This window comes from Pontibacter qinzhouensis (genome assembly GCF_008017455.1).
GTDB lineage: Bacteria > Bacteroidota > Bacteroidia > Cytophagales > Hymenobacteraceae > Pontibacter > Pontibacter qinzhouensis.
In genome coordinates this window covers 1-57671 of sequence record NZ_VRTY01000020.1, presented here as the reverse complement: position 1 = coordinate 57671, position 57671 = coordinate 1, and the positions used below count along the sequence as shown (strand labels likewise).

Annotated in this window: 42 protein-coding genes and 1 pseudogene (1 of these 43 running past the window's edge); 22 read left to right on the top strand and 21 right to left on the bottom strand. The window is 48.0% G+C overall.

Features of this window, described 5'->3' with window-relative positions:
* The 5 genes from FVR03_RS07280 to FVR03_RS07260 form a co-directional block, all read left to right on the top strand.
* A protein-coding gene (locus FVR03_RS07280; protein WP_147921078.1) for a BamA/TamA family outer membrane protein crosses the window boundary here: on the top strand, positions 1-531 show its 3' end. The gene continues 1368 nt to the left of window position 1, outside the view; only the last 531 of its 1899 coding nucleotides appear in the window; the start codon falls outside the window, past its left edge; it ends in the stop codon at positions 529-531.
* A gap of 316 nt (positions 532-847) precedes the next feature.
* Entirely contained in the window at positions 848-1684 is an 837-nt protein-coding gene (locus FVR03_RS07275; RefSeq protein WP_147921077.1) for a CvfB family protein, read from the top strand.
* A gap of 99 nt (positions 1685-1783) precedes the next feature.
* Positions 1784-2464, top strand: coding sequence for an oxidoreductase (locus FVR03_RS07270; protein ID WP_147921076.1), 681 nt, complete (start codon positions 1784-1786; stop codon positions 2462-2464).
* A gap of 325 nt (positions 2465-2789) precedes the next feature.
* Complete coding sequence (locus FVR03_RS07265) at positions 2790-3587, top strand: SAM-dependent methyltransferase (RefSeq protein WP_147921075.1); 798 nt, start codon at positions 2790-2792, stop codon at positions 3585-3587.
* A gap of 87 nt (positions 3588-3674) precedes the next feature.
* The gene (locus FVR03_RS07260) at positions 3675-4169 is read left to right on the top strand and encodes a hypothetical protein (RefSeq protein WP_147921074.1); all 495 of its coding nucleotides are present in this window, start codon (positions 3675-3677) and stop codon (positions 4167-4169) included.
* A 226-nt stretch (positions 4170-4395) separates the two neighbouring features.
* Here the strand turns inward: FVR03_RS07260 and FVR03_RS07255 are convergent, their stop codons facing one another.
* From FVR03_RS07255 to FVR03_RS07210, 10 genes are all read right to left on the bottom strand, one after another.
* Positions 4396-5337: a succinylglutamate desuccinylase/aspartoacylase family protein gene (locus FVR03_RS07255; RefSeq protein WP_147921073.1), complete on the bottom strand. Its 942-nt coding sequence runs from the start codon at positions 5335-5337 to the stop codon at positions 4396-4398.
* A 1-nt stretch (position 5338) separates the two neighbouring features.
* Positions 5339-6247 carry a 30S ribosomal protein S6--L-glutamate ligase gene (gene rimK, locus FVR03_RS07250; RefSeq protein ID WP_147921072.1) on the bottom strand — a complete coding sequence of 303 codons (909 nt, stop codon included), beginning with the start codon at positions 6245-6247 and terminating at the stop codon, positions 5339-5341.
* A complete protein-coding gene (locus tag FVR03_RS07245) occupies positions 6244-6732 on the bottom strand; it encodes an ATP-dependent zinc protease family protein (protein WP_147921071.1) in 489 nt (162 codons plus the stop codon). Before FVR03_RS07245 ends, rimK begins: the two co-directional genes overlap by 4 nt.
* Positions 6733-6821: 89 nt before the next feature.
* Positions 6822-7271 (bottom strand): HAD family hydrolase, encoded by a 450-nt coding sequence (locus tag FVR03_RS07240; RefSeq protein ID WP_147921070.1) that lies wholly within the window; start codon positions 7269-7271, stop codon positions 6822-6824.
* Between the two features lie 84 nt (positions 7272-7355).
* Positions 7356-7640 carry a hypothetical protein gene (locus FVR03_RS07235; protein WP_147921069.1) on the bottom strand — a complete coding sequence of 95 codons (285 nt, stop codon included), beginning with the start codon at positions 7638-7640 and terminating at the stop codon, positions 7356-7358.
* 501 nt (positions 7641-8141) lie between these two features.
* Positions 8142-8519: a VOC family protein gene (locus FVR03_RS07230; RefSeq protein ID WP_147921068.1), complete on the bottom strand. Its 378-nt coding sequence runs from the start codon at positions 8517-8519 to the stop codon at positions 8142-8144.
* A 155-nt stretch (positions 8520-8674) separates the two neighbouring features.
* The gene (gene folB, locus FVR03_RS07225) at positions 8675-9031 is read right to left on the bottom strand and encodes a dihydroneopterin aldolase (RefSeq protein ID WP_147921067.1); all 357 of its coding nucleotides are present in this window, start codon (positions 9029-9031) and stop codon (positions 8675-8677) included.
* Positions 9032-9040: 9 nt separating this feature from the next.
* Positions 9041-9997, bottom strand: a complete 957-nt coding sequence (locus tag FVR03_RS07220; protein ID WP_147921066.1) for a DivIVA domain-containing protein — start codon at positions 9995-9997, stop codon at positions 9041-9043.
* A 2-nt stretch (positions 9998-9999) separates the two neighbouring features.
* A complete protein-coding gene (locus FVR03_RS07215; protein ID WP_147921065.1) occupies positions 10000-10923 on the bottom strand; it encodes a WD40 repeat domain-containing protein in 924 nt (307 codons plus the stop codon).
* A gap of 66 nt (positions 10924-10989) precedes the next feature.
* Positions 10990-11214, bottom strand: coding sequence for a hypothetical protein (locus FVR03_RS07210; protein ID WP_147921064.1), 225 nt, complete (start codon positions 11212-11214; stop codon positions 10990-10992).
* Positions 11215-11299: 85 nt separating this feature from the next.
* On the opposite strand from FVR03_RS07210, the gene FVR03_RS07205 reads away from it, so the two are divergent.
* From FVR03_RS07205 to FVR03_RS07195, 3 genes are all read left to right on the top strand, one after another.
* On the top strand, positions 11300-11941 hold the full coding sequence (locus FVR03_RS07205) for a 4'-phosphopantetheinyl transferase family protein (RefSeq protein ID WP_147921063.1): 642 nt from the start codon (positions 11300-11302) through the stop codon (positions 11939-11941).
* Between the two features lie 22 nt (positions 11942-11963).
* The gene (locus FVR03_RS07200; RefSeq protein WP_147921062.1) at positions 11964-12554 is read left to right on the top strand and encodes a thioredoxin family protein; all 591 of its coding nucleotides are present in this window, start codon (positions 11964-11966) and stop codon (positions 12552-12554) included.
* 569 nt (positions 12555-13123) lie between these two features.
* Complete coding sequence (locus FVR03_RS07195) at positions 13124-14710, top strand: sodium:solute symporter family protein (RefSeq protein WP_147921061.1); 1587 nt, start codon at positions 13124-13126, stop codon at positions 14708-14710.
* 571 nt (positions 14711-15281) lie between these two features.
* On the opposite strand, the gene FVR03_RS24320 is transcribed toward FVR03_RS07195, so the two are convergent.
* Positions 15282-15437, bottom strand: coding sequence for a hypothetical protein (locus tag FVR03_RS24320; protein WP_187270075.1), 156 nt, complete (start codon positions 15435-15437; stop codon positions 15282-15284).
* On the opposite strand from FVR03_RS24320, the gene FVR03_RS07190 reads away from it, so the two are divergent.
* Entirely contained in the window at positions 15436-18837 is a 3402-nt protein-coding gene (locus FVR03_RS07190) for a glycosyl hydrolase (protein ID WP_187270074.1), read from the top strand. The two genes, FVR03_RS24320 and FVR03_RS07190, sit on opposite strands and share 2 nt — an antisense overlap.
* Positions 18838-19321: 484 nt before the next feature.
* Here FVR03_RS07190 and FVR03_RS07185 read toward each other — a convergent pair whose 3' ends face one another.
* Positions 19322-20821, bottom strand: coding sequence for a RagB/SusD family nutrient uptake outer membrane protein (locus FVR03_RS07185; RefSeq protein ID WP_147921059.1), 1500 nt, complete (start codon positions 20819-20821; stop codon positions 19322-19324).
* Positions 20822-20944: 123 nt separating this feature from the next.
* Positions 20945-24115 carry a SusC/RagA family TonB-linked outer membrane protein gene (locus tag FVR03_RS07180; RefSeq protein ID WP_255474109.1) on the bottom strand — a complete coding sequence of 1057 codons (3171 nt, stop codon included), beginning with the start codon at positions 24113-24115 and terminating at the stop codon, positions 20945-20947.
* 1032 nt (positions 24116-25147) lie between these two features.
* Between FVR03_RS07180 and FVR03_RS07175 the strand changes: the two genes are divergently transcribed.
* The 11 genes and pseudogenes from FVR03_RS07175 (at position 25148) to FVR03_RS07125 (ending at position 38364) form a co-directional block, all read left to right on the top strand.
* Positions 25148-25912 (top strand): DeoR/GlpR family DNA-binding transcription regulator, encoded by a 765-nt coding sequence (locus tag FVR03_RS07175; RefSeq protein ID WP_147921058.1) that lies wholly within the window; start codon positions 25148-25150, stop codon positions 25910-25912.
* On the top strand, positions 25912-27333 hold the full coding sequence (locus FVR03_RS07170; RefSeq protein ID WP_147921057.1) for an L-fucose/L-arabinose isomerase family protein: 1422 nt from the start codon (positions 25912-25914) through the stop codon (positions 27331-27333). Before FVR03_RS07175 ends, FVR03_RS07170 begins: the two co-directional genes overlap by 1 nt.
* 36 nt (positions 27334-27369) lie before the next feature.
* A complete protein-coding gene (locus FVR03_RS07165; protein ID WP_147921056.1) occupies positions 27370-28194 on the top strand; it encodes a transketolase in 825 nt (274 codons plus the stop codon).
* A gap of 51 nt (positions 28195-28245) precedes the next feature.
* Entirely contained in the window at positions 28246-29214 is a 969-nt protein-coding gene (locus tag FVR03_RS07160; RefSeq protein ID WP_147921055.1) for a transketolase family protein, read from the top strand.
* 552 nt (positions 29215-29766) lie between these two features.
* Positions 29767-30714: a D-ribose ABC transporter substrate-binding protein gene (locus tag FVR03_RS07155; protein ID WP_147921054.1), complete on the top strand. Its 948-nt coding sequence runs from the start codon at positions 29767-29769 to the stop codon at positions 30712-30714.
* Between the two features lie 7 nt (positions 30715-30721).
* Positions 30722-31366, top strand: coding sequence for a DUF2291 domain-containing protein (locus FVR03_RS07150; RefSeq protein ID WP_147921053.1), 645 nt, complete (start codon positions 30722-30724; stop codon positions 31364-31366).
* Positions 31367-31523: 157 nt separating this feature from the next.
* Complete coding sequence (locus FVR03_RS07145) at positions 31524-33029, top strand: sugar ABC transporter ATP-binding protein (protein WP_147921052.1); 1506 nt, start codon at positions 31524-31526, stop codon at positions 33027-33029.
* A gap of 10 nt (positions 33030-33039) precedes the next feature.
* The gene (locus tag FVR03_RS07140) at positions 33040-34080 is read left to right on the top strand and encodes an ABC transporter permease subunit (RefSeq protein ID WP_369410446.1); all 1041 of its coding nucleotides are present in this window, start codon (positions 33040-33042) and stop codon (positions 34078-34080) included.
* 117 nt (positions 34081-34197) lie between these two features.
* Positions 34198-35709: an FGGY family carbohydrate kinase gene (locus tag FVR03_RS07135; RefSeq protein WP_147921051.1), complete on the top strand. Its 1512-nt coding sequence runs from the start codon at positions 34198-34200 to the stop codon at positions 35707-35709.
* Positions 35710-36309: 600 nt separating this feature from the next.
* Positions 36310-36957 (top strand): annotated as a pseudogene (gene ribB / locus FVR03_RS07130) (3,4-dihydroxy-2-butanone-4-phosphate synthase); the annotation flags it as partial.
* 138 nt (positions 36958-37095) lie between these two features.
* A complete protein-coding gene (locus tag FVR03_RS07125; RefSeq protein WP_147921049.1) occupies positions 37096-38364 on the top strand; it encodes an alpha/beta hydrolase family protein in 1269 nt (422 codons plus the stop codon).
* 313 nt (positions 38365-38677) lie between these two features.
* Here FVR03_RS07125 and FVR03_RS07120 read toward each other — a convergent pair whose 3' ends face one another.
* The 5 genes from FVR03_RS07120 to FVR03_RS07100 all read right to left on the bottom strand — a co-directional run bounded on the left by FVR03_RS07120 (position 38678) and on the right by FVR03_RS07100 (position 47005).
* Complete coding sequence (locus tag FVR03_RS07120; protein ID WP_187270073.1) at positions 38678-40162, bottom strand: pectate lyase; 1485 nt, start codon at positions 40160-40162, stop codon at positions 38678-38680.
* 253 nt (positions 40163-40415) lie between these two features.
* Positions 40416-42461 carry an aceric acid hydrolase gene (locus tag FVR03_RS07115; protein WP_147921047.1) on the bottom strand — a complete coding sequence of 682 codons (2046 nt, stop codon included), beginning with the start codon at positions 42459-42461 and terminating at the stop codon, positions 40416-40418.
* An 83-nt stretch (positions 42462-42544) separates the two neighbouring features.
* Positions 42545-44086, bottom strand: coding sequence for a sodium:solute symporter family protein (locus FVR03_RS07110; RefSeq protein WP_147921046.1), 1542 nt, complete (start codon positions 44084-44086; stop codon positions 42545-42547).
* Positions 44083-45030: a dihydrodipicolinate synthase family protein gene (locus FVR03_RS07105; protein ID WP_147921045.1), complete on the bottom strand. Its 948-nt coding sequence runs from the start codon at positions 45028-45030 to the stop codon at positions 44083-44085. Before FVR03_RS07105 ends, FVR03_RS07110 begins: the two co-directional genes overlap by 4 nt.
* Positions 45031-45229: 199 nt before the next feature.
* Positions 45230-47005 carry an L-fucose isomerase gene (locus FVR03_RS07100; RefSeq protein ID WP_255474107.1) on the bottom strand — a complete coding sequence of 592 codons (1776 nt, stop codon included), beginning with the start codon at positions 47003-47005 and terminating at the stop codon, positions 45230-45232.
* Positions 47006-47846: 841 nt separating this feature from the next.
* Here FVR03_RS07100 and FVR03_RS07095 point away from each other — a divergent pair.
* The gene (locus FVR03_RS07095) at positions 47847-48725 is read left to right on the top strand and encodes an AraC family transcriptional regulator (RefSeq protein WP_147921044.1); all 879 of its coding nucleotides are present in this window, start codon (positions 47847-47849) and stop codon (positions 48723-48725) included.
* 131 nt (positions 48726-48856) lie between these two features.
* On the opposite strand, the gene FVR03_RS07090 is transcribed toward FVR03_RS07095, so the two are convergent.
* Entirely contained in the window at positions 48857-50584 is a 1728-nt protein-coding gene (locus tag FVR03_RS07090) for a RagB/SusD family nutrient uptake outer membrane protein (RefSeq protein WP_255474106.1), read from the bottom strand.
* 124 nt (positions 50585-50708) lie between these two features.
* On the bottom strand, positions 50709-53735 hold the full coding sequence (locus FVR03_RS07085) for a SusC/RagA family TonB-linked outer membrane protein (RefSeq protein ID WP_222707189.1): 3027 nt from the start codon (positions 53733-53735) through the stop codon (positions 50709-50711).
* 1155 nt (positions 53736-54890) lie between these two features.
* Here FVR03_RS07085 and FVR03_RS07080 point away from each other — a divergent pair.
* Positions 54891-56570 carry a glycoside hydrolase family 28 protein gene (locus tag FVR03_RS07080; protein WP_147921042.1) on the top strand — a complete coding sequence of 560 codons (1680 nt, stop codon included), beginning with the start codon at positions 54891-54893 and terminating at the stop codon, positions 56568-56570.
* A gap of 172 nt (positions 56571-56742) precedes the next feature.
* On the opposite strand, the gene FVR03_RS07075 is transcribed toward FVR03_RS07080, so the two are convergent.
* The gene (locus FVR03_RS07075) at positions 56743-57438 is read right to left on the bottom strand and encodes an MCP four helix bundle domain-containing protein (RefSeq protein WP_187270072.1); all 696 of its coding nucleotides are present in this window, start codon (positions 57436-57438) and stop codon (positions 56743-56745) included.
* Positions 57439-57671: the final 233 nt, after the last annotated feature.

Sequence of the window (57671 nt, the reverse complement as noted above, 5' to 3'; positions counted from 1 at the left end):
AGGAACCTGGAGCAGGGCGTGCTGGATCTGGAAACGATGTATTTTACAAAGCTGTCGGAATGGGGCAACTGGAAACTCCGGCATTATGTGTTAGGCAGAGGCACGTTTGGCGTAAACCGTTTTCCGGAAGAACTCCTGACCATTAATAACGAAAGCGGGCTGCGTGGCTTCCGCTCCGATTTTGTGCGGGGCAGCAAACGCCTGACCATTAATTACGAAGCGAACCTCTACACGCCTTTCTCGCTCTTCGGTTTTAGGCTGGCAACAGTGGCTTTTGCCGATGCAGCCTGGATCTCTACCGGCAACAAAAGCTCCCCGTTAAAAACCAAACCTTACACTGGCTTTGGCATCGGGTTCAGGTTCCGAAACGAGTACCTCTCTTTCAGCACCATCCAGATTCTGCTGAACTACTATCCTAAAGGACCGCCTTTCCAGGATTTCAACAACGTCAGGATTTACCAGACGAGCCGGCCTTTCTACGACTTCGCCGACTTCCGTTTTATTCAGCCCGGCTTAGCCGAGTTTCAGTAGCTTATACCCTTGGCATTTTGAAGGCTAAAATCCTTCTGGAGACTGTTTTCATTTGAATAATTGCTGGTTGTGAACTGTTAGTTGTTGATTGTTAAATGGCTAAATTGTTGCCTTTGCCATGGGCAGTTTTGATCGAGAGGCAGTTTAACTCATAACTTTTAACTCTTAATTAATGAAGCTTCTTTTCTGCCTGCGTATATTTAAAATGGTCCGTAGCCACCAGCAGGCGCAGTCCCAACAATAACAGATTCTGCTTTTACCCCAACCGCTATTTCTGTAGCTTTGTACAACAGCAGCATAAATTAACGCACATACCATGGTAGACTTAGGCAATTACAATACATTAGAGATTAGTAGAACCGTAGATTTTGGCGTGTACCTCACCTCCGAAGATGGCGACATTCTGCTGCCTAACAAGTACATACCAGAAGGCGCTCAGGTAGGCGACATGATACGGGTATTTGTGTACCGCGACTCCGAAGACCGCGTAATTGCCACCAACCTCACGCCTTATGCCACCGTGGGCGAGTTTGCCTGCCTCACCGTAAAAGACAGCACACCTTTTGGTGCTTTCCTGGACTGGGGCCTCGAAAAAGACCTGCTCGTGCCGTTGCATAACCAGAAAGAGAAAATGGTGCCCGGCCGCAAATACTGTGTATACCTCTACGTAGACGAAACCTCCGACCGCGTAGTAGCCACCGCCAAGCTCGGCAAATACCTGCAGAACGACGACATTCAGCTGGAAGAAAACCAGGAAGTACCGCTAATGGTCATTGGTTCTACCGATATTGGCTACAAAGTGCTCATCGACAATAAGTACATGGGTATTTTATTTAAGAACGAGGTGTTCCAGAAAGTGGAGACAGGCGATAAACTTACCGGTTATGTTAAAACCATCAGGCCCGACAATAAAATAGACGTGACCCTGCGCCGCAGCGGAGGCGGCTTTAACGAAGTAGGCGAAGCAACCGAACAGATTCTGGACCTGCTCCGGCAACACGACGGTCTGCTCTACCTCACCGACAAAAGCAGTCCCGAAGAAATTTACGAGCTACTCGGCATGAGCAAGAAAAACTTTAAGCGCGCAATCGGTAGCCTGTACAAAGCTGGCAGAGTCGTGCTGGCAGCCGACCATATCAGGCTGGTTCCTTAAAAACTGCTTATTCTGGATTTTTGCTCAATTAAATACAACATTTAAGCCCGTAAAACGGTACATCGCGTAAGGCCAGCTTTAAGAGTCTGCCTGTATGCTATGAAGAAAACTAGAACTGCACTTATTGCCGGTGCCAGTGGGCTGGTCGGCGGACATTGTCTGCACCTGCTCCTCGATTCAGACCGTTACGACCAGGTAATATCTGTTGGCCGCCGCGATTTACCTATTATCCACCCTAAACTGGACCAGAAGGTACTTGACTTCGACCAGTTACAAAAACACAAATCAGATCTGGCGGCCGACGATGTGTTCTGCTGCCTGGGCACCACCATCCGGAAGGCCGGCTCCAAAGATGCCTTTCAGAAAGTAGATTACCAGTATGTGGTGCAGCTGGCAGAACTTGCGCTTAGTAAGGCTGCCTCGCAGTTCCTGGTGGTATCGGCTATGGGTGCCGATGCCAATTCGCTGTTTTTCTATAACCGTGTAAAAGGCAAAATGGAGAAAGAAGTTTCGGGTATGGGCTACGACTCAGTACATATTTTCAGGCCTTCGTTGTTGTTAGGCGAACGCGAAGAACAGCGTACCGGCGAAGAACTGGCCAGCAAAGTCATGCGCCCCCTCAGCAACCTGCTCATTGGCCCGCTCGAAAAATACAAGCCTATTCAAGGCGAAACTGTGGCCAAAGCTATGCTGCACGCTGCCGCGCAAGACAAAAAAGGCGTACACATTTACCCTTCAGACGACATAGAAGAACTAGGAAACGTAGCCCCTCCAGCCTAGAAAGATGTTAGCTACTAGATTTTTGATATTTGATATTAGATATTAGATATTAGATTTTAGAGCTTTAGGAGTTAAATAGTTTTCATGATCTTATACACTCATGCACTCAATCAAAAATTATCTTCTCCATCTTCAGATTTTCAACTCTTCCCATCTCCACATCAACCATTAAACCATTTCACAATCAGCAATTAACATCCAGCAATTATTCTAACAAAAACAGCCTTCCGAGGGTTTTTGAGCAAAAAAGAGTCAAGGGTGATGCAACGTTCAGCACCCTCCCCATTACTCTACTCCCGCTGAAGCACTCTAAAACAACGCCACCATGAAAGAACAACAGCTGCAACATGTGTTTCCGAAAGCATCGCGCTACGACCCTGATTGGGTCCGCACACACTCGATGGGCGAAAACGTGCTCCTCAACCTCGAGAGCCTTACTAAGTCGCTTCAGCTAAAACCAGGCATGCGGGTGCTGGATCTGGGCTGTGGCAAAGCCATTAGTTCTATTTTTCTGGCCAAAGAGTTTGGAGTTACAGTTTGGGCCGTAGACGAAGCCATATCGGCCAGTGCCAATTATGAGCGCATTATGCAGCAAGGGTGCGAGCAGCAGGTTATCCCGATAGAGGCCGATGCCCGTGCCCTCCCCTTTGCCGATGAATACTTTGATGCCATTATTGTAATCGACTCTTACACCTATTTCGGCACCGACGAAAAGTACCTGCCCTATATTGCCCGTTTCCTGAAGCCAGACGGCAACATTGCCCTGGTAGATGTTTGTTTCACGAAAGAGATAGAGACACTGGAGCAGGTACCCGACTTTTTGAAAAAGGATTATCAGAACTATTGGTACTTTATTCATACGGTGGGCTGGTGGCAGAAACTGTGGGAGAAAACCGGTTTGGTACACATAGAAGAAGCCTGCATATTGGCAGAGGCCGACCTGGTACGCAAAGAGTACATCCGGGATTATACAGAGGCAAAAAAACCAGATCCATTTGCAAGAGCCTTACAACTTGATGATCAAGGATTTATTTCTTTTTTTAAACTGATAGGTAAGCGAACTTCCAAAACAGCTTACCTGCAAACCTACAAGCCAGCCGATAAAAAGAAGATGAAGAAATAATTTTACGTTTTTACATCGTTAGAACTTTTAACTTTGCAGCCTCACGGCCCAAAGGGAGCCGCTGGTATTACAAACTATTACATAACCATGAAAAAAATTATCAGATTAACTTTCACTTTACTGATCGTAATCGTGTGTGCAGTGGGCGCACAGGCTCAGAGTGGCTATTCTACCGGTATCGGTTTCCGGGGTGGTGTGGCATCGGGACTTACCATTAAGCATTTTATTAAGAGCGATGCCGCTTTAGAGGGCATCATCAGCACCCGTTTTCGCCACAGAGGCACTACCCTTACCTTACTGTACGAAAAACATGCGCAGGCATTTAATGTAAGTGGCTTGCAATGGTACTACGGCTTAGGTGGTCACGTTGGCTTCTACGAAGGCGCTTACTACTACGACCGTGGCCACAGACGCTACGGCGACCGCCATGTTCTTGGTTTAGGTATTGACGGTATTTTGGGCCTTGAGTATTATATCCGCGATATTCCGTTTACCATAGGTGCCGACATTAAACCTTACATTAACATACCAAGCGGTGGCGGCTTCTGGGATTCTGCCCTGCACGTGCGTTACGTGTTCTAGAATTTAGATACTAGATACTAGATTGTTTCAGCAATATGAAGGTGCTTCAGGCACAAAAAAGGAGAACTCTTTAATTGGAGTTCTCCTTTTTTGTGCCTGACCATTGTTACACCTAAAACTGAGTTTTCACTGCAAAGTTTACAAGCAAATGTTGGTAGATTAGTAATCGCAAATAATGCCATCAAGTTTAAATTTCTAGCATCTAAAATCTAATCTAGCTTCTAATTTAAAAAGCAATATGCACCAGTGCATCGCCCTGGTTTACTACAGGCATGTTGTTCAGTCCGATGATATAGCCTGCTGAAGTAGCTATTATCTTCACCTCCATTTCGCCATACGGATCGGTAATGGTTCCTAATAACTGGTTCTTTTTCACCTGCTCCCCTGTCCTCACAATACTTCTGAAAAGCCCTGCATTCTTTGCCCGTATCCAGACATCTTTGTGACAGACTACTGGTTCTTGCGCAGCTGCCGGAGCACCTGCCATCATGCCCAGGTGGTGCAGAAACCGGCAGGTACCTTCTATGCCAGTGCAAATGCCCACTTCATCAAACCGCAACGATTCACCTGCCTCGTACACCAGAATAGTCTTGCCGTGCTTCCAGGCTTCTTTCCGGAGCGAGCCGGTCCGGAAACTGGCATCGAGCACAAAAGGAGCACCAAATGCCTGCGAAAGCTCCACGTTTTTAGGATAATCGAGCACGCACCGAATTTGCGGGTAGTTAGATCGGCTCGATCCGCCCGTATGAAAATCAATGCCGTAATCGATGTAAGGCATCACTTCTTTCATAAACCGGTAAGCCACCCGGCTGGCAAGTGAGCCTTCATTACGCCCCGGAAAGCTGCGGTTCACATCTTTGCCATCGGGCACATCGCGCGAGAAGTTCAGAAAACCATAGATGTTGAGAATGGGCACAGCGATTATAGTGCCTCTGAGCGGGTACAGCATCTTTTTGCCCAGCATGCGCCTGATGATCTCGATGCCGTTTACCTCGTCGCCGTGCATGCCGGCCATGAGCAGTACTACCGGCCCATCGTGCACCGACCGGAACACGTACACTGGTATTTCAATTACGGTGCCGCTCGGCAGCTTCGAAATATTTAGTTTCGTGAGTACTTTCTCACCTCTGTCTATTGACCTCCCGTTTATGGTTATGGTTTCTGGCATGCTACTCGCTTACGTCTTTCTTTTTGGTGAGCTTCCGTTTTACAAGCTCTTCTGTAAATTCTATTATTTTTCCGGCTATATCTTTTTGTGTGGCTTTCTCTATTCCTTCCAGTCCTGGCGAAGAGTTTACTTCCAGAATAAGAGGTCCGCGTTTCGACTGCAGCATGTCTACACCGGCTACGTTCAGGCCGAGCGATTTAGCTGCTAGCAAAGCAGCGGCTTTTTCCTGGCGCGATAGTTTTATGAGCGTTGCCTTGCCGCCACGATGCAGGTTAGAGCGAAACTCACCTTCTTTGCCCTGGCGTTTCATGGCACCTACTACCTCACCATTTACTACAAAAGCCCTTATGTCGGCTCCGCCTGCCTCTGCCACAAACTCCTGTACAATAATACGCGCCTCTAGGTTATGGAAAGCCTCTATTACCGACTCAGCGGCTTTCTTGGTTTCGGCCAGCACCACGCCCAGGCCCTGCGTACCTTCCAGCAGTTTAATCACCAGCGGGGCTCCGCCTACTTCTTTTACCAATTCAGAGGTTTCTTTGGAGTAGTTCGTAAAAGCTGTTTTAGGCATGCCCAGCCCGGCACGTGCCAGAATCTGGAGGCTGCGCAGCTTATCGCGGGAACGCACAATGGACTGGGAGCCTACAATGCTTTTTACTTTCATCATTTCGAACTGGCGCACTACGGCTGTTCCGTAAAAAGTAACCGAAGCCCCTATTCGGGGAATTACAGCATCGAAGCCGGTCAGTCGCTCACCTTTGTACAGGATGTGCGGGTTTCCTTGCTCCACTATCAGGTCGCAGCGCAAATGATCGAGTACTACGGCCTCGTGCCCCCGCTGCTCTGCTGCTTCTACCAGTCGTTTGGTAGAGTACAGCTTTGGGTTGCGGGAGAGAATGGCTATTTTCATAAAAGATTTTTTTTCTGTTTGATGTTAGTTTTTTTACCGACGTTTTTACGGGAAACATCCACAATAAACCGGCCCCGCAACAATGTCCGGCCAATCAGCACCGGGTATTTCATGTCGCTGCGATCTGAGAGCGAAAACTCTGCTTCAATTTCCTCATCGAAAAACTTAATGCGGGTACGGATAACATACCGCTGCTGCACCTCCCCATTCGAGCTTTTTATATCGCGGAAGGCATAGTGTTTAAATGTTAACCTACGATGGTTGTATTGCGGGTGCGAAGGGTCCAGCAGGTCCAGGCTTATGACCTTGGTACCGTCTACCAGCACTTCTTCGTGTATGTCGGAGCAATGAATAGCCGAGGTATAGGCACCTGTATCGATCTTAGCCTCAATCTCGGCCAGATCAAGCTCAGGAAACGACACACGTTCGCGCCTCCCGATAATTTTTTTTTCCTGCTTTGGGGTGTTTTTCTTTTCCTCTCTCATCAGAGGTTAAATATACGATGCTGAAATTTATGGTTGCCAGGCAATGCAAGAAGTCTATTGTTAAGAAAAGGTTAAGTTGCAGAAGCAACCTAGTTATCATTACATGTATTTATTATTTTATCCAACCAATCAAGATCATTCTTCAACAATAGAATGGTTTTAAAATTAAGTTTTTCTCCTTCTATCGCAACACCTGCTGCATCATCTATATGTAGATCAATATTAAATGCTGGAGGATATTTAGAGCAACTAAGGTTCTTAGTCTGTAATTTGGCACGATTAAGTGCTTCATTTATAACAAAATCGGTTCTGATGCCATAGGTCAGAAGTTGAAACCTGATCCAGGTAATATTGCGATAGGAGGTTGTATAGATCCCGACTTTGTGTCCTCTACGATTCAATTCTTTAAATAAGAATGTAGCTCCCATTCTAATCGGTTCTATTCCTATCAGGCGTTGAAAAAAATTTCTCTTTTCTGTAGCAAAATCGTCTTCTTGAAACGGAATAAGTGTACCATCCAGGTCAAATGAAACTGTCATTGTGGATCTTCCATCGTTGTGGTAAATTGTGAGACAAAGCAACTAGTACATCAGTGCAAAAATAGCAACATGCTGACTCACTATCTATAAAAGCACTTTTAGCAATCCCTCCCACTCTTCTTCCAGCGTAACGGCAGGCCTGGTTTTGCTGGCTCTCCGGTACCAGTAGTCAGCGTTCCAGGCATCACCTTCCTTGCGGTGCAGGTAGGCGTGTATCCAGGCAGCATTTTTATCGGGTAGGGCCTGGACGAGCACGTGTGCTTTTTCCCAGTTGCCTTTGGCATCGAACCAAAGCGCCTGCAGGTAAACCGATATACCAGCAGGTGGCGCTGTAGCAGAAAGACTTTCTTTGAAGGTCGTTAGGTTCATAGCATTGGTTATACGCCCTGGAGGTGTTTGCAGTTAAAATGGCTTTGGAAGGGCAAAAGTATTTAAATAATTTGAGTGTCGAGAATATTCAGGCACTAGTTACTTCTGCCGCGAGTTTAGGCGTAGCCGTAACTCGCGGTACAAAATGAGGCAAGTTTTTAACTTCCGGAAGCAGGACATTAGTAGATACTTTCCATTTTAGTTTAAGCAGAAAATGACATTAACCTAGCACTAGCGGAAAGCCTTGAGTTGATCTTTGATTTAAGTAGTGGTTTACGCAAGTTAAAAACTCCCATGTACTACCACGAGCTGAAAGCTCGCGGCAGTGAGATTTTTTCAAATTCTGGCTATATTCTCTTTTCTCCCATCAAGCAAAGCTCAAATATCTTCAAATTTCCACATCATTAAATCAACAACTTACCACATCTGCCTTTCTCAAATTATTCAAATGAAAACAGCCTTCTGAAGGTATTTTGCTCATTTTCCTCCAAGGGTCGATCGTTACTTTTTCAGCACTGATGTTATCCACCACACATTGCCTGTCGGGTCGGTTACGCCGCAGCTTCGGCCGTATTCCTGGTCGGCTGGCTCTGTTACAGAACTTGCGCCATTGTCGAGGGCGAGCTGGTAGGTTTGGTTGGCATCTTCTACGTACACAAACAGGTTGGCTGTTTGCGGCTTCCATTGCTCGGTGGCATCGCAGTACATAATGGTGCTGCCGTTTAGCTGCACTTCGGCATGCATAATATGGTCTGCATCGCGCATGGCGCTGTAGGTTTCCTGAGCTCCAAACACGGCACTTACGAAAGCTTTAAATTTATTTGCCCCCGCCAGCATCAGGTAAGGCATTACGTTCTGGTGTGTTTTCGGAATTTCCATAGGTCTCTTAAGTAAATATGAAATGAAGCAGTCGTAATAATGAAAGAACGCAGTTCCTGCATATTAAAGATACATAAAACAACACTGTTTCCTTCAAAAGCAAAAGCAGCTGACTTCTTTAAAACCAGCTGCTTCTGTTATCATATTCTAAATTTTTAACGTGCCTCTTCCAGGGTAACCTTGGCCCACTTGCAGATGCCGCCAAGCGGAGGGTTAAACTTATAAACCTGCACCTTTACCGACTCTACAAACGGAAACCGTTCATAAATCTTATCTATGATCCGGTGGCCCAGGTGCTCCAGCAGCCTGGCAGGCACTTTCATCTCTTCTACTACCAGCGCATAAAGCGTTTCGTAATTCACAGTCTGGTGCAGGTCATCAGACTCGGCAGCACGGCGCAGGTCGGTGCTCAAAAACAGGTCTATGCCGTATTTGTTGCCGATTTTCTGTTCCTCGTCGTAATACCCATGAAATGCGAAAAACTCCAGGCCTTCCAGCGCAATTTGTCCCATGCTATTCTGCTACCCTAGCTCGTCGAAGAAAGAACCTGCGGTTTGTTTTACTGGTTGCTGCTGCTGACTGTAGCTTCTGGATGGCTCCGTCATAGGCGGCTGTATTTCAGGCTCATCAGGTTTAATTGGTTGAATATCCGGTATCGGCTGCTCTATTTCCGGGCCGGGGATGCGACCTGGGTAATCCGGCTCCGGTTGCTCAATTTCCGGGCCCGGTATGGTTGGAACCGGCGTTACCGGGTTCGGAATTTCAGGGATTGGTTGTGTAACGTCTGGTGCAGGATCGCCAAAGGGTTCTACCTCATTTACAATCTGCAGGGCAACTGGCGTGGCAGCTACCGGGTATAAATCTTCGCTTGTTATTTTCATTTCTTTCAGGTTATGCAGCAGCTCTGGTGTGTGTACTTTTACGTCTACTGCTCTTGAAAGAATACTCAATGTGTTAGCTTTAGGTTTTGCGTTTGTCTTCTCAACTTTCTCTAACGCATCGTTTGCCAGGTTCTTAAGGTCGCGCACCATGCTGTCGAGGTAGCTTTCGAGGCGCTGGTAATCCTGCTCCAGGGCTTTAACCTCCTGCTGCATCTCGGTCAGCACTTTGCCTGCTTTTTGGTTGGCATCCTCTAAAAGGGCGCGTGCCTCGTTGCGGGCCTTGTTCAGCAGCTCATCCGACTGCAGCTGTGCCTCACGGGCTTTCAGCTCAGCCGATTTGGTAGCCTGCTCTAATATGCTGTTGCCGGTATCTTCGGCTGTTTTAAGTGTTTTATAGAGAGATGACTCCACCTCGCGCAGCTTTTGGGTTTCGCGGTGAGCAGTGTCCAGCTTATTGCGCAGATCTTTGTTCTCATCCAATAATTTTTCCCATTGTTGCGACAAGGTCAGCAAAAAAGCATTTACCTCATCCTTGTCTAAACCCCTGAAAGCCTTCTCAAATGTTTTTTGCCTGATTTCTAACGGTGTAATCTTCATATTCAACTCAATTTAATGTCCCAGACCGATATGGTGCGATCATCGCTACACGAAACTAACTGATTATGATGAGCCGTCCAAAATAATTTATTCACGGAAGTGCCATGACTCGCATTCCGGACTTTATCGATCACTTTCAGTAACTTAAAGGTGCGGGCATCCCAGATCTTTATCGACTTATCCATGCTGCAGGTGGCAAAATGGCGGCCATCGGGGCTATAGGCAATATGGTTGATGGTATACATGTGGGCTATAGTATAGCCGCGCTCTTTGTAGCCCTGCTGCACCTCCCACACCCGCAGGTGCGCGTCGCGGCCACCTGTTATAAGCAGGTCGCCTTCAGGAGAATAGGCCACTGTAAACACCGAGTTCGTGTGGTTTTTCAGCTCGTGCTTCAGCTGCATGGTGGCCGCATCGAATATGCGGATGCTGTTGTCGCTGTAGCCAACGGCCAGTTCCTGGGTGTGCGAGTTCAGGGCCAGCGAACGGGCGCTTTGGTCGGTGCTGCGGGTAATGGTTTGCAGCTCAAAGGTATCGGCTGCTAAAATACAAACCCCGCCATTGCCCTGCGCCACATACACCTTGTTCAGCAAAGCGCTGTATTTAATATCGAAAATGGCCACTTTCGGCAGCGACACCGATTTTAAAATAGCTTTGTTCTGGAGGTCGATCACCTGCAGGCCTTCGTTGTTCTGCCCTATCAGCAGCAGGTTACGGAAAGGCACGTAACTGAGCGCGTAAACTGAGCTTGTAACACGCGCTATCAGTTCTCCATTTTCGGGATCGTTCAGGTTCCAGGCGGCCACCATACCGTCTCCGCCCGCCGAGAAAACAACATGGTTCTCGCCGGAAGGCTCCAGGGTGTAAATGCAGTCGCGGTGACCGGTAAGTGTATGTAGTTTTTGTACTTCTATTGTAGTAGCCATGCCAGCTGTTTCTTCGTTTATAATGGTGCCTGCTTCAGTTTCGGCTATATCGTAAACCCGATATCCTTACAAGCGCTTAATTTTTTTTAAATTTACAATTAAAAAGCAAGCACTATAGACTGCGTCATAACTTATCGGAAATTGAATTTGTATCTCTCCAGGAAACAGGATACAAGTATCACGACTCAAGACATATGACTTTTTTTCTTTTGTATTTTTCGTAAAACTTTTTTTCCAGGAAGTACTGTCGCTGTCTATAACAGGTTCTGTTGCTTCTGCTCCACTTTTCATGTGGTTAATTGCCAATGTGCATGTGCTTCAGGAGCATCAATTTCTAATTTTTAATTTCTAATTTGGCAGGTATTCTGCCCAACCTATGCCCCTCATCCAAACCATGCAACCCGCTCCGCGCACCCTTATCGGCATCTGGCAAATAGAGGAGCCTGCTGCTGAACTTTATGCTGCTTTGCCACCACAGGCAGATCTAAGTGCTCTGCAAGGCAAGGTGCACCCAAAGCGCGAGCAGGAGTGGCTGGCCAGCAGAATGCTGGCTTACACGCTTTTGCAGCAGTTTACAGAGGTACCACTGGTGCTGTGCCGCAACGAACACGGAAAGCCTTATTTTGAGCAAAGCGATATCCAACTATCTATTACCCACTCTCCCCAACTGGCTGCCGTTATAGTTTCAGCAGATCATCAGGTTGGCATAGATATTGAACTGGTAAGCCAAAAGGCACTCCGGGTGGCAGACAGGTTCCTGGCCGAAAGCGAGAAAACCTGTACGGCAGGCGACGACATAAAAACCTGCCTCTACTGGAGCGCGAAAGAAACATTATACAAGATGTATAGCAAAAGAAACCTTATATTTAAGGAAAACATCCTGCTGGCTCCTTCCGAAACCGAAAACACGTTACGGGGACTTGTTCAGACAGCGAACTTTTCCAGGTCATATGAGGTATGTTTCGAAAACGTTGACAACCATATTCTCACGTATTGCATAGACAACGCTATTGTATAAAATCTACCCAAACAAACTTCACATGAAAAAATTAGCCTCTATTGCCGTAGCCCTGCTTTTAGCCGGAAGTGTTTTTGCGCAGTCAGGCAGTTATAAACTAAACGACAAGGTGGCTAATTTTTCGCTGCAGGATGGCAAGAACAAAACGGTGTCGTTAACCGACTTTGCTGGCAAAAGAGCAGTGGTGGTGGTGTTTACAAACAATAATTGCCCTTACTCAAAACTCTACGAAGAGCGACTTGTAAACCTGGCCGGCACGTATGGCAGCAAAGGCATTCAGTTCGTGTTTGTGAACCCGAGTGTGGGTACCGGCGAGGCTAGCGAAACATTGCAAGAGTTGGCTGCCAAAAACTACAGTTTCCCGTACCTAGCCGACCAGGAGCAAAGCCTGAGTGGAAAGTTCGGAGCCACCAAAACCCCGGAGGCCTTTGTGCTGCTCCAGACCGATGGCCAGTTTACCCTCAAATACAAAGGCGCCATAGATGACAACCCGCAGGTAGCGGACCAGGTAAAAAACTTTTTCCTGAAAAACGTAATTGAAGAAGTATTGAGCAACAAAACTGTTACCTCGCTGGAAAGACGCGCAACCGGCTGTTTGATTAAAAAGTATTAATAGCGAAAAGCCTGCTATATATGTTTTTACCTGAATTATTCTAATGATTTTGCCCTTCAGAAGGTTTTTATGCTCTGGAAGCCTCAAGGGTTAAAATAACACTACAGCTCCTTTCAGCAAGAATCCCCTGATCCAAAGGTATATCTTTTGATCAGGGGATTCTTGCTGAAAGGAGCTGGCAAATCAGATCTTTACCACACCTGCTGATACCTCCGGCCATGGCCACTTCCTTGCCACCACCTCCCTTGCCTCTTTCCCTGCACCAACATTTAATCATCAAAAAAAGAAAACTATTGTTAGTTATAAATTAAACTTTTATTACATTTATATATAAATCACCCATTCATATAATAACAAGACAAACCTGAACTACAAAACACCTCCTAAACCCCGGAATTAACCTTGCAGGGCACTTTTTAGTACAGCGGCAGCTTTGGCAGTTGAAAAGTGAAATAAGTTGATCCGGAAGTACCTGCTCTATAAACAGCAGCAACAGGAGGCGAAATGGAACAGCAGCATAAAAGAGCAAACAGCACTTCATTTTTAAAATAAAGCACACTCCCATTGGTATGGAAACATTGCACCTTGTAGACTACATCATCATTTTTATTTCGCTGGCGGTATCGCTTTATATGGGTTTGCGGTTCGCAAATAAACAGAATTCCACCGATAGTTACTTTGCAGCCGGAGGCACTATTCCTGCCTGGGCCATTGGCATGTCGATGCTGGCTACGCTGGTGAGTAGCGTTACGTTTCTGGCTTACCCTGGCGAGGGCTTTTCATCGAACTGGATTTTGCTGGTGCAGGGCATTATGGTGCCGCTGGTGCTGGTGGGCATGGTCTGGTTTATAGTGCCGCTCTACCGCAAAGTTATCGGCTTGAGCACCTACGAGTACTTTGAAAAGCGCTTTGGGGCTTTTGCCCGTTTCTACAGCTCGCTGGCCTTTATCCTGACACACTTCTCTAAAATGGGCACCGTTTTCTTTCTGCTGGCCCTGGCGCTGGCCAACATGACGGGAGCTAACACCTTTGCCACCATCTGGGTTATCGGCCTGCTGATTATTGCCATTACCTTGATAGGTGGCATTGAAGCTGTTATCTGGCTCGATGTTATACAAGGTTTTATGCTGATTGCGGGTGGCATCGTGTGCTTTTTTATTATTATGTATTCTGTGGAGGGTGGCCCTGCTGCCGTATGGCAAATTGCCGAAGAGAATGGTAAAACCGGCTTTGGCCCTTACGAGTGGAATTTCACGAAGCTTACCTTCGTAGTTATGGCCCTGAACGGGGTGTTTTACGCCATCCAGAAATACGGCACCGACCAGACTATTGTGCAGCGCTACCTCACCGCCCGAACCGACAAAGCGGCCGTGCGGGCCTCGTTGATGGGTGTGTTGCTAACAGTTCCGCTGTGGGCGCTGTTTATGTTTATTGGCACTGCTCTATACGTGTTTTACCTGCAGAACCCCTTGCCAGATGATATGCGCCCCGATGCGGTTTTCCCGTACTTTATTAACACCCAGCTCCCTATTGGTGTAACAGGGCTTATACTTTCTGCCCTCATTGCAGCCGCTATCTCCAGCCTCGACTCCGACCTGAACTGCCTGGCAGCGGTGGGAGTGGCCGACTATTACAAACGCTTTAAACCTAACCGCCCCGATGCCGAATACCTGAAAGTAGGCAAATGGATTGTAGTAGGATCAGGTTTAGGTGCTATACTAATTGCCAGCCTTTACCTTTCGGCTGGTGAAGAAGGTGTGCTGGGCATTGTGTTTACGCTTTACTCGATTTTTTCAGGCGGTATAGCCGGTATCTTCCTGCTGGGGCTGTTTAGTGCCCGTGCAAATAAGCAAGGTCTTAACATTGGCATCATCTCCTGCATCGTGTTTACGACCTATGCCTTTCTGTCGTCTACTGCTTTCGACTTTGGAAGTGGCAAAAAGTTGCTGCTCGACCTTGGAGACTTTAACTTTACGCAGCACAAATACATGCTGGGCGTGTACAGTCACCTGATCGTTATAATTGTAGGTTATGTGGCCAGCTTGTTTTTCCCGAAACCGGTGCTCGATAAAAACCTGCTATACAGTGGCTGGCTCGAAACACACCGCAAAGAAAAGAAAGCCCGCAAGACAGCCGAAGAAATGTATACGCATTAGTGCTGAGCAAAATTAAAAATTAGAAATTCAAAATTAGAAATGATAGCAGAAGGATGCTCTTAAAAATTTAAAGCCTGCTCTAAAAATCAATTCAGTGCACTGCCTAATTCCAGGCAGAGAATGGCTATTTGAGGCAGAAGTATTGTAGTATATGACATATTCCTGGTTTGCTAAAGGCAAAGCACAACAATAAGCATGGCTACCGATTCTAACCCAGTTCTTGGGTTGAGCGCCTTTGCAGGTTTCCGGTGTCGCGGGAGCGGCAGCCCGCTTGCGGGCAGTAAAGATGCAGCAGCGTGATGCCCAAGAAAGAGGCCCCGCGGCCTTGAGCGCTCGGAGCCCTAGCAATGAAACATGAAAACCCAAAGGCATTGGATAAAACCGCCGCTAAGAATTTGGAAACCTGTTTCAAGGAGCCTTATTAAAGGTTATACACTCAAATTATTCTAATGAAAATACCCTTCGAAAAGGTTTTTGTTAAAATATTGCCAAGGGTCCGCTCATTATCCTTTAATTTCATGCACCAGAGCATATTTTGGTTTGAATTTCAAAATCAGTTTACATTAACTAATTAAATCTCATCCATCCTGATGATGAATCCGAAGTGGAATAGAAGAGAATTTTTAAAGAAAACAGGCGCAGCTGGTTTAGCGCTTTCTGCTACGGGCATACCATTGTCTGGTCTGCTGTCATCGTGCAGCAGGCAGGCGTCCGGCTGGTCGAGCATGGTTCCGGCAAGTGCCCTGAGTGCCGCCTTTCAGTCGCCACCGGCTGCGGCTAAACCCCGGGTACTCTGGTACTGGATGCATGCCAGCTCCTCAAAAGAAGGCATAACTGCCGACCTGGAAGCCATGAAAGAAGCTGGCATAGGCGGTGCCTACATAGTGGCGATCAAAGGCAAAACAGATCCGCCCCTTACGCCAAATCCGGTAGAACAGCTGTCGCCGGAATGGTGGCAAATGGTAAACCACGCCCTGAGCGAAGCAGGCCGACTGGACCTGGAGATGGCCATTCACGCCAGCGATGGCTTTGCGCTGGCAGGCGGCCCCTGGATTACACCGGCCCTGTCGATGCAAAAAGTAGTATGGTCCGAAACCCATACCCAAGGTGGCCGCCGTTTTACAGGCAAACTACCACAGCCGCCCACCAAAGAAAACTACTACCGCGATATAGCTGTGCTGGCCTATCCTACTCCGGACCAAGCGGATATATCTACACGAACAGTAGCACCTAAAGTTACTTCTAACAAACCAGATGCACCTGCTCCTCAGTTTTTGGTAAGAGAGGGCAACAAAGAGAACTTTTCGAGCAAGGAGTCCTGCTGGATTCAGTACGCGTTCGATACCCCCTTTACCTGCCGCTCTATCGTTATCCGCACCAATGGCAATAATTTTCAGGCGCAGCGACTGCTGCTAGAGGTTAGCGACGATGGCAAGACTTTCCGCTCGATTGGGAGACTGAAGCCACCACGCCACGGCTGGCAGGATACCGATGCCAACAACACGCACGTGATCGAGCCTACCACTGCCCGCTACTTCCGGTTTGTATACGACAAAGCTGGTTCTGAACCCGGAGCAGAAGATGTGGACTCAGCCAAATGGAGCCCGAACCTGAAAGTTGCCGGTATTGAGCTTTCCGGCACCCCACGCATTCATCAGTACGAAGGCAAAACAGGCGAAGTATGGCGGATCAGCCCCCGCACCACTGCCGCACAGGTGCCAGATGAACTTTGCGTGCCAGCTGATAAGATAATAAACATTACGAAACACCTGGATGCCAACGGCAACCTGAACTGGAATGCCCCGAAAGGCAAGTGGACCATTCTGCGGATGGGCCTCACCTCCACCGGCCACACCAACGCCACAGGTGGCGCAGGCACAGGCCTGGAGTGCGACAAGTTTAACCCCGAAGCCATAAACCTGCAGTTCGATGGCTGGTTTGGCGAAGCGATAAAGCAGGCCGGTCCGGAACTGACAGCCAAAGTACTGAAGCTTTTCTACATAGACAGCTGGGAGTGCGGCAGCCAGAACTGGTCGCCGGTTTTCAGGGAAGAGTTCCGCAAGCGCCGGGGCTACGACCTGATGCCTTACCTGCCGCTATACGCCGGTATTCCGGTACAGAGCGCCGATGTGTCGGAGCGTTTTCTGCATGATGTTCGCCAGACGATTGCTGAGCTGGTAAACGATATGTTTTATGGCACCCTCATGACCAGAGTGCGCGAACATGGCCTGAAGTTTACTGCCGAGTGCGTGTCTCCGACCATGACCAGCGACGGCATGCTGCATTACAGCACGGTAGATATACCGATGGGCGAATTCTGGTTCCGCAGCCCCACACACGACAAACCAAACGATGTGCTCGATGCCATCTCAGGCGCACACGTGTATGGTAAGCCAATTGTACAGGCCGAGTGTTTCACGCAGCTCCGTATGGCCTGGGACGAGCACCCGGCTTTATTTAAAACATTAGGCGACCGCAACTATGCTCTCGGATTTAACCGCTATGTGTACCACGTTTTCACACACAACCCCTGGCTCGACCGCAAACCCGGTATGACCCTGGACGGTGTGGGCATTCACTTCCAGCGTGACCAAACCTGGTGGAAACCGGGCCGCGCCTGGGTAACTTATGCACAACGTTGCCAGGCCCTGTTGCAACAAGGAAATTTTGTGGCTGATATTGCAGTGTTTACCGGCGAAGATATTCCCAGAAGGGCTGTGTTGCCAGACAGGTTAGTATCTACCCTACCCGGAATATTTGGGAAAGAATTGGTGCAGCAAGAGAAAGAACGCCTGGCCAGCACCGAAATACCTTTGCGCCAGATGCCCGATGGTGTTACCCACACCGCCAACATGGCCGATCCGGAGAATTGGGTAGACCCACTTCGCGGCTATGCCTACGACTCTATTAACCGCGACGCATTGCTGCGCCTCGCAAAAGTGGAGAATGGCCGCATCGTATTGCCAGGTGGTGCCAGCTATGCACTTTTGGTTATTCCGGGAGCGCGGCCTATGGCTCCGAACAGCGATACCATGTCGCCGGAGGTAGCAGAAAAGCTGCTGGAGTTTGTAAAAGCAGGCGCAACCGTACTGCTAACCGACCGCCCCGACCGCTCCCCCAGTCTTCACAATGCGCAGACAAACGATGCAAAATTGCAAAAACTAGTTTCAGAACTTTGGGGCTCAGGTCCAGCCGAAGCCAGCACTGCTGCCGGCGCCAGCGCATCCATTCAGAGCCTAGGAAAAGGCAAGCTGCTGAAAGGTCCTTACCAAGGTGCCTCATTTGATGCACTGGGCCTGGAACGTGATGTTGTCGCAACTGAAACAGGTAGCAACCAACGAGCCCTCGACATTGCCTGGACCCACCGCTCCTCCCCTGACTTCGATCTTTATTTTATCTCGAACCAGCAGGAAAAGCAGCGTACCCTGGAACTATCGTTGCGGGTGGCGGGCCGGGAGCCGGAGCTGTACGATGCCGTAACAGGCGAAGTACGCAGAGCTGCCAACTGGCGCATCGAAAACAACCGCACGGTGCTGCCGCTGCAACTGGAGGCCAACGGGTCAATATTTGTGGTGCTGCAACATAAGGTATCGGATAAAAAATCGGAAGAAGGCAACAATTGGATAGCTCCGCAGCCTTTGCAGACGCTGGAAGGTAGCTGGCAGGTACAATTCGATCCTGCTTTTGGCGGTCCGAAAGAACCAGTAGCCATGAGCCAGTTAGCTGACTGGAGCAAACAATCCAGCTTCGGTGTAAAGCATTACTCTGGTACTGCCATTTACTCCAAAACCTTCGAGAGCAAGGCACCCGCCGACAAAACCACACGCGTGTGGCTGGACCTGGGCAACGTGGCTAATATAGCCGAGGTAAAAGTAAACGGCACTCCCTGCGGCATCGCCTGGACCGCTCCATACCGGGTAGAGATAACAGAAGCCATAAAAGCAGGTAAGAACGAATTGGAGATAGAAGTTACAAACACCTGGGCAAACCGCCTGATTGGCGACCATGGTTTGCCCGAGAACGAACGCCTCACCTGGACCCTTGCTCCTTACCGCCTGGAAGGTAAACCACTGCTCGAAGCAGGATTGCTTGGCCCGGTTACCCTCCAAACCGCAAAGGCTCTGTAAATCATTTTCGATACGAAAGTAAAGGCTCCCGTTCAGTTGCATACGCAGCTAAACAGGAGCCTTTTTGCTATTTTGGTCTATACCCTACCCTTGGCACTTTTCTCTGCAAAAGCCTTCGGAAGGGCATTTTCATTAGAATAATTGCTGGTTGTTGGTTGCTGAATTGTTAATTTGATATTATTTTTTCTGTCATCCTCACAGGATCTTGTGGGCAAGAAGCACATATATAAAAAGCTGAGATTATCCTGTAAATCCTGATTCAGACAAAAATCTAACATCTATAATCCAGTATCTAACATCTAAAAATGCCTACGGAAGGCCTTTTTCATTAGAATAAATTGATTTTGATAGCTGTAAACCTCGCAGCGCCTTCAGACCTGAGAGTGTTTTGTTTGGGAAAAGTTTTTTATAAGCTTGTCTGCTTCACCTTAGACACTCACAGGTCTGGAGGACGCTGTGAGGTCTTGGAGTGAGACTGTAAAACTTACTGCAGGTTCGGATTTACCAGCACCTCTGTAAATGGCACCGGGAACAGTAGTTTATTGGCAGTAACGTTATAGGAGCCAGGCAGCAGGTTCGGATATTTTCCACTTGCTTTTAAAGCGGCTCCATAGGCTGTCATTACCTCCAGAGCTTTGTCGGTGCGTACCAGGTCGAGCCAGCGTTTATTCTCGAATGCCAGCTCTACCCTTCTCTCCTGCATAATGGCTGTCCGCAGCGCCTCCTGCCCTGTAACGGTTACCGGCGACACGCCTGCCCCAAATGCCCGATCGCGGACCTGGTTCAGGTATGGGAGCGCTTCTACTCCTTTGCCTTGTTCGTTCAGTGCCTCCGCCAGCAGCAACAACACCTCCGAATAGCGATAAACAGGCCAGTTTTCGTTGGTGTTCGGGTTGGAGCCATTTGGCTGCGGGAGTGGCAAATGCAGGTACTTCTTCACATAAGGCTGTGCTACAAAGTTTCCGTCGGCTGCAATATAGCCTTCGGCAATAGAGGCGGCCTTTCGGGTATCCCCTGGTTCGTAAGCGGCTATCAGGTTATCGGTCGGGATGTTCCAGCCACCCGTGTTTTGGTTGTTAAACACGAAGCCAACGATAGGCGTTAAGTTCGCAAGGTTTGGCATAAACACATAGGCAAAGTTGCTTTGCAAGCCTAAGTTGCCTTGCAGGTACTGCACCTCAAACACCGACTCCACATTATTTTTATTGGCAGGATCGAAAAAAGCGGCATAGTCGGTGAGTAAAGAGTATTTGCCTGAGGTCACCACTTCTTTCAGGACTGTTTCGGCCTGGGCCCATTGCTTCTGCACCACATACACATTGCCTAACAGGGTTTTGGCTGCGCCTGAAGTGGCACGTCCTCTTTCCTGTTGATCTTTTGCCGGTAACAGGGCAGCTGCATCAGTGGCATCTTTTATAATCTGGGCATATACTTCTGCCTTAGGGGTGCGGGTGCGGGTGGAGTGCACGTTCAGTATCTCGTCGGCGGCTCCGAAAGTAGGCTCCAGCAGCAGCGGCACATCTCCAAAATACTGCACCAGGTCGAAATAGGCTAAGGCTCTTAGAAACAGCACCTGCCCTTTCAGGTTTCCCTTTACGTTATCGGCAAATGTGGCAGCATCTATGCGCGAAAGCACCTGGTTAGCATATGAGATAATGCGGTAGTTGCCCATCCATTTTTCCTGCACCGGTGCCGCCGTCGGGTTATCCATAAAATCGGCTATTTCTTCGCGCACCAGGTTCCCGCGGTTTGAGTTGTTAAAAATATAATGCGTGTTATCAGATCGCATTTCGCCCATAATGTAGGCACCGCCATACACAATACGGAGCGGTGCATAGGTAGCATTTACCGCCTGCGTAAAGTCTGCCTCTGTCTGGAAATAATTGTTGGAGCTAATAAAATTTTCGGGCGATACTTCCAGGAAGTCTTCTTTACAAGCCCCCAGGGAGAGCAGCAACCCTATTGTTATGATCTTTAGTTTCATCTTTTTTGAATTTTAACTTTCCGGCCAATTCCCTACTAATTCGCAACAACGGCAGCATGGCCTGGGGCAGAAGTGGGCACCGGAAAAGATTTTACATGTTTTTAGCTATTGCAGCATCTGAGGCTAGAAACCTACATTCAGGCCCAGGGTAAAGGTTCTTGGCACCGGGTAAGCGCCCAGGTCCAGGCCTTGTGCCAATGGGTTTTCCCCACCGGAGTTTACCTCCGGGTTAGAGCCTTCGTAGCGGGTAATTACCAGGGCTTGCTGTATGCTGCCATACACGCGCAGGCTACGCACATGCTTAATCAGGTTCTGCGGCAGGTTGTAACCTAGCGAAATGTTCTTCACCGTCAGAAAACTGCCATCTGTTACCCATAGGGAGTTAGCATTTCTGAAAAGACCTGTAGTACCTGCCAGTACACGCGGATGCACGCCATCTCCTGGGTCCTGCTCAGACTTCCAGCGGTTAGCTACGGCCTTTGTCACGTTAAACACGCCATCCAGATTATTGATGTACTCCAAGGAGGTGTTCATGATGTCGTTGCCATAAGAGCCGGAAGCAACAATAGACAAGTCGAAGTTCTTCCAGCCAAAGGTGTTGGTCATGCCAAAGATGAAGTCGGGGTTCGGGTTGCCGATAATGGTTCTGTCATCCACTGTAATCACACCATCGCCGTCAACATCTCTCATTTTTACAGCACCTACGGTAGAGGTCTGGAATTTAGGCGAGTTGTCGAAATCAGCCTGGTTCATGTACACGCCATCTGCCACGTAGCCCCAGAGCATACCGATTGGCTGCCCCACCATGGTAATGTTGCGGTTGGTACCTCCACCCAACGCCGCATTGGCTGTACCCAGTTGCATAACTTTGTTGCGGTTAAAGGAGATATTGAAATCAGTGGTCCACTTAAAAGTGCCTACTGTGTTGCGCGAGGTAAGGGTGAACTCATGCCCCCAGAATTTGAACTCGCCTATGTTGGCATAAAAGTTCGGGAAGCCTGTATGTACAGGCACCGGCACCTGAAACAATAGGCCATCCGTATTTTTGGTGTAGTAGTCGTAGCCCAAGAACAGGCGGTCGTTTAACAAGCCCAGGTCGAAGCCTATATCGAATTGGACGGTTCGCTCCCAACCTAACGTAGTATTTCCAAGTGACACTACATTGTTACCTGGTGCCAGCGTGTTATTAAATACATAGTTATTTGAAGCGCCACTGTTAATTGAGTTTACTTGGGCAAAGCTTGGGTAATTACCGATGTTGTTGTTGCCTGTTATGCCGTAGCTGGTGCGTAGTTTCAGGAACGAAACAGCTCCTATGCCCTGCATAAAGTTTTCGTCAGACACCACCCAGCCGGCAGAAACAGAAGGGAAATTACCCCATTTGTTGTCGGTTCCAAATCGGGAAGAACCATCGCGGCGCACAGAGGCGGTGAACAAGTATTTGCCTTTGTAGTTGTAGGTAAGGCGGGCCAGGTACGATAATAGCGTCCACTCTTCTACGGCACTGGTAGGTGCAAAGGTGGTGGCGGCACTCAGGGTGCGCACCCGGTCGTTGGCAAAGTTGGTAGCTACCACATTACTGATATCGTTCCTGAATTTCTGACCTGTGTAACCTACCAGTCCTTCAAAGAAATGATCGCCAACCTCTTTCTGGTAAGTGGCTGTGTTTTCTGATAACCAGGTATAGAACTGGTTGTTATTCAGGGTGAGATCGCCTGAAGCACGCGGCAGCGCCTGGTTTACGTTACCGGAAGTAGAAGGCACAAAGTTTTTGAAAAACGTCTGCCCCAGTTCGCCGTTCAACGATGTTTTCAGCACAAGGCCTTTTGCCACTTCATACTCCAGAAAAGCATTCGACAAAAGGCGGTTAACGCGATTGGTCCCATCGGCCTCAAGTGCTACCCGGTACCAGTTCGGCACATTAAGCATGCCCGGTGTCATGGCGGTAATGGGCAGACTGCCATCAGGGTTCACGGCCGGTGCCAGCGGAGAGGCTAGTAGGGCGCTGGTCAGCATGCCGCCCGTGTTAGTGAATGGTCCGCCATCGGTTGGCCGGCCGCTGGTATTAGAAATGCTTGGTGCAATGTTTACACCCACTCGCACCTTGTCGTTGAAACGGTACTCCGAATTAAGCCTGGCTGAAAAACGCTTGAAGCCTGTGTTCAGGATAACGCCTTGCTGGTCGAAATAACCTAACACAGCCGAAGTACTGAATTTCTCGCCACCTGCATTAAAGGTTACACTGTGGTTTTGTATGGGAGCAGTTCGGGTCAGCAAACCATACCAGTCGGTGCCTTCGCCGTACTGGCTGGGGTTCTGGTAAATTTCCGGCACCGTGCGGTTATTCTCGGTGTACACATCCTGCATAAACTGGGCAAATTCGCGGGCATTCATCACCTCCGGTACTCCCCTGGATGGTATGGCCTGCACCCCGTAAAACGAGTTAACACCTACCGATGTCTGACCTGACTTAGCGCGTTTGGTCGTTACAATTACAACGCCGTTGCTGGCCCTGGAGCCATACATGGAGGTAGAGGCAGCATCTTTCAATACACTTATCGTCTCTATCTCATCCGGGTTCAGGGTGCTGATGTCGCCACTGATCGGGAAACCATCTACCACGTAGAGCGGCTGGTTGCCTGCCGTTGCGGAAGCTTGTCCTCGTACCCGCACGCTCATGCCTTCGCCGGGGCGGCCGGTTGTTTGCAGGATCTGCACACCCGCTAACCGGCCCTGTAGCTTCTGCGCTACCTGCGGCACCGGCATATCGGCGAACTCCTGGGCTTTAACTGTCTGCACGGCTCCGGTTATATTACGCTGGCTTTGCGTGCCGTAGCCTACTACCACTACTTCATCGAGTGCCTTAGCGTCTGGTGCCAGCGAAATATTGATGGAAGCACGGTTGTTAATGTCTATTTCCTGCGTCTGGTAGCCTACAAACGAAACCACCAGTGTTCCTTTACCTCCTGGCGCAGCAAGGCTATAATTGCCATCTATGTCTGTTGAGGTGCCGGTAATTGTACTTTTAAGCATCACGGTAACGCCTGGCAAACCTGATCCGTTCTCGTCCAGCACACGCCCCGACACAGTTACTCCCTGTTGCGCCTCAGGCATCGTATACCCTATGTTAAGTGCATTTCCGGTAGTTGTACCTGTCTTTGAAACAGAGTTAAAAAGCAGGCTCTCCTGCGAGGTAGCGGCAAAACCGGCGGTAGAACTAAAGCCGGTATGCGCTGAACCAAGCAGCAAGCAAGGGAAAAGCAGATTTTTTAAATAGTACATCTTTTTGTTCATGGCATATACATTATAATGAGCGTAAAGGATAATGTTATGTGATAGCAGCAGAATAAATAAGCCCCCGGTTCTGTCAGGTTTAAGTGGCATTTAAAACAGGTGGCCGCAGGTAAAGTCAGTTAGTCAGGAAAGTAGATTTTGTAACATATATCAGAAATTATTACAGTATCAGTTTTCAATTATCCTAATAAAAATGGCCTTCCAAAGGAATCCGGCTTAAATTCCGCCAAGGGTCTACTTGTCTTTTTTATGGCAAACGGTTTCTTCCCACTTCACCTTTTTTCCCAAATCTTTTGCAGAGCCCATACTAACAACAACTTATAGACTTTTATCAAACTAATGTTAGTTATTGTTTTTAAATAAAAAACAGCGCTTGCTGCTAGTGCTCTAAGTGAAGCGGGCAAGTCTTTATAGCTCCTGCCGGAAGTGGTATAGCTTCAGGTAAAATAAGTTAACCCTGAACTGCTGTTTGTGCAGCAGAAAAACTTATTGGCTATGTGCATTTCAATTATTCAAATGAAAATGTTCTCCCAAAGATTTTTCCGCTATTTTTTGCTTAGGCTTTATTAGCAACCCCTATCACGTAAACCGCTTATGAGTTACCGGCTCCTCTTATTTCAGCTGCAATCAGTTTAATTATTCCTAAAGATTACAGATCAATTTTAAATGTATGCTACCAGGCTACAATTGCCGATGCTGTTGCTGCTCCCCGCTAAAAGAAGGTAATAGTTGCGGGGCACTTGTGAGTAAATACAAGTTATACTACTTGTTTAAGATATTTAATACAAGTATAGCAAAAATAAAAGAAAACAAAAGAAAAAATACCGGAAATTATTTTCTCTAAAGCATTGTTCATCTATCAGATATACTTTATACCTACTCATATTAAAGAACAAAACGAAGAAAATAAAAAATAAAACAAAGTATTCGGATTATTTTATAAATTACGCCTTCCGAACCGAAACTATGCAGTAGAACGCTTTTATGATTAAATTTAGCGGAAACTATGTAGTACTATAAACATACGAAGCTATGATGGCTAATCAGCGAAGGGAAAAAATTCTGGAATTATTAAAAGAAGACGGTTCGGCTAAGGTAATTGATCTGGCAAAACTCTTTAAAGTTACAGAAGTGACCATACGCCAGGATCTGGAGAAATTAGATAAAGACGGGCTGTTAGTGCGGGAGCATGGCGGGGCATTCCTGAAGAACGTGGAGGACCAGGTAAGGGAGGTCGCGCTCGCCAACAAAGAGAACATGGACAAGAAAGAGCTGATCGCCCAAAAATGCCTGGAATACATAGAGAGCGGCGACACTATAATATTAGACTCTGGCTCTACCACCACCGAAATCGCCAAAAAACTAAGAGGCTTTAAAAACCTGACCGTAATTACCAACGCCCTGAACATAGCCCTGATGCTGGGAGCAGAACCAGGCATAGAAGTGATTATGACAGGCGGGGAATTTAAGCCCCCTACCCTTTCGCTGACAGGCCAGAAAGCAGCCGATTTCTTTAAGGGCATTAACGTGCAGAAGCTGTTTCTGGCAACGGCCGGCCTTTCGCTAAAGTCGGGTCTCACCTACCCCAGCATCAGCGACATTGTAGTTAAAAAAGCCATGATAGATGCTGCCGAAACAACCTATCTGGTAGCCGACTCGACTAAAATCGGCAAAAGTGCCTTTGCCAGCCTGGGTGCCCTCTCGCTTATCGATTATATTATTACCGATGCAGGTATTGCCGATAAGCACCAGAAGGTTTTTCATGACAACGAAATTGAATTAATAATAGCAAGCTAATGCAAAACGTAAAACAGCAACTCACTTTAGGAGTTATAATTGGCAACCGAAATTTCTTCCCCGATTCTCTGGTAGCAGATGCCCGCATTGAGATTTTAAGTGTACTGGAAGACCAGAACATACGCCCGGTACTGCTCGACCCGGAAGATACCAAACTGGGCGGTGTGGAAACGTTTCAGGATGCCATGAAGTGTGCTGAACTTTTTAAAAAGCATAGAGATGAAATTGTGGGTGTGCTGGTGCTGTTGCCAAACTTCGGCGACGAAAGAGGCGTGGCCGAAACGCTTAAATTAGCCAAGCTGGATGTACCCGTACTGGTACAGGCCTACCCCGATGACCTGGAGAAGCTGGACGTAGCCCGCAGAAGAGACTCCTGGTGCGGCAAAATATCGGTTTGCAACAACCTTTACCAATACGGCATTAAATACACCACTACCACCAAACACGTGGTGCACCCCTCCGACCCAAGCTTTATAGCCGACCTGAACGACTTTATGGCAGTTTGCCGTGTAGTAAGAGGCTTGCGTAATGTAAGAATCGGGGCAGTAGGCGCCAGACCAGGAGGTTTTAACACCGTACGCTACAGCGAAAAAATATTGCAGCGAAATGGCATATCCGTTACAACTGTAGACCTTTCAGAAATCCTGGGTAATGCTGAAAGACTTACGAAAGACGATTCGGCAGTACTCGATCGCCTGGAAAAAATTAAAGCCTACACCCCCACTGGCCTTACCCCGGAAGATGTATTGATCCAGATTGCCAAGCTCGATGTGGTGCTGAACCAGTTCATGGAAGTAAACGCCCTCGATGCCACCGCCATACAATGCTGGACCTCGATTCAGCAAAACTACGGCTGCAACGTGTGCACCAGCATGAGCATGATGAGCGAGAACATGCTGCCAAGCGCTTGCGAAGTAGATGTAACCGGCACCCTGAGCATGTATGCCATGCAACTGGCTTCCGGCTCGCCAAGCGCCCTCGTAGACTGGAACAACAACTACGCCAGCGACGAAGAGAAATGCGTGCTGTTCCATTGCGGCAACTGGGCCAAATCTTTTCTGCCAGACATTAAAATGAGCACGGCTCCTATTCTGGGCACTACTGTAGGCGAAGAGAACACCTTCGGTGCCCTCGATGGCCGCACTCCTGCCATGCCGCTTACCTATGGCCGCATCAGCACCGACGACCCCAAAGGCATTATAAAAGTGTACATCGGCGAAGGCGAACTGACAGACGATGCCCTGAACACCTTCGGCAACAGAGCTGTAGCCAAAATAAATAACCTGCAGGGGCTCATGCAGTACGTTTGCAAAAACGGCTTTGAGCACCACGTGGTCATGAATGCCTCCAAAACAGCCGGTATTCTAAAAGAAGCCCTTGGCAACTACATGGGCTGGGAAGTTTACCACCACGAAGGATAAGAAGCCAGCAGGTTTAACCTCTAAAATTTGAAGCAAATGACAGCGCTAGAGCTACAGCAAAAATCCGTCTTATACCGGAAAAACATACTCAAGTATATTTATGGTGCCAAAGCAGGCCATACCGGCGGGAGCCTCTCCTGTATCGACATCCTGAATGTTCTGTACAATTACACTTTAAATGTAAGTCCGGAGAATTTTACTTCGCCGGACCGCGACCGGTACATCCAGAGCAAAGGCCACACTGTGGAGGCACTGTTTGTGGTACTCGCCGATAAAGGCTTTTTCCCGGAGTCGGACCTGGAGACGCTGTGCCAGTACAAGTCGCACTACATTGGGCACCCTACCCGCAAAGTAAATGGCGTGGAGCAGAACACAGGGGCGTTGGGCCACGGTTTGCCGCTGAGCGTAGGCACTGCACTGGCTGCTAAAATGGATGAACGCGATTACCGTGTGTTTACGCTGCTCGGCGATGGCGAACTGCCCGAAGGCTCTAACTGGGAAGCGGCGCTTACTGCCTCACATTACAAGCTCGACAACCTCTGCGCCATTATAGACCATAACAAACTGCAGATAACTGCTTCTACCAAAGAAGTGTGTGATACCAACCCCATCGACGATAAATTCGAGAGTTTTGGCTGGGCTGTGCGCCATGTAGATGGCCACGACGTTGCCGCTCTGAAAGAAGCCTTTGATGCCATGCCTTTTGAACCGAACAAGCCAAGTCTCATAATTGCGCATACCATAAAAGGCAAAGGTGTGAGCTACATGGAAAACGTGCTGAAGTGGCACCACGGTGTGCCAAGCGAGGCGCAATACCACGAAGCCATAGAAGAACTCGATGCTGTTATGGCGACTCTTTAAGCAAGCGAGATTTAATTAAAAGTAATTTTTCATCACAAAATCAGATAAACTGTGGGTGCTATCATAGAAAAGGAAATAGAAACCGGCAAAGCAAACCTCGAAGTATTTTCGAGTACCCTTCAGGAACTGGCTGCGACCGACAGAGACATTATAGCCGTTACCAGCGACTCGCGCGGGTCCGGAAAGCTTGTGCCGTTCGGGCAGAAATTCCCGAAGCAGATCGTGGAAATAGGCATTGCCGAACAAAACCTGGTAGGTGTGGCGGCAGGCCTGGCTTCGGCCGGCAAAAAAGTGTTTGCCGTTTCACCGGCTTGTTTTTTAACGGCACGCGCACTGGAGCAGATCAAGAACGATGTCGCTTATTCCGACAACCCCGTAAAGCTTATTGGTATTAGCGCCGGCGTTAGCTACGGAGCCCTGGGCACCACCCACCACAGCCTCCACGATTATGCCGTACTCCGCGCCATCAACAACATTACCATTGTAGCCCCTGCCGATAACTTCGAGACCGAGCAAGCCATTGCACAGGCCGCTGCCTTGGAACAGCCCTTTTACATCCGGTTCGGAAAAAAACAAATGCCTCTGCTTCAGCCCGACAGCGAAAGCACGTTTGAGTTCGGCAAAGGACGCGTTGTAAGAGAAGGCGACGACCTTACGTTTGTGGCAACCGGCGAAACCGTGTACCCTGCCTTACAGGCTGCTGCTAAACTAGAGAAAGAGCAGGGCATTAGTGCCACCGTCATCAGCATGCACACCATTAAACCACTCGACACGGGGCTACTCGAAAAAGTTGCCGCAGCTGGTAAGCCGATCATAACTGTTGAGGAGCACAGTGTGTACGGGGGTCTGGGCGAGGCCTGCGCTTCTTTCCTGTTCCAAAGCGGCCACCGCAATGCTTTCAAAATTATGGGTATTCCGGATGAGTACACCGTTACCGGCTCCCAGAACGACATCTTCAACCATTACGGTTTATCGGAAAGTGGCTTAGCAGAAGCGGCTCTTACCCTCCTGAACCCTTGACAATTTTACAGGCTTTTGCCTTTGGAAGGGCGTTTTCATTGGAATAATTTGATTTGGTTGTTGATTACTGACTGTTAATTGCTTAATGGTTTAATTGTTAAATGGTTGTTTGGGATATGCTTTAAATGGGTATCTGAAAGAATGATTTTTACCCTTAATTGCCTTACCCCAAAAAGCCTCTGGAAGGGCAAAATCATTAGAATAATTTAAGCAAATTGGAATTTGCTAATGCAGTCAATGAGAGAACAGCAACTATGCGAACTTAAACTTTTTGCCCCTGGCCCACATAAACCTACAGAATTAAAATCAGGAAGGAAGCAGAAGAATAATTATTCATGCCTACAGTCACCGCACAACCTGCATGAGAATACTTCACAAACCTTCATTATTTAAAAATAAAATCTTTATTTATATGTAAATATTTGAAAGCTTCTTTTTTATGCTTTATTTTAAACAAATGTTAGTTCAAAGCCACTAACACAATACCCTTACTTGTTGAAGATAAAAAAGAGGGCAAAAATCACGAGGAGCCAAAAAACCAGAAATTTCGCTATGGCAAGATACTTAACTAAAATACCGGTGTTGCTCCTACTGTTCGGAGTGCTGCTGCTGGCAGGCTGCTCCGGCAAAGCCGATGCAGACGAGCCCAAAAAAGTGGCCGTTATTATTTCAACACTCAACAACCCCTGGTTTGTGGTACTCGGCGAAAGCGCGGCAGCCCAGGCAAGAGAACTAGGCTACGAAGCCAAAATCTTCGATTCGCAGAACAACACGGCACTAGAGGCAGACCATTTCGAAAACGCCATTGCCTCCGGTTACGATGCCATTCTTTTTAACCCCACCGATGCCGACGGTTCCGTCTCGAATGTGATGAAGGCCAAAGCTGCCGACGTACCCGTATTTTGCATGGACCGTGAAGTAAACTCCACCGAAGCCGCCACCTCCCAAATTCTCTCCGACAGCTACTCCGGTTGCGTGGCTATGGGCAAATACTTTGTGCAGAAAATGAACAAAAAAGGCAAGTATGTAGAAATCCTGGGCCTGGTTGGCGACAACAATACCTGGAGCCGCTCCAAAGGTTTCCATAGCGTGGTCGACAATTACCCAGACCTGAAAATGGTGGCTCAGCAAAGCGCAGATTTCGACAGGAACAAAGCCATGGAGGTGCTGGAGTCGGTGCTGCAGGCTCACCCCGACATTGATGCTGTGTTTTGCGGAAACGATGCCATGGCCATGGGCGCGTACCAGGCGGTAGTGGCAGCAGGCATAGCCGACAGGGTACAGGTGTTCGGGTTTGATGGTGCCGACGATGTAATTAAATCTATAAACGATGGTAAAATAGCGGCTACCGGTATGCAATACCCGGTGGTAATGGCGCAGACGGCCGCGACCTATGCCGATGAGTATTTTAAAGGCAAACGCGATTTTCCACAGAAAATGCCGGTGGCCGTGGAGCTCGTGAAACAGGACAACGTGAAAGATTACCTGGCTACAAAATAAAAAGAAGATGAAGAAGAGCATTAAATACGGCATTATGCTGCTGGTAGCGCTGGTGCTGGCCTATAACTCCGTCTACTTCAAAAGCCTGAGCGAAGTAAAAGCATCCCCGGCATCAGATCAGTTCGATGCCGCTACCTATGCCAATAAATTCTGGAACACCAAACTCACGCCCGGCTTAAACCAGGCAGTAGAAATAAACGCCCTTATCTCGCTGCTAAAAGCCGACAAAGCAGCGGCTTTCACCAGCCACTCCCACGCGCTCGGCATCGGAAATATCCGGTACTTTCTGGTTAAAGGAGAAGGTGAAATAACAGCGGTAGGCGAAAATACAGTAACAGTTGTGGCAACGTCAGAAGAGGGGCAGCAACCCGTTAAAATTGAAACCGAGTTTGTGTATGGCAATGCCGTACGAGACGCGCAGGGCCTGATCGACTTAACCGACTTTACCAGCACAATGCACCTGAACAGTGTGTCGGAAGAGCTAAACAAAAAAATCAGAACGGAGGTGGTGCCGCCTTTCAAAGCTAATGCTAAGAAAGGGCAGCAGGTGCAGTTTGTGGGCGCGATCGAACTGAACCAGGAGCACCTTCGCCTCGACGAGATAGAGGTGATGCCGGTTTCGCTGGAACTGGTGGGCGCTTCGCCAAATTAGAAATTATCCGGCTGGCTCAGTCGTCCCGCTCATGCCAATTCTGCCGGGATTTCTCAAGCTTCTTTCTGAAATAGAAAACAGACATTTCATGCTTACAGAACTTCCAGCTTCAAAAAAATCCTGTGTCTTATGTCTTATTAAAAAACCAACCTACATTGTGCTAGTTGCAGAAAACATAACGAAACGCTTTTCCGGTGTGGTGGCACTGGACCAAGTGAACATGGAGCTTCATTTCGGAAAAGTAACCGCAATTATAGGCGAGAACGGTGCCGGTAAGTCTACGCTCATGAAAATACTTTCTGGCGTTTACCCCGATTACGAAGGCCGCATCGTGTACAAAGGCAACACCGTCAGCTTCTCCAATCCACGCGAGGCGCAGGAGTCTGGCATTGCTATCATTCACCAGGAGCTTAACCTGATCCCTTATCTCAGCATTACCGAAAATATTTTTCTGGGCCGCGAACTGGAGACAGCCTGGGGCACCCTCGATGCTAAAGCCATGCGCCATCAAACCGAAAAGCTGCTCCGCAAACTAAAGCTCGATGTAGCACCCGACACGCTGGTACATGAGCTGAAGGTGGGGCAACAGCAGGTAGTAGAAATTGCCAAAGCCCTGCTCCTCGACTCCGAAGTTATTATTATGGACGAACCGACTTCCGCCATCAGTGAGAGTGAAGTGGAAGTGCTGTTTGAGATCATTAACGACCTGCGACGCGAAAACAAAGCCATTGTCTACATTTCGCATAAGCTGGACGAACTCTTTAAAATTGCCGACCGCTACATTGTGCTCCGCGATGGCAAAACCATAGAGTCGGGCGACATGGCCGGCATGACCCACGACCGGATTATTCAGAAAATGGTGGGCCGTGGCATTACCCTCATGCGCAAAACCCCTTGCTGCAAGCAGAAGCAGGAGGTGCTGAAAGTAGAGGATCTCTGCCTGAAACACCCCACCAGACCACAGGAGAACCTGCTCAAGAATGTATCGTTTAGCCTGGGCCGAGGCGAGATTGTGGGTATTTTTGGGTTGATGGGCGCTGGTAGAACAGAACTGCTGGAAACTATTTTTGGGCTACACGGCAAGCAAATAAGCGGCCGCATGTGTGTGGAGCAGCAGGAAGTGCACTTTAAATCGCCGGCCTACGCCATTAAATCCGGGATAGCGCTGGTGCCCGAAGACCGCAAAAAAGATGGCCTGGTGCTGGGGCTGGATGTAAAAACAAACATCTGCCTGACCACGCTCGAGAGCATGGAAGACATGGGCATGCTCAACGACAGCAAAGAATGCAACCTGGCCGACAAGTACATTGAGGAACTTCGCATTAAAACCTCGTCTAGTGCACAGGCTGCCAAGAACCTGAGCGGCGGTAACCAACAGAAAATCGTGATTGCCAAATGGCTCGCTACCAAACCCAAGGTGCTGCTCCTCGATGAACCTACCCGCGGTATCGACATTAACGCCAAAAACGAAATCTATAAACTAATACAAGCCCTGGCCGATGCCGGTTTAGGCATTATTGTGGTATCGTCGGAGCTGCCCGAAATACTGGCCCTCTCCGATCGCATACTGGTGATGGCAGAAGGTTGCCTGACAGCCGAATTGCCTGTAGATGAAGCCACCGAAGACAGCATCCTGAAAGCGGCTATTCCAAAAACTATTTAACAAAGCCCTTATGAGCCCAGAAGTATATATGGAAGAGAAGAAGGAGAAAAAAGGTACTTCCTCTACAAAAGCCCCGGCAGGCGCAACCCAGTACAAGCAACACCTGGTCAAGTTTCAGTCGCTGATCGCACTGTTTATGCTGTGCCTGGTTATCGGGCTGCTGTCAGATAAGTTTTTTACTGTAGCCAACGGCTGGAACGTAATGCGGCAGATCTCCGTGAACATCTGCATTTCGGTGGGCATGACGCTGGTCGTACTCACGGCTGGCATCGATTTGTCGGTGGGCTCTATTCTGGCACTTTGCGGTGCTATTACAGCGGGTCTGCTCAAATTTGGACTGGAGATTCCGGCACTTGATATGTTTATCGGGTTTACTGTTTTGGGAGCCATACTGGCAGGCATGCTCACGGGTACTGCCCTGGGCGCTTTTAACGGCTGGACGATCACCAAATTTAAAGTTCCTCCCTTTGTAGCTACACTGGCTATGCTCACGATTGCGCGCGGCCTCACCATGCTCTGGACCGAAGGCTTCCCGATCTCCAACCTCGGCGAAACCTTCTCGTACCTCGGCACCGGCTGGTTTTTAGGTATTCCGCTTCCTGTCTGGATCTCTGGTATTATTGTGCTGGCAGCTGTTATCGTTACAAAAAAAACAAGGCTGGGTCGCTACATCTACGCCATTGGCGGTAATGAAAGTGCCGCCCGACTCTCTGGCATCAACATAAACCGAATTAAAATAATTGTTTACTCTATTGCAGGTGGCCTGGCTGCCATTGGCGGCTTAATTGTTACTTCCCGACTCGATTCAGCGCAACCAAACGCCGGTATGAGCTACGAGCTGGATGCCATTGCAGCGGTGGTAATTGGTGGCACTTCGCTTTCGGGTGGCAGAGGCACGATTATGGGTACGGTACTCGGTGCTATTATTATCGGGGTGCTGAACAACGGCCTGGTATTGCTCGATGTGTCGCCGTTCTGGCAGCAGGTAGTAAAAGGCTTTGTCATACTCCTGGCAGTTATTATTGATAAAGCAAATTCAAAAGGAGAATAAAAACAGGACGCAAGTATCAGGACTATTCTGATGATAAATACCTGTATGGCAATCCATAACATGTGTGTCTGCTTTCTAACATAATTCTTTTAAATTCCGTCCTCTCACAGAATCATTATGAATAAGAAATATATCCTGGCTGTAGACCAGGGCACCAGTAGCACCAAAACCATTATTTTCGACGAAGCAGGAACAGCTGTAGCCAGAGCATCGGAGCCATTGGCATCTAAGTATAAAGGTGCCTTTGTGGAGCAGGACCCGCAGGAGATTTACCGCAACGTGCTAGCCTCTGTGGAGAAGTGCCTGCAGGACTTTACAGCATCCGGCGGTGAGTTGAGCAGCATACAAGCCTGCGGCATATCGAACCAGCGCGAAACCTTTGTGGTGTGGGATGAGGCTGGGAAACCTCTTTACAATGCGGTGGTGTGGCAGTGCAAGCGCTCGGTTGCTGTTTGCGAGCGGCTAAAGGAAGAGCAACTGGAACCACTGATTAAAGCCAAAACCGGCCTCCTTATAGATCCCTATTTTTCAGGTTCCAAGCTGATCTGGCTTTACGAAAACGAAGCAAACGTACGAGAAGCCGTAGACACTGGCAAAGCCTATTTCGGGACAATAGACACCTGGCTGCTCTACAAACTTACCAACGGCCAAAGCTACTTCACCGACTATACCAATGCCTCGCGCACGCTGTTTTTTAATTTAGCGGAGCTGAAGTGGGACCAGGAACTGCTAGAGGTTTTCAACCTGTCGCACCTGAACCTGCCGGAGCCAAAGCCATCGTCGTATCTTTTTGCTGCATCAGATTTTAACGGGCTGTTTCCGCAACCGATTCAGATTACGAGCATGATCGGCGATTCGCATGCAGCTGCTTTTGGCGAAGGTTGCTTTTCACCGGGTACGGCAAAAGCTACTATGGGTACAGGTTCTTCTATTATTATGAACATCGGCGAAAAAGCGCAGGGCTCCGAAACAGGCATGGTCACGACTATTTGCTGGAGTACCGAAGAGCGTGTAGATTATGCCCTGGAAGGTGTGATCGTAACTTGTGGTGCCACCATTGAATGGCTAAAAAATGAAATCGGCCTGATATCCGACAGCAAAGAAACAGAAGCTATGGCGCGTGCCGTAGCCGACAATAATGGCGTTTACCTGGTGCCTGCCTTCAGCGGATTGGGAGCCCCGCACTGGGACATGAGCCGCAAAGCTTCTATAACCGGCCTTACCTTTGGCTGTAACAAAAACCATCTTGTACGGGCGGCACTGGAGTCGATTCCGTACCAGATAAAAGATGTGATTACGGCGATGGAGCAGGACACTGGCATCGCGCTGCAGGAGCTGAATGTAAACGGTGGCCTCACCTCCAACAAGTTCGTGCTGCAGTTCCTCTCCGACCTCCTCGAAAAACCGGTAGCCGTACAACGCATGCCCGATATCTCTGCCCTGGGTGCTGCCTACCTGGCAGGCCTGAAAGCAGGCGTTTATAAAGACATCGATCACTTGAAAACCCTGAACCAGGACAAAGTGGTAACACGCCCTGGTGAGCAGACAGAGCAGGTGAAAAGTGATTATGAAGGCTGGCAAGTAGCGGTAGGCAGTTCTGTACCTGTTAAAGCGGAGTTGTCTGTTTAAGTTGTCGGTGTAGCCCTTAATTACCCTTGGCCTTCCGGAGGTAAAATTACCTTTGGAAGGCCATTTTCATTAGAATAATTGCTGCTGTTTGTTAAACCAGAATCGCTACTATCCTCTTCTGATTTTCGTTAAGCCTTATCTCCTATCAACTTTGTCATCCTGGAAAGATCTTGTGGGCGAGATCCGAAAGCAATCGCGAATGGTAGTGTTTAGTCTAAGTTCCCATAGCTCCTTTTGCTGCTCTGACAGCGGTGTGAAGCTGTTGCATTGCCTGTTTACTTGTTCTTTTTGTCTTGATTCAAAAAGAACAAGTAAAATCAAGACGATTTTGAACTCGCTGAACGCTCTTTTTCGAGGGCCCCTTCCTTCACAAAAAATCGTCAATGGGTGCACCTGGCAGATGTGTTACCTTCGTAGCCGCCTGCCGCAATACATTTTCAGAAATTAGCTACTGCGGAAATGATTAGGATATAGACCTGCTCCTCCAACAGCACCTCTACACTACAAAATTGTGGCAGGATGCTGATTTTGTTTTACATTTACAATTGTGCGCCAGCTAGCGGTGCAAGCGTAAATTTGTATGACATAAAATCCTATAAAATGGGTCAGGATAAACCAGAGACTGGACAAATTGTATTGAACACCATTGAAGAAGCCATAGCCGACATCCGTGACGGCAAAATAGTAATTGTAGTAGACGACGAAGATCGTGAGAATGAAGGCGACATGATTTGCGCCTCGGAGTGCATTACGCCATCGCTCGTAAATTTTATGGCCAGAGAAGGCCGTGGTTTAATATGTGTTTCGCTAACGGAAGAGCGTTGCCAGAAGCTGGAACTGCCGATGATGGTCGAAAACAACACTTCCTCGCACGAAACAGCCTTTACCATTTCCGTTGACCTCATTGGTCATGGCTGTACCACCGGCATTTCCGCTTCAGATCGCTCCAAAACGATTAAAGCGTTAATCGACCCAAACACAAAGCCCGAAGAACTCGGTTCGCCAGGCCATATTTTTCCGCTCAAAAGCCGGAATGGCGGTGTGTTGGCTCGTCCCGGACATACGGAGGCTACCGTAGATTTTGCTCGTCTGGCAGGTTTCAAACCTTCTGGTGTGCTGGTAGAAGTACTCAGCCAGGATGGCTCCATGGCCCGCCTGCCGGAACTCCGCCAAATTGCAGACAAGCTGAACCTAAAACTAGTAAGCATCAAAGACCTGATCGACTACCGGAAAAAACATGAGGGGCTGGCGTAGTACCTGACCTCACAGTGTCTTCCAGACCTGTGAATGTCTGGGGTTGCATAGAAAAATGGAGCACTGCGCAATCGAAACACTCACAGGTCTGGAAGACGCTATGAGGTTTGTACCATCCACAAATCTTTTCTAATGCCATACAAAAAGCTTCTCCTTTTGCTGTTAGCGGTACTCGCCTTACTGCCTGCATCTGCTCAGAACTTCGATGAGGAGAAGGTGCAGCCTTACGCTTTACCCGATCCATTGGTGTTTGAGGATGGCACCAAGGTAAAAAACACGAGGCAATGGAAGAAAAAGCGACGCGCTGAAATACTTGAACTTTTTGAACAAGAGATGTATGGTCGCTCCCCCGGCAAGCCAGAACACATGACATTTCAGGTTTTTGAGCAGGATGCGCAAGCACTTAACGGCAAGGCAACCCGTAAACAAATTACAGTTTACTTCACCGGCAGACAAGATGGTCCGAAAATGGATATCCTGCTATACCTACCCAACCAGGTGAAGGGAAAAGTGCCGGTTTTTCTGGGCCTCAACTTCCAGGGAAACCATGCGGTGCACACCGATACGGCCATAAAGCTATCGCCAAACTGGGTGTGGGGTGGCGGTGCCGGTGTAGTGAACAACATATCTACCGAAAAATCGAGAGGAGCTACGGCCAGCCGCTGGCCTATTGAACTGATTTTGGAACGAGGTTACGGTGTAGCCACAGTTTTTGCCAATGACATAGATCCTGACAAACACGATAATTTTCAGAATGGTGTGCACGCGCTGTACCCGGAGCTGCAAAATCGGGGCGATAATTTCAGCACCATGTCGGCCTGGGCCTGGGGCCTGAGCCGTACCCTCGATTACCTGGAAACAGACCGGCAGGTAGATGGGAAAAAGGTGATGCTCTTCGGCTTCTCCAGAATGGGTAAAGCTGCTTTGTGGGCGGGAGCCCGCGACGAGCGTTTTGCCATGGTCATCAGCAACGAATCTGGTGGCGGCGGTGCGGCCTTGTCTAAAAGAAAATATGGCGAAGATGTGGAGCGGCTGACTCGGGGCAACCCGCATTGGTTTGCTGCCAATTTTAAGAAGTACAACAAAAACGAAGAGGCTCTTCCCTTCGACCAGCACATGGTAATGGCTCTTATAGCGCCTCGCCCACTTTATATTGCCAGTGCCGAGGAAGACAGAGGAGCAGACCCTTACGGGGAATTTCTGGCAGCAAAAGCCGCTGATCCGGTGTACCGTTTTCTAGGCACAGAAGGCTTGCCTGCAGCAGATTTCCCGCCACTCAATCAGTCTGTTCAGGGCCGCATCGGTTACCACATCCGCACCGGCAAACACGATGTAACAGAGTTCGACTGGATGCAGTACCTGAATTTTGCCGACAAGCATTTTGGAGTCCGTAAACGTTGATCGTTTCGTTAAGTCTTATTTTGTTGATTGAGTGAGTAAGCTATTTGAGTTAGTATCATTCATGCTGCACCACCGAGTAATATTTCTACCGCAAGTTTAGGCGCAGCCGTAACTTGTGGAAATAATAGTGGAAGTTTTCAACTTGCGAGGACCATGAGGAGAAATAGACTCAAATTGTTTTTCAATCAAATTATTCTAAAGAAATTGCCCTTCCAAAGGAAATTAAAGGCAAAAAGGCCAAGGGTACACAACCCTTGGCCTTTTTGTATCTGCTTCTTTACGAAATCATTACTGTTTTAGTCACAATACCTCACTAGCGTTTGGCTTTTTGCTTCGTTGGTACGGTTCCATTTAGGTACTCTTCCAGGTTGGTGTAGCCATTGCCGTTCAGGTCGCCGTTTCTGTCGGAGGGGTCGTTGGGGTTGAGGCCGTACTTGCGTTCCCACTCATCGGGCATACCGTCTTTGTCGGTATCTATGGGTGCTGTAGCTGCTTTGTAAGTCGGGTAACCTCCTACTTGTGCGGGAGAGTCGATTATGCCGGCTTTGCCGTGCGCTCCTGTTCCGCTGGCTGTGCTCTTGCGGGTTTCTTCTACCACGCGCTTATCTACGGCATCGCGCACAGGTAATGTAGCACCGGCTTCTGCCAGCACAGCTTTGTAAGCATTGGCAGCAGACTGCTCCGGCAATGCCGCACTTATCGGAAATGGCTTAGCTGATTTAGTCTGCGCTCTGCTGTTTTCCGGCACTCTTTCCATATCAACAGCCTTCCAGTTATCTTTAGTCATGGCGGCGTTTCCGTCCATAATGTTACCGGCTACATACCATTCTCCCACTCCTTTTGCCTTGGCGGGTGTGTAATAAGCCTGCACAAATCTCAGGGTTTCGGGAGTAGCTGGTCCGGGCTTATAGAAGTTGTTTACGATGTTAATCTGCGACTTGCCTCCGGGTATTTCTACCTCACCTCCATAGGCGCCATTCTGGTTTCCCCAATTGTAGACCACATTGTTGCGGTAATCGACAACAGCCAGCGTATCGTGTGCCCTGGCTCCGTTAAACCGGATGGTGCGGCTGTAGAGGTGGGCAATCAGGTTATGGTGAAAAGAGGCATTTTGGCCGCCCCACACACCGCCATACGAGCGTAAACCTTTATGATGGCCTGCGTCGTGCAGGCCTTCGCTTACGATAGACCATTGTACCGTCGTGTTTTTGGTATCGTACATAGCAGCGACTTCTTCATTGGCCCAGCTGAAGGAGCAGTGGTCGATGATTACGTTCTGGCAATTTTCCATATTGAAGCCGTACAGCACGTCTTTGCCGGCTCCATGGCCGGGGCGCGAACGCAGGTGCCGGATTATAATGTTGCCATGGTTGCCGCCCTGGCTTTTGGCTCTGGCACCATTTATCGAAAAAGAATGGCCTTTCAGTATAGTGCCGTCGCCGGGGGCAGTCTGGCCGGCTACGGTAATGTTGGAGCGCTTTACGCGTATTTCAGATTGCAGTTCAATTACACCTCCTACCTTAAACACAATGGTAATAGGCTCGCCCGGAAATTCGTTAAAAGCCTGCCGGAAACTGCCAGGCCCGTCGTCGTTCAGGTTCGTTACTTCTACTACCTGGCCTCCTCTGCCTCCGGTGGCATACTTGCCGAAGCCTTCAGCTCCCGGAAATGCAAGTTGCTGGGCGCTAGCTGCGTGAATGGTAAAGGCTGCGATTCCGGCCAGAAGGTAGTTTTTCAGATTAATAACTTTCATGTTTATTGTTTCGGAGTTCGGGCTGAGTTTTTTGATTCGAACCATGTAGTTCTTCATTAGGGTAAGTTCAGGTAAAATATCTGAAAGTGATGAGTAACCCTAAGCCGTTTTTTAGTAAAATAGCTTTGGAAGGCCATTTTCGTCTGAATAATTTCAAGTTCGCCTAGTAGTACATAAGTTCGGTTTTCACTTCGGGCTAAAAAATAATCAGGTCCTCTTCCGGTATATTGGAGTCGAACCTGATTATGACTTTAAAAAATCCTGGATCTTGTGTCCTGTATTTTATGCGCTTTTTGAATTACCTGCTTAGCGGCAACCATACCGACATTTCGCCATGGCCTCTGTTGCCCCAGGCGTAGTATGGCACCAGTCGCACCGGCACTGTCTGGTTATCTTTGGTTACCTCGCGGTACAATTGTTTTTCCCAGCTGCGATTCTTGATCAGTTTGGCATTTCCTTCTAAACTCATGATATCGCTGTTTTCGATCTTGAGAAGTTTAGGAGTGAAACTCATATCGGCAGGTAGCGTCACATTAAACACAGACTGGTCTTTTGGCATGTCTACCGATTCTAGGCAGTATACTACCGGACCACGTTTTACGGCTACCTGGTTGCGGGTTTCTTCCACGAGTGGGTTCGATTCGATCAGTTTTGCCTCCATTGGCAGCACCAGTTCAATTTTGTCGCCTTTTGCCCACTTGCCGCTTACTTCTGCATACTCTCCGGCAGTTAATTTGGCGTTATGTGCTTTTCCGTTTACCATTAGTTTGGCACCCTCAGCCCAACCCGGTATGCGTAAGAACATAGAAAACTCCTGTTTCTTTTTAGGCACCTGGTCCAGCGTAATTTTTATGTTGCCATCCCACGGGTAGTTGGTTTCCTGTGTCAGCTTCACGTCTGAGCCATTTTTCAGCTTTGTAGTTAGTTTGCTGCCGCCATACAGGTTAAACCACACGCCTTTATCAGACACGCTATAGGCATAGTTGTGAACTTCTGCCAACGTGCGCACCACATTGGGAGGACAGCAGTTCGACAGGCCAATATAATCGACACGGTCTTTAGACCAACGCTGCTTAAACGGCAACTCATCAGACTGTGCAAGCGGATTGGTATACAAAAACTCTGTTCCTTTCAGGCTGATGCCAGACAACACGCTGTTATACAGCGCCAGCTCCATTACATCGGCATACTTGGCGTCGCCAGATATTTTGAGCATGCGGTAGTTCCAGAGCACGTTGCCAATGTTGGCGCAGGTTTCGTTGTGAGCCGTATGGTTTGGCAGCTGATAGTCGCGGCCAAAAGCCTGGTGTATTTTCTGCACATCTTTCGGGTTGTAAGATGTACCGTCTGGCGATGTACCATCATAAAGAGAGCCTAAACCACCAGTAATGTACATTTTGCGGTGCATCACGTCGTCCCACATCAGGTCGAGTACCGACAGCAACGATTTATCACCCGTTTCGGCGTACACATCGGCTACGCCAGCATACAGGTAACTTGCTCTTACGGCATGGCCCATAGCTTTGGTTTGCTCTCTAAACGGAATGCGGTCCTGGTTATCGTCGGTGCCATCATCGGTCGTGCCGCGAATGTTGATCAGGTTCTGCGCCAGCTCCAGGTACTTCGGATCGTTGGTAGTGCGGTACATTTCTACCGTACCCATGTAATGCGACGGGCAAATTGCATTACGCGACAGTTCCGGAGAAGCAGCCTTGTAGTAGTTATACAGAAAGTCGGTGGCTTTTTTGGCTACGTTCAGCAAAGAGGTTTTGCCGGTGGCACGGTAATGCACGCAGGCGGCCGTCATGAGGTGGCCCAGGTTATAGGCCTCAAAGTTCACTTTGTCCTGAAAGGCAGATCCGGCTCCTTTGTTTTTGTTTTTCTGAATGATGGCTGGCGTGTAGATGTAACCATCCTCCTGCTGCACCTTTGCAATTACGGCAATGGCACGGTCCATCTCCTGGTCGATCTTTGGATCTTTGGTGATGGCATACGTAGCCGCCATAGACTCCAGCACCTTGTAAAAATCGCCGTCGTGAAACGAAGGGCCTTTGTGCTCTCCCTCGGCCATGCCTGCGGCTATTTCGAAATTCCGGAAGGCGTGCGATACTTCCGGATTGTTGTAGATACCCCAGATGTTTGGCACCGCTGTTTCTTTCGCCATTTTGAAACGGTCGGCCCAGAAACCCTGTGTCCAGGTAACGGCATTCATATCTACTCCGCTTAATTTGGCATGAGAGCTGGCAGTGGTGTTCACCAGGCTTTTCTGCTGCGCCAGGGCAGGCGCGCCCGACAATAAAAGGCATCCTAATGCGACACAAAAGGTTTGCGATATCCTATTCATATATTTTTTAATTTTAAACTATTGATAAGCCCACGAACTAACAGTTGTTATGCAGTATCAAAAATTATGCTTTCCTGCATCAGCTATTGCTTTATTTTATCTTTTGGATGAGCCGGCTTTCCTTTTTGAGCCGTTTTACCTGTGTTACGGTTAACAATTCCGGCAACTACAAACCCTACTATGAAAATGGCCGTGGTACCTAACACAATGGCCAGGTTGGTATGAAACGGACTCCTGAATTTAATCCAGGCACCATCCGTAAAATAAATAGGAGACAGACTCATCCAGCAGATAACCAGGATGCCGGCAACTACTCCCATAGCAGCATCGAAGTTTCTGACTTTCTGCGAAACAAAACCAAGCAGAAACAGCCCCAGCATGCCACCGCTAAAGATCGAGGCCAGCGCCCACCAGGCATCAAGCGCACTCTCTACCCGCATCATAGCTAACGCTACTACTATACTTAAAATTCCCATGATAAGCGAAGTGATGTACAGCACCCGCATGGATTCTTTCATACTGGCGTTTTTCCGGAAGAAACGCTTATAATAATCTGTTAGAATAACTGTGGCCGAACTGTTGATGCTGGTAGAAACCGTACTCATGCCGGCAGCAAAGATAGAAGCGATTAAAAGCCCTGTAACGCCCGTAGGCAAGCCATGCACAATAAAATGCGGAAACACCTTATCGGCCATGCCCGGAGCCTGAAGCGCATCGGGCAGCAGATGAGGCTGTGCCTGGTAGTAAGCGAACAGCGCCGTACCTATAAAAAAGAACACAAGCGAAACAGGCACATACAACAAACTGCCTAACCAGGCCGACTTAATCGCTTCTTTCTCTGATTTGGCGGTCATATAGCGTTGCACATAATTCTGGTCTATACCGTAGTTCTGCAGGTTTATGAACAGGCCGTACACCAGGATTACCCAGAACGTAGGGGCCGAAACGCTTGCGCTAAAGCTTCCTAAGCTAAACTTATCATGGGCTGCCGCGATCTCAAAAAGCTGACCCGGGCCTTCCGGCATAGAAAACATCAGGGTGCCCAGGCATACCAGGGCGCCAATTATCATGAGGCCCCCTTGAATGGTGTCGGTCCAGATAACGGCCTCAATGCCACCCATCATGGAGTACAACAACACACAAACGCCCGTAATAATAATAATAAGGGGAATGCTCCAGCCAAAAAGGGCGTTCATAGGCAGCGCCAGCAGGTACATGATAGCCCCCATACGCGCCAGTTGGGTGAGCAGGTAGCAAACAGAGGCATAGATACGAGCCCAGGCACCAAAACGGGTTTCGAGGTAGTAATACGCCGACGGGCTGTTGATGCTCCGGTAGAGCGGCACAAAAAACTTAACGGCTATAAAAGAAGCAATCGGGATAGATAAGCTGAACACAAAGCCATTCCAGTTGCTTAGGTAAGCATTACCCGGCAGAGCCAGGAAGCTGATACTACTCACGAAGGTAGCAAAAATAGACATTCCCACTGCCCAGGCAGGTATTTTGCCTCCACCAGTCGTATAATCTTCAGGAGAAGTATTACGAAAGTAAAAGGAACACCCGTATACTACTACTCCCGCTATGAAAACAATAAAAATAATTAAATCTAAGAGCGGTAAGTTCATAGGCTGACGGAGTTTGCACGCTGCATGTTGCTTTTGATTTCTGCAAGATGACTTTTAATCTTTTCCTTTTCGGCTCCCTGAAAACGCTGGTGCGGCTCAGCCAGAAAATCGTTACAGATACCCAGCGCCGAGAGAGCAGCCTTTACACCTTTCAGATAACTGGTACCGCACTTGCTCACCGTATATAAACGCGAGCTGATATCGAGCACTTGTTGCTGCAAGATACTGATTTGCTCGAAGTTTTGGTTCTGCGCAGCCTCGTATAACTCAACGTAGAGGTGCGGGAAAATATTGGCACCACCGTTCACGCCACCATGGCCACCCATCAGCACCACCTCGGCGGTAATTTCTTCAGGGCCTACCAACAGCGAGAAGTCCGGCTGGTCGCGCATGATGTTGCATAGCATCTGGAAATAAACCGAGTTGCCGGAGCTGTCTTTTAAGCCTACAATGTTTTTGTGCTCAGAGAGCGCCTTTACCGTAGCCGGCTCAAACGATACTTTGGTATGCGACGGCATGTTGTACAGGAACAACGGCAATGTTACCCGATCAGCTACGTAGTTGTAGTACGTTACCAGTTCTGCCTGGCTCGGCGTATAGTAATAAGGCGGTGCAGACACTACTGCGGCGGCACCTGCCTCCGCAGCCGTTTGGGCAAGTCGTAAACTCTCAGAAACCGCAGTATCGGTGATACCTACCAGCACCGGCACACGGCCTGCTACCTGGGCACAAGTGCGCTGCACCAGCTCATGGCGCAGGTTATAGCTCAGGTTTGGCGCTTCGCCGGTAGTACCCAACACGAACAAGCCATGCGCACCACCTGCCAGAATATGTTCAATTAGCCGTTCCAGCCCTTCTACATCCAGCGTGTCGTTATCCAGCAAAGGAGTAACCAAAGGAGGAATAATTCCGCGTAAAGGTGATGGCAATGTTCCAGTTTTCATTTTTATAATTTTGAATGAGTGATTGAGAGATTGAGTGAATTATTACTTTTGAGTGAGTGAATGAGTGGATGAGTGAATTTTTAATTGTAAATAAGCAGAGGGTTGATTTGAAGATTTGGGAATTTGAAGATTTTAAAATATCCAAATCTTCAAATTCCCAACTTAAACATTTACTCATCCACTCATTCAAAACTCAAAATTAGTACAGTGTCCCGTACGTCTGGCAGGCTCTGTAGTCGGCTCCTTCGGCATCCATACCGAAAGCAGACCAGGCGCTTGGCCTGAATATTTTTTCTTCGGGCACATTGTGCATGCAAACCGGAATACGCAGCATAGAAGCCAGTGTGATCAGGTCTGCACCTACGTGGCCGTAGCTCACCACGCCGTGGTTGGAGCCCCAGTTGTTCATAACAGAGTACACATCTCTAAAAGCGCCTGTGCCGGTAAGATTTGGCACAAACCAGGTGGTTGGCCAGGTCTTGTCGGTGCGCTGGTCGATGTGGTGATGCACGTGCTCCGGCAGGTCGATGCTCCAGCCTTCTGCAATTTGCAATACCGGGCCAAGGCCTTTTATCAGGTTCACGCGCGACATGGTAACGGGCATTTTACCTTTGGTCAGGAAGTTAGAAGAGTAGCCTCCTCCCCTGAAGTACTCTAATGTAGCTGGGTACCAGGTAGTGGCATCAAGGCATTTTTTTGCTTCTTCTTCTGAAATCTCCCAGAAAGGCTTCATGGCAGGTTCGCCGTTGCGACTTTGCTGGCCGGTGCCATCGAGGGTGCAGGAGCCGGAGTTGATCAGGTGCAGGAATCCGTTGCTGGCGATTCCTTCCAGCTCGTAACCGGTGGTTCTTTTCACGGCTTCGGGGCTCCAGTAGGTACGCACATCGGCAAAGATCTGGGCAGTATCGGTGAGCAGGTGCCCGAACAGCATGGCTACGCCGTTCAACGAGTCGTTTTCGGTGGCTACAATAAAGGCCTGGCGAATGCCGTTCCAGTCGAAAGATGAGTTGAGGATGGCCTCTGAGAAATCGCCGTTTGGCAGGTGATCCGTCCACTGGCGCTGCCCCTGAAAACCGGAAGCAATGGCATTGTGCCCATGTGCCTCCTCGCCAAATCCCAATTCTTTCAGTTTCGGGTTTCCGATCATCAGGTCGCGGATTATGAGCGTCATCTTCACTACAAATTCCCAGTCGCCGTCTTTCTGCTCGCGGCTACGGCGTAGGTTATCCGGGTTATAGTCGGTGCCTTCTTTGCAGTTCTCGCGGGTCCAGGCAATGGCTTTCTCAAATTCTTCCTGGTCAAAAATATTGCGTTCTATGCGGCGCAATACTTCGGTAGAGTCTACATACTCGGTGCGCATGCCCAGATAACTTTCAAAGAAACCGGCATCTACAATAGAACCTGCAATCCCCATAGATACGGAACCGACAGACAGGTAGGATTTGCCGCGCATGGTAGCAACAGCCAGACCTGCCTTGGCAAAGCGCAGCAGTTTGTGCTGCACATCGGCCGGAATGGTGGTATCGGTTATATCCTGCACATCCTGCCCATAAATACTAAAAGCAGGCAAACCTTTTTGGTTGTGCCCGGCAAGCGCGGCAGCCAGGTAAACAGCACCCGGACGCTCTGTTCCGTTAAAGCCCCAGATTGCTTTCGGCGTATAAGGGTTCATATCGATGGTTTCGGTGCCGTAACACCAGCAGGGCGTAACGGTTAACGAAACGCCTACGCCACTTTTCTCGAACTTATCGGCGGCCATGGCAGCCTCTGCCACGCCACCTATGCAGCTATCGGCAATTACGCACTCTACTGCTGCACCATCGGGGTGGCGCAGGTTTTCTTCGAAAAAGCGGGCCACGTTTTGGGCCATTCCCATGGTTGTTTCTTCCAACGACTCCCGAATACCACCTAAGCGGCCGTCTATTACTGGGCGAATGCCAATTTTGGGTCTTGAACCAATTAATCTGTTATTCACTTGCTTGTAGTTTTTTGATTTTAGGAACACTATGCAGGAGTCTCGTCCTTTACCCCTGATTCGTACTTAATTAACGTTTGTTATATTTTGCAGCTAAAATAGCACCTGGTAAAACAGCATCTGCAACCTTCGTAGTGTGGCTGGTTTAGCTACTTCTGAAGCGTGAACCTTGCCAGCAGATTTCTTCCATTGTCTGCTAAATTCAATATGTTAAAATTACTTAAATTAAGTGCGGCGATGCTATGCTTTATTTTCTAATAATTGTAGTATCTTAGCATAAAACTACAGAATACTATATAGCTCTTCAGGCTTCCTGCGGTGCCAAACCACTTTACAATCATGCTTTGAGCAGCTTCAGGTACTATAGCAGGAAATCAGCCTAACATTAAACCTGATTTCCTGCTAAATGAAGCTAAAGCAAAATATGTATAAAAAATCTAGCTGGCATAGTACCGCATTGGCAGGAGAGGTGAGTTCTTAGTCGCGGCGCTTTTTGCTGGGTAAATAAAAAAATAAAGTCGGCTTACTAACCTGATGTTTATTACCGGCTAAAGGCAAGCCAGACCCTTGACGAGTTTCTGATAAAAATCCTTCTGAAGGGGGTTTTGATTTAAATAATTGGTTATCCAGTAGGAAGCAGAATTCTGTACTTTAAAATAAGATGGTCTGAAATCGCTGAATTAAAGTCAGGAGCAGGAATGCTGGCGCCTCTTTCTTTTAACATCTACTTTTCTAACATTTTTCCTTCTGTTAAACCTGAACAAGTCAACCATTGCAAACCGTGATTAAGGTCGCAGGCTATAGCCCCAGGCATTTTCACGGTTCTAGAAATTACCCTATCATGAAACCTCATTTCCATAAAGTACCGGTTGGGCTGCAAAGCTCTTTCAGCATCAGGCACAATAAGCAACCTAATTTTGGCACCGTTTGGCATTACCACCCGGAGCTGGAGCTGCATTATGTTATAAAAGGCGAAGGTGTGCGCTTTATAGGCGATCAGGTCGATAATTTTTCAGCAGGCGAAATTGTTTTGCTGGGCGAGAACCTGCCCCACACCTGGCGCTGCCGCGAAGCCTATTTTCAGGAGAACTCAGGGCTGGATGTGGAGGCAATTGTTATTCAGTTTCTGCCCGACTGCCTGGGTCGCGACATTTTACATTTGCCGGAGGCCTACCTGCTGCCGAAGCTTTTTGAACGCGCTAAAAAAGGGCTGATCGTAAAGGGAGAGGCCAAAGAAAAGCTGGCAAAACTCATGCACCAGGCCGTTGAGGCCAAAAACCTGGACCGCCTGATCGTGCTGCTCTCTATTTTAAACATACTCGCCGAAACCGACGAAGTAGATAACATTACATCAGCGCATGCTTTTTACAAATCGAACGAGCTGGAAACAGAGCGGCTCAACAAGGTCTGCTCCTACACCCTCTCCAACTTCGACAAAGACATTACGCTTGTAGAAATCGCCTCGATCGCCAACCTCAGCGTTACTTCCTTTTGCCGCTACTTCAAGATCATGACGAAAAAAACCTACAACGATTTCCTGACTGAGATCCGGATTAGCCATGCCTGCCGCGCCCTCATCGAGGATAAACAGTCGACGGAAGTAATCTGCTTTTCATGTGGGTTTAACAATGTATCGAACTTTTACCGCCACTTTAAAAAAGTTATGGGCACCACGCCACTGGAGTACAAGCGGCAATACCTGAAAGCGGAGGTGGTGTAGCAGCAACCCTTGGCACCCTAATGGTCTTTTTACCTTCGGAAGGGTATTTTCATTAGAATAATTGGTGAGCATTAAAACAAGAAAGGCACCCGATGAGGTGCCTTTCTTGTAATCGAGCTAAAAATTAAATCTTAATTATAGCCGGGGTTCTGACCGAATTCTTCGCCATTTAACAGCGCGTTCAGCTCTTCCTGACGGATTGGGCGAAGCACATGATGATCCTGAATTTGGGTAATGTCTGGGTTCAGCCTTCTTACACGCTCCACCAGTTTGCCGGTACGCTTCAGGTCGAACCAACGCAGGTGTTCACCAGCTAACTCACGGGCACGCTCATCTAAAATAAAGTCTAAGGTAATCATATCTGAGGTTACCTGCATCTCGGCCACTTTATCCGGTTTAGCAGCCCGGGTACGTAATACATTAATATAATTTGCTGCTAAGTCAGGGCGTCCTAAACCGAATTCTGCTTCTGCTGCAATTAAATACATTTCTGCCAGACGCATCACAATAACATCTTTAAAACCAGATTGTGTGTTGGCAAATTCACGGTCCGGATCTCTGAACTTTCTAAAGTTCACATACAGGTTACCGTTCCTGATGGAATTGTTTGGCAAATAAACACTGTCTCTGTCAAGGGCTACAAACGGCTTTCTTCTTTCTCCTGTCAGCTGCTTTTTAGTGATATAGAGGGCTGTATCGATGCCAGCTCTTATCTGCCGCCCAACTATACTCGGATCTTTATCATATGTGGCAGCGTCGCCTGCTGTCCAGGTATAGTTTGAATTTGCGATCCAAGCTTCCTGAAAAGATACTTCATATCGGGTGTCGTTCTCCTCGTTAAACATATCCAGGAAAGCAAGTGTAGGCATCAAGCGTCTGTTACCTTCGAAGCCATAGTTGAGGTCCTGCACCAATCCCGGGAGCCCGTTGTAACGAGTTTGCCAAAACTGATATAACCTGTTTCCAACGTTTAAATCGTAATTGAGTGTTGGGTTTTCAGCAGAATTACTTACTATGTACAATGCTTCTCTATTGCGCTTGTTGTTCCTTGGGTCCCACATTTCCGCATAAGTTGCATACAAGTCAACTTCAAGTGCCGCTTTGTTGTCGATTACTTCTTTCGCCTTTTCAGCTGCCAACCTCAGGAACTCCTCTTTTTCTCCACCTGTAGCATAAGCTGCCCTTGTCAGGTATGCTCGTGCCAACAAACCTTTCGCTGATTTATTACTGGCTCTGCTATACTCATTTCCCCAGCCACTTTGCGCAGGCAGGAACTTTTCTGCTTCCAGCAGGTCTTCAATAATAATTGAATAGAAAGCCTCCACAGGGCTTCTGCTTGCTGTTAACAAAGGGCCTTGGGTTTCCTCGGTACGCAACATTACGCCACCCCAGGTTTCTACCACATGCCAGTAATAGAAGGCTCTCAAAAACTTAAGCTCACCTAAACGCCTGTTTTTCTGCACCTCGTCTGTAAAACCGGCATCTTCAATTCTGTTGATACCAGCATTACAGAGGTTAATAGCCGGCCACACTAAGTTCCAGGCTGCCCTGTTTGGGTTACCTTGCAAACTGTTCAGGCCCGCATACTGTGTTAACTGACCAGCGTAGGTGTTTTTGTCGCGGTTAAACCACAAATCAGTACCGGTTTCCGACATAAAAATGCCGTCTTCTTTCCCGTACCAGGAGCGCTGCTCCGAATAGGCTGCATTCACGTTGGTCACAAAGCCTTCCGGTGTAGACCAGATTTCGTCTGCTGTTGCGCCAGATGGGTTATATTCATCCAGGTCGCAAGATGTAAGCCCCACAACAAAGGCCGCTGCCATAATGGGCAGTAGCTTGAATTTATTTATTTGTATCATCTTAAAGAAAATCCTTTTATTAAAAATGAAACTACTGTATTTGCCTTCATTCTAAACAGGAGAAGCTTATTAGTATTACATATAAGCTTTCTGCCGCTTAAATTCAGATTAACCAGACTAGTCACTAAAAACCAACATTAACACCAAACACAATCTGTCTGCTCAATGGATTAGACTCCGAACCGCCTCCTTCAGGATCGTAGTTTCTTAGCAGATGGTGCCTTGAAACGACTAAGGGATTAGAAGCCGTGGCATAAACACGCAGGTTTTCTAACTTAACCCGCTGGCTTATGGTTTTAGGCAAAGTATACCCTAGTGTTACGTTCCTGATTTTGAAATACGATCCATCTACAAAATTCAGTGCCTGATAACCGGTATAACCCACGTAGTTATTTAAACTTGATCCTCTTCTCGGGCGCGGAAAATCATTAGAAGGATTCTCTGGTGTCCAGTAATTTGCAATCTCCGGACCATTGCCTGTTCCGGATGGATTGAAGCGACCTAGGAATTCTGCGTTAATGGTTTGTCCAAAGCGTGCAAACAGGTAAACACCAAGATCAAAAGCTTTGTACTTGAAGTTGTTCTGAATACCACCTAACCACTGAGGAACAGTAGAACCTATGTAACCGAGGTCATCCGCATTAATAATGAAGTCTCCGTTCAAATCTGCCACTTTAATGTCTCCTGGCTGAAACTGGTAGTTACCAACACTGTATCTGGCTGCTTCATCGGCCTCGTTAGCCTGCCAGATGCCCAAGAGTTTATAAGTGTAGAAAGACGAAACCGGGCGACCAATTAACAGGGAAGTTGTTTCATTGGTGATAATATCTGTTCCATCGATCAACTCTGTAATTTCTTCTTTGTTCCTGGTAAAGGAGAAAGTAGTAGACCAGGAGAAGTCGTTGGTCTGGATGTTATGCGTAGTAAGCGCAACCTCTATACCTCTGTTTCTGGTAGCAGCTATGTTCTCATTCACACGTGTTACACCTGTAGAAGTAGGCAGCGTTCTTGGGTAAAGGATATCGGTTGTTTTGGTATCGTAAACATCCACAATGGCAGCTATTCTGTTATTGAACAAGCCTAAGTCAAAACCAAAATTTGTAGTGGCCGACTTTTCCCAACCCAGGTTCGGGTTACCTACCAGTTCGCTGAAATAATAGGCAGGTGCTGCTATTTCTCCGAAGCCCATATACCTTTGGTTGGCTACCAGTAGGCTTTGTGTTCCGTAAGGGCTGATGCTGTAGTTACCGGCAACACCGTAGCTAGCACGTAGTTTAAGGTTGGTTACCTGCTCTACACCTTGCATAAAGGCCTCTTCGCTTATGTTCCAGCCTAGTGCTACAGATGGGAAAAAGTCCCATTTATTGCCAGGAGCCAGGCGGGAGGCACCATCGTAACGGCCAGTTACGGTTAACAGGTAGCGGCTTTTGTAGTTATAGTTTAAACGACCGGCATAAGCCAGGTTTTTTGAACCAATAAAAGGAGAGCTAATAGGCCGCGTAGTAGCAGTGTTGGTAGCATCTAAGCCATAGTATAGTTGCGAAGCTACAAGCTGCCCCTGTCCTTGGGCAAACAGCCTGTCTTCGTCGGACTGGATATAACTTGTAATACCTGTAATGGTAACATTATGACCACCAAAGTCTCTTGTGTAACTCAGCACGTTGTCCCAGTTCAGGTTTCTGCCATAACGCGTTTCAGACGAGGCTTGAGAAACTCTGGTATTAGCCCGGTTTATAGAAGTAGCATCATCGAAAATACCTTGTCTGCTCAGGGCAATGTTAGTACCAAAGCTAGACCTGAAAGAAAGGCCTTTCAAAGGAGTCAGCTCCACAAAGGCATTTGCTAAAACACTTGTTCTTAGCGTGTTGTTACGAGCGATAAAGTCTGTTCTTTCGTCGGCGAGTGGGCTAATAGTAGTACCATCCGGTAATGGAAACTGACGAATACTTCCATCTTCATTGTAAGGCACACCAAGTGGACTAATAGTCAAGGCTTGTGACAAGGGGTTTCTACGCTGATTCTGTTGTGATTGCGTTACCTGGCTTAAAACACCTACTTTAGCCCATGAACTCAGCTGCTGGTCTAAGTTTAAACGGAGGTTGTAGCGGGTAAAGTCGCTGTTTCGCAGCATACCTTCTTCTCTGAAATAACCTGCCGAAGCGAATACTTTGGTTTTCTCGGTTCCGGCTCTTACCGTTAGAGCATGGTTTTGCTGCGTACCGTTCTCCTTCACTAAATCCAGCCAGTCTACCCACTGCCCGGCCTGCACGGCATCCCACTCTCCTGGTCCGTCAAAAATTCTGGCATCATCGGCTTCGCTGTTCCATAAACCAATGGTGCGAGCAGCCTCTCTTCTTAACTGGATGTAATCCTGCCCGGTTCTGGACTTCGGAAAATTGTATTGCGTTACGCCATAGTAGCCATCATAAGAAACGCGTGCTTTTCCTTCAGCGCCTTTTTTAGTGGTTACAATAATAACACCATTTGCTCCCATAGCACCATAAATGGCGGTAGCAGAAGCATCTTTCAGCACCTCAATCGACTCGATGTCGTTTGGGTTCAGGTCGTTTATATTTCCACCCTGGAAACCATCTATAATATATAGAGGCGCATTTCTGGAGGCTAAGTCATCTCTGCCAGCAATAGACCTGTTACCACGCAGCGTAATGGTAGGGTTTGAGCCTGGCGCACCAGAACCGCGGGTAATGTCAGCCCCAGGCACTCTACCCTGGATCGCTTCTATTGGGCTATGCGTAGGAATCTGTACAATTTCATCTGATTTCACAGAATAAACAGAACCTGTCAAATCTCTTCTTTTCACGGTGCCATACCCAACAACCACCACCTCGTCTAGCACTTTGCTGTCTGTTGCCATGGTAATATTAATAGTGGCTCTATTGTTTACAGCAATTTCCTGCGTCTGGAAACCTACATAAGACACTACTAAAACAGCATTTCCGCTTGGTACGTTTATTGTAAATTCGCCATCGAGGCCAGTGGCAGCCCCTGTTGTTGTGCCTTTTACGAGAACGGTTACGCCCGGCAAACCCTGATTAGATTCGTCTACTACAGTTCCTCGCACCACCATGCCTTGTGCAAACGCCCCCACGACGCACAAAAGGAAGAGTGGAAGTATGAGAATAAATCTCAAATCTTTTGATATTGAGTTTTTCATTTAGAATGTGTTAAAAGTTATAGAATAGTATGTAGTCATTAATTAATCGTTTCTGTTCTTCTGCTGCTCTGAGTAAGAATTAAGAGTTTTTTACACTTGCTGTTGTTTATCCCGAGCCTGGTTACTACTTCCTCCACACTGCCTGAAACTATTATAAGGTAAAACAACAGCAGCATGCCTGGTTGCATCCTTCTGCCATTTCACCCTTCTGTTAAATTGCACATCGTACCCATCTTTACTAGCTACATCACCTCCTTCAGCACTCTTAAACTAGTGTTTGTTAAAATTCACACCTTATCAATTCCTCAAAATCCTATTTCCGAAGCAAACTATATTTTATCGTGTTTAAACACACGCTTCTATTGCCTGCTCCACATGTGGCTCTCTATAGTAACACCTGGCTTCCGAAGGCCGCAAATACCTAAGTATCAGAAGTCAAACTATCATTTGTTATAAAAAACAGAACAAAAAAATAGTTGTACAACCCTGCCTCCAGCTACATGGCAACTTCTTTGCTTTCGTTTATTTATGATAAACCGTCAGATAATAAATAACCTGACTGTAGCCGCTTTACAAACCAATACCTGTGCCTACCAACCATCTTGAAAACATTTGTACTCCACTAACGGCGAACTCAGGCTCTATTAACTAACTAATGTTAGCACCCGTTTTGTAGTAAAATCTGCATTCTGAACTCAAACAAGCCTATTTGCCTTGCCTGATTCTGAGAGTAAATATATTACATATTTCTAAAACCTGCCTGTTTTTTTATTTATTTATAAATATTATGTTTGTAAGTAAACAAACTTAGAACGAAAATAATCTTAAATTTATATCTGTTTGCCAAATTAAGTGTCTGTTTTACAACGAAACCTGAACCCGGTCTGCTAATACCGTAAAATTTTAAAAGTCTGAAGCTGCTGGAAGTGTACTAAAATTATTTTTCGCAGGGTTAGCCAGGCAGCAAAGGGCACTTACCCGACAGGCAAGGCACCTGCCGAAATGCAGCTAAAACATCAACTTATAGCTTCTTTTCAAAAACTCTTGTTCTTAAGAAAAGCCAAGTCTTCCACGAAGCCAATAACTACAAAAGCATCTTAATTTAAACTGCTATTATATTCTCTCTGTATCATGATAAAAGAACAAAGCGCAGGTGCAGGTAAGCGTCCTGCAACTATTACTTTCGCCTGGCCGGGCTTCAGGCAATTCCTTTTATTGGTGCTTTGTTCTCTGGTGGCAGCCTGCTCGGGCACCTCCGAGAAGGCCGAGAAGTCGGCAGCTGCCGGTAACTGGGCAGAGCGTGTACCCACCATAGACCAGGTTGGCGCTACCATGCTGCCAGATACTATTGCTCCGGTTACGGCACCTTTCGATATGCCCCAATTCAAGAAGCCGACCTTTCCTGAACTAAGCATCAGTATTACCGAGCGCGGCGCAAAAACAGACCGAATCACCACCACCGAGATTCAGGCAACCATAGACGAGGTGCACCAGAAAGGAGGAGGAACGGCACGCATTCCGGCAGGTATCTGGAAAACGGGCCGCATCAGTCTGAAAAGTAACGTGAACCTTTTACTCGAAGAAGGTGCGGAACTACATTTCAGTGGTGAGATAAGAGATTACCGGCCAGCCGTGTTTACCCGCAACGAGGGCATAGAGGTAATGTCGTTGGGAGCCTGTATTTATGCCAACGGCCAGGAAAACATTGCCGTAACCGGCAAAGGCAAACTTGTTGGCCCGGCACTGGACTCGGAGCTACGGAAACGGGTGATGGAAGTAGACGTGATCGAGAAAGTGGTGCCGCATGACAAACCGGTTGCGGAGCGCGTGTACGAAGGCTACAACGACGAGTTCATTTTCCTGCCGATGTTTATCTCGCCTATTAACTGCAAGAACGTGTATATAGAAGGCATTACGCTGGAGCGCACTCCTTTCTGGAACATTGTGCCTGTTTATTGCGATGGTGTTATTATAAGAGGTGTAACGGTAAACTCGGTTGGCATACCGCGTGGCGATGGCATCGATATTGAGTCGTCGAGGAATGTGCTGATTGAGTACTGCACCCTGAGCTGCGGCGACGACTGCTTTACCATGAAGGCAGGAAGGGCCGAAGATGGTATGCGTGTGAACAAACCGACCGAGAATGTGGTGGTGCGTTACTGCCTCGCCCGCGAAGGCCACGGCGGCATTACAACTGGCAGCGAAACAGCCGGCATGATCAGGAACCTCTACGTGCACGATTGCGTGTTCGACGATACAGGCGTGGGCATACGGTTTAAAACGCGCAGGCCAAGAGGCGGTGGCGGCGACAACCTGCACTACGAGCGCATCAGAATGAACCTGCGGAACGATGCCTTCCATTGGGATATGCTCGGCAGCCGAACCTACGTAGGCGAACTGGCCGACCGTATGCCGGCACGCGAGATAAATGCCCTCACGCCCAGCTATAAAAACATTACAGCCCGCGACATTATCGTGGAGAAAGCCGATTACTTTGTAAAAATAAAAGGCATACCCGAAACCCCTATGACGAACCTGCTCATCGAGAATGCACAAGTTACCTCTAAAGGTCTCTTTATTGCCCGCGATGCCAAAGATATCACCCTCCGGAATATTGAGGTGCAGGCCCAGGACTCCCTGATCGAGGTGCTGGACGGGCGGAACATCCTGTTCGAAAACGTTCGGTTTAAGGTACCAGGCAACCAGCTTGTTCCTAAAATAGAAGGCGATTTATCTGAAAATATCCGGTTTAAAGACACCACTCCGGAAAAGCCGACAGGCTGGCAAAGCACCAGCTGGCAAAAAGAATAATTTTCTAGAGATAAACATCTATAAAAAAGGTTCCTGCTTCAGATCAGACTGAAGCAGGAACCTTTTTTTGTACTATCTGCCTATTTACCCTTGACTAATTTAGGGCCAATTCGCTTTGGAAGGCTATTTTCATTCAAATAATTTGATTTACAGAAAGACCAGCACCTCCTCATCAGTTCAGATTAAAGTTCTTGTTCTTCAGGTTCACCATTCTGGAAGAAACAATCAGTACCTGCACGATTAGCCCTATGACCAGGACCAGCCCCACCTCCAGGCTCGACAAAATGTTAGTGCTGGACACAATATGCTGCGAGTCGCCCACAAGCTCCTTGCCTACGTCTGACTGAATTTTGGTTAATTCGTGCAGGTGTTTTATCGTGCACTCAAATACAGCCTTCCCCTCCTGCTCAAACAGTTGCATGCCGGCTGCTCTGCCTTGTCTATGGCTGAGGGCCAGAATGGCATGCTCCATCTGCACGTACTCCTCCACCTTATTTTTAAAACCAGACAAACTGATCGATTCCTGTTTAACCAGGTAGGTGCTTTCGAAATGATGAAGCAGAGAGTCGACCTGGCGGTTGCGCCACTGCATTTGCTCTATGAGTGCTGCCTCTGGTTCAGCGTCTGTTATGAGCAGATAGCGCTCCATTAACAACCGCTTGGTATAGAGGTGCTCTGTCAGGTATACGATGGCTGTGGCAGGTATGAGCCTGTCGTTGTAAATAGAGGTAAACGACTTGTTCATGCTGCCCATATGCCTGTTCCACATAAAGTTTGCCAGCAGCACCATCACAATCAGACAGCCAAGCAGTGCGGCTATCTTTAATTTCTGTTGAATCACAAACGACCACTTCATAGCTACCCCCATTTCTATAAGTAAATATAATATTATTTTCGGTATAAAAAACTTTAATTTAACCTGCCTAAACCTGACACTTATCATGTTTCTTAACAAAAGAAATTATAGGCATAAACCTCTTAAAATCAACTAATAAAATGCGGCACAAATCCCTATATGCAACGGCTATTTCTTTTATTGAATTAGGCACTTAAGCAATAACCATTTTATAGGGATGTGGAGGAGCGGCCACCATCCTTTTG

Excerpts from the sequence above, each read along its gene's own strand:
- FVR03_RS07205 (WP_147921063.1), top strand. The coding sequence starts at position 11,300 with ATGCCCCTCATCCAAACCATGCAACCCGCTCCGCGCACCCTTATCGGC.
- FVR03_RS07095 (WP_147921044.1), top strand. The coding sequence starts at position 47,847 with ATGAAACCTCATTTCCATAAAGTACCGGTTGGGCTGCAAAGCTCTTTC.
- FVR03_RS07170 (WP_147921057.1), top strand. The coding sequence starts at position 25,912 with ATGCAAAACGTAAAACAGCAACTCACTTTAGGAGTTATAATTGGCAAC.
- FVR03_RS07220 (WP_147921066.1), bottom strand. The coding sequence starts at position 9,997 with ATGAAGATTACACCGTTAGAAATCAGGCAAAAAACATTTGAGAAGGCT.
- FVR03_RS07275 (WP_147921077.1), top strand. The coding sequence starts at position 848 with ATGGTAGACTTAGGCAATTACAATACATTAGAGATTAGTAGAACCGTA.
- FVR03_RS07090 (WP_255474106.1), bottom strand. The coding sequence starts at position 50,584 with ATGATACAAATAAATAAATTCAAGCTACTGCCCATTATGGCAGCGGCC.
- FVR03_RS07185 (WP_147921059.1), bottom strand. The coding sequence starts at position 20,821 with ATGAAACTAAAGATCATAACAATAGGGTTGCTGCTCTCCCTGGGGGCT.
- FVR03_RS07075 (WP_187270072.1), bottom strand. The coding sequence starts at position 57,438 with ATGGGGGTAGCTATGAAGTGGTCGTTTGTGATTCAACAGAAATTAAAG.
- FVR03_RS07115 (WP_147921047.1), bottom strand. The coding sequence starts at position 42,461 with ATGAATAGGATATCGCAAACCTTTTGTGTCGCATTAGGATGCCTTTTA.
- FVR03_RS07195 (WP_147921061.1), top strand. The coding sequence starts at position 13,124 with ATGGAAACATTGCACCTTGTAGACTACATCATCATTTTTATTTCGCTG.
- FVR03_RS07260 (WP_147921074.1), top strand. The coding sequence starts at position 3,675 with ATGAAAAAAATTATCAGATTAACTTTCACTTTACTGATCGTAATCGTG.
- FVR03_RS07110 (WP_147921046.1), bottom strand. The coding sequence starts at position 44,086 with ATGAACTTACCGCTCTTAGATTTAATTATTTTTATTGTTTTCATAGCG.
- FVR03_RS07150 (WP_147921053.1), top strand. The coding sequence starts at position 30,722 with ATGAAGAAGAGCATTAAATACGGCATTATGCTGCTGGTAGCGCTGGTG.
- FVR03_RS24320 (WP_187270075.1), bottom strand. The coding sequence starts at position 15,437 with ATGCTCGACCAGCCGGACGCCTGCCTGCTGCACGATGACAGCAGACCA.
- FVR03_RS07210 (WP_147921064.1), bottom strand. The coding sequence starts at position 11,214 with ATGAAAAGTGGAGCAGAAGCAACAGAACCTGTTATAGACAGCGACAGT.
- FVR03_RS07255 (WP_147921073.1), bottom strand. The coding sequence starts at position 5,337 with ATGCCAGAAACCATAACCATAAACGGGAGGTCAATAGACAGAGGTGAG.
- FVR03_RS07080 (WP_147921042.1), top strand. The coding sequence starts at position 54,891 with ATGATAAAAGAACAAAGCGCAGGTGCAGGTAAGCGTCCTGCAACTATT.
- FVR03_RS07175 (WP_147921058.1), top strand. The coding sequence starts at position 25,148 with ATGATGGCTAATCAGCGAAGGGAAAAAATTCTGGAATTATTAAAAGAA.
- FVR03_RS07155 (WP_147921054.1), top strand. The coding sequence starts at position 29,767 with ATGGCAAGATACTTAACTAAAATACCGGTGTTGCTCCTACTGTTCGGA.
- FVR03_RS07120 (WP_187270073.1), bottom strand. The coding sequence starts at position 40,162 with ATGGTTCGAATCAAAAAACTCAGCCCGAACTCCGAAACAATAAACATG.
- FVR03_RS07200 (WP_147921062.1), top strand. The coding sequence starts at position 11,964 with ATGAAAAAATTAGCCTCTATTGCCGTAGCCCTGCTTTTAGCCGGAAGT.
- FVR03_RS07215 (WP_147921065.1), bottom strand. The coding sequence starts at position 10,923 with ATGGCTACTACAATAGAAGTACAAAAACTACATACACTTACCGGTCAC.
- FVR03_RS07140 (WP_369410446.1), top strand. The coding sequence starts at position 33,040 with ATGAGCCCAGAAGTATATATGGAAGAGAAGAAGGAGAAAAAAGGTACT.
- folB (WP_147921067.1), bottom strand. The coding sequence starts at position 9,031 with ATGGGACAAATTGCGCTGGAAGGCCTGGAGTTTTTCGCATTTCATGGG.
- FVR03_RS07240 (WP_147921070.1), bottom strand. The coding sequence starts at position 7,271 with ATGACAGTTTCATTTGACCTGGATGGTACACTTATTCCGTTTCAAGAA.
- FVR03_RS07265 (WP_147921075.1), top strand. The coding sequence starts at position 2,790 with ATGAAAGAACAACAGCTGCAACATGTGTTTCCGAAAGCATCGCGCTAC.
- rimK (WP_147921072.1), bottom strand. The coding sequence starts at position 6,247 with ATGAAAATAGCCATTCTCTCCCGCAACCCAAAGCTGTACTCTACCAAA.
- FVR03_RS07230 (WP_147921068.1), bottom strand. The coding sequence starts at position 8,519 with ATGGAAATTCCGAAAACACACCAGAACGTAATGCCTTACCTGATGCTG.
- FVR03_RS07180 (WP_255474109.1), bottom strand. The coding sequence starts at position 24,115 with ATGAACAAAAAGATGTACTATTTAAAAAATCTGCTTTTCCCTTGCTTG.
- FVR03_RS07105 (WP_147921045.1), bottom strand. The coding sequence starts at position 45,030 with ATGAAAACTGGAACATTGCCATCACCTTTACGCGGAATTATTCCTCCT.
- FVR03_RS07235 (WP_147921069.1), bottom strand. The coding sequence starts at position 7,640 with ATGAACCTAACGACCTTCAAAGAAAGTCTTTCTGCTACAGCGCCACCT.
- FVR03_RS07190 (WP_187270074.1), top strand. The coding sequence starts at position 15,436 with ATGGTTCCGGCAAGTGCCCTGAGTGCCGCCTTTCAGTCGCCACCGGCT.
- FVR03_RS07270 (WP_147921076.1), top strand. The coding sequence starts at position 1,784 with ATGAAGAAAACTAGAACTGCACTTATTGCCGGTGCCAGTGGGCTGGTC.
- FVR03_RS07245 (WP_147921071.1), bottom strand. The coding sequence starts at position 6,732 with ATGAGAGAGGAAAAGAAAAACACCCCAAAGCAGGAAAAAAAAATTATC.
- FVR03_RS07135 (WP_147921051.1), top strand. The coding sequence starts at position 34,198 with ATGAATAAGAAATATATCCTGGCTGTAGACCAGGGCACCAGTAGCACC.
- FVR03_RS07165 (WP_147921056.1), top strand. The coding sequence starts at position 27,370 with ATGACAGCGCTAGAGCTACAGCAAAAATCCGTCTTATACCGGAAAAAC.
- FVR03_RS07125 (WP_147921049.1), top strand. The coding sequence starts at position 37,096 with ATGCCATACAAAAAGCTTCTCCTTTTGCTGTTAGCGGTACTCGCCTTA.